Annotated in this window: 46 protein-coding genes, 2 tRNA genes and 1 pseudogene (2 of these 49 running past the window's edge); 29 read left to right on the forward strand and 20 right to left on the reverse strand. The window is 63.2% G+C overall.

What is annotated here, in order from left to right:
• The 4 genes from ACODS1_RS07395 to ACODS1_RS07410 form a co-directional block, all read right to left on the reverse strand.
• A protein-coding gene (locus ACODS1_RS07395) for a molecular chaperone (RefSeq protein ID WP_489085120.1) crosses the window boundary here: on the reverse strand, positions 1-376 show its beginning. 1,430 nt of this gene lie to the left of the window's left edge; the window shows 376 of its 1,806 coding nt (coding positions 1-376); its start codon is at positions 374-376; the stop codon falls past the left edge of the window.
• Between the two features lie 173 nt (positions 377-549).
• Positions 550-1,416 carry an archaetidylserine decarboxylase gene (gene asd, locus ACODS1_RS07400; protein ID WP_489085121.1) on the reverse strand — a complete coding sequence of 289 codons (867 nt, stop codon included), beginning with the start codon at positions 1,414-1,416 and terminating at the stop codon, positions 550-552.
• A 17-nt stretch (positions 1,417-1,433) separates the two neighbouring features.
• Positions 1,434-2,249, reverse strand: a complete 816-nt coding sequence (locus tag ACODS1_RS07405) for a rhodanese-like domain-containing protein (protein WP_489085122.1) — start codon at positions 2,247-2,249, stop codon at positions 1,434-1,436.
• Between the two features lie 65 nt (positions 2,250-2,314).
• Positions 2,315-3,838, reverse strand: coding sequence for an HDOD domain-containing protein (locus ACODS1_RS07410; protein WP_489085123.1), 1,524 nt, complete (start codon positions 3,836-3,838; stop codon positions 2,315-2,317).
• Positions 3,839-3,957: 119 nt separating this feature from the next.
• Between ACODS1_RS07410 and motA the strand changes: the two genes are divergently transcribed.
• A complete protein-coding gene (motA, locus tag ACODS1_RS07415; RefSeq protein WP_322979772.1) occupies positions 3,958-4,809 on the forward strand; it encodes a flagellar motor stator protein MotA in 852 nt (283 codons plus the stop codon).
• A 3-nt stretch (positions 4,810-4,812) separates the two neighbouring features.
• A complete protein-coding gene (gene motB / locus ACODS1_RS07420; protein WP_489085124.1) occupies positions 4,813-5,844 on the forward strand; it encodes a flagellar motor protein MotB in 1,032 nt (343 codons plus the stop codon).
• Here the strand turns inward: motB and rsgA are convergent.
• The gene (rsgA, locus tag ACODS1_RS07425) at positions 5,838-6,869 is read right to left on the reverse strand and encodes a small ribosomal subunit biogenesis GTPase RsgA (protein ID WP_322979770.1); all 1,032 of its coding nucleotides are present in this window, start codon (positions 6,867-6,869) and stop codon (positions 5,838-5,840) included. The two genes, motB and rsgA, sit on opposite strands and share 7 nt — an antisense overlap.
• A gap of 88 nt (positions 6,870-6,957) precedes the next feature.
• Here rsgA and ACODS1_RS07430 point away from each other — a divergent pair, with 88 nt between their 5' ends.
• Both ACODS1_RS07430 and orn read left to right on the forward strand, forming a co-directional pair.
• Complete coding sequence (locus ACODS1_RS07430) at positions 6,958-7,752, forward strand: class I SAM-dependent methyltransferase (protein WP_489085125.1); 795 nt, start codon at positions 6,958-6,960, stop codon at positions 7,750-7,752.
• A gap of 31 nt (positions 7,753-7,783) precedes the next feature.
• Complete coding sequence (gene orn, locus ACODS1_RS07435; protein WP_489085126.1) at positions 7,784-8,326, forward strand: oligoribonuclease; 543 nt, start codon at positions 7,784-7,786, stop codon at positions 8,324-8,326.
• Positions 8,327-8,369: 43 nt separating this feature from the next.
• On the opposite strand, the gene queG is transcribed toward orn, so the two are convergent.
• Positions 8,370-9,443, reverse strand: a complete 1,074-nt coding sequence (queG, locus tag ACODS1_RS07440; RefSeq protein ID WP_489085127.1) for a tRNA epoxyqueuosine(34) reductase QueG — start codon at positions 9,441-9,443, stop codon at positions 8,370-8,372.
• Positions 9,444-9,504: 61 nt separating this feature from the next.
• On the opposite strand from queG, the gene ACODS1_RS07445 reads away from it, so the two are divergent.
• The 14 genes and pseudogenes from ACODS1_RS07445 to ACODS1_RS07510 all read left to right on the forward strand — a co-directional run bounded on the left by ACODS1_RS07445 (position 9,505) and on the right by ACODS1_RS07510 (position 24,585).
• Positions 9,505-11,004 (forward strand): NAD(P)H-hydrate dehydratase, encoded by a 1,500-nt coding sequence (locus tag ACODS1_RS07445; protein WP_489085128.1) that lies wholly within the window; start codon positions 9,505-9,507, stop codon positions 11,002-11,004.
• Positions 10,992-11,459 carry a tRNA (adenosine(37)-N6)-threonylcarbamoyltransferase complex ATPase subunit type 1 TsaE gene (tsaE, locus tag ACODS1_RS07450; RefSeq protein WP_322979765.1) on the forward strand — a complete coding sequence of 156 codons (468 nt, stop codon included), beginning with the start codon at positions 10,992-10,994 and terminating at the stop codon, positions 11,457-11,459. Before ACODS1_RS07445 ends, tsaE begins: the two co-directional genes overlap by 13 nt.
• 10 nt (positions 11,460-11,469) lie before the next feature.
• Positions 11,470-12,900 (forward strand): N-acetylmuramoyl-L-alanine amidase, encoded by a 1,431-nt coding sequence (locus ACODS1_RS07455; RefSeq protein ID WP_489085129.1) that lies wholly within the window; start codon positions 11,470-11,472, stop codon positions 12,898-12,900.
• A complete protein-coding gene (gene mutL, locus ACODS1_RS07460) occupies positions 12,900-14,780 on the forward strand; it encodes a DNA mismatch repair endonuclease MutL (RefSeq protein ID WP_489085130.1) in 1,881 nt (626 codons plus the stop codon). Before ACODS1_RS07455 ends, mutL begins: the two co-directional genes overlap by 1 nt.
• Positions 14,781-14,839: 59 nt before the next feature.
• A complete protein-coding gene (gene miaA, locus ACODS1_RS07465) occupies positions 14,840-15,811 on the forward strand; it encodes a tRNA (adenosine(37)-N6)-dimethylallyltransferase MiaA (RefSeq protein WP_489085131.1) in 972 nt (323 codons plus the stop codon).
• Between the two features lie 100 nt (positions 15,812-15,911).
• Complete coding sequence (hfq, locus tag ACODS1_RS07470; RefSeq protein ID WP_159970151.1) at positions 15,912-16,172, forward strand: RNA chaperone Hfq; 261 nt, start codon at positions 15,912-15,914, stop codon at positions 16,170-16,172.
• A 13-nt stretch (positions 16,173-16,185) separates the two neighbouring features.
• A complete protein-coding gene (gene hflX / locus ACODS1_RS07475; RefSeq protein WP_322979762.1) occupies positions 16,186-17,487 on the forward strand; it encodes a ribosome rescue GTPase HflX in 1,302 nt (433 codons plus the stop codon).
• Positions 17,488-17,584: 97 nt separating this feature from the next.
• Positions 17,585-18,754 carry an FtsH protease activity modulator HflK gene (gene hflK, locus ACODS1_RS07480; protein WP_489085132.1) on the forward strand — a complete coding sequence of 390 codons (1,170 nt, stop codon included), beginning with the start codon at positions 17,585-17,587 and terminating at the stop codon, positions 18,752-18,754.
• The gene (gene hflC, locus ACODS1_RS07485) at positions 18,754-19,623 is read left to right on the forward strand and encodes a protease modulator HflC (RefSeq protein ID WP_489085133.1); all 870 of its coding nucleotides are present in this window, start codon (positions 18,754-18,756) and stop codon (positions 19,621-19,623) included. The genes hflK and hflC overlap by 1 nt, the downstream gene beginning before the upstream one ends.
• 127 nt (positions 19,624-19,750) lie before the next feature.
• On the forward strand, positions 19,751-19,936 hold the full coding sequence (locus tag ACODS1_RS07490) for a DUF2065 domain-containing protein (RefSeq protein WP_489085134.1): 186 nt from the start codon (positions 19,751-19,753) through the stop codon (positions 19,934-19,936).
• A gap of 37 nt (positions 19,937-19,973) precedes the next feature.
• A complete protein-coding gene (locus tag ACODS1_RS07495) occupies positions 19,974-21,161 on the forward strand; it encodes an ATP phosphoribosyltransferase regulatory subunit (protein WP_489085135.1) in 1,188 nt (395 codons plus the stop codon).
• Positions 21,162-21,217: 56 nt separating this feature from the next.
• Entirely contained in the window at positions 21,218-22,513 is a 1,296-nt protein-coding gene (locus ACODS1_RS07500) for an adenylosuccinate synthase (RefSeq protein ID WP_322979757.1), read from the forward strand.
• 953 nt (positions 22,514-23,466) lie between these two features.
• Positions 23,467-23,727, forward strand: a pseudogene (locus ACODS1_RS07505) (HAMP domain-containing protein); the annotation flags it as partial.
• On the forward strand, positions 23,725-24,585 hold the full coding sequence (locus tag ACODS1_RS07510; RefSeq protein WP_489085184.1) for a methyl-accepting chemotaxis protein: 861 nt from the start codon (positions 23,725-23,727) through the stop codon (positions 24,583-24,585). The pseudogene ACODS1_RS07505 and the gene ACODS1_RS07510, both read left to right, overlap by 3 nt.
• Positions 24,586-24,707: 122 nt before the next feature.
• Here ACODS1_RS07510 and ACODS1_RS07515 read toward each other — a convergent pair.
• A tRNA-Leu gene (locus ACODS1_RS07515) sits at positions 24,708-24,794 on the reverse strand.
• An 82-nt stretch (positions 24,795-24,876) separates the two neighbouring features.
• Positions 24,877-24,963 (reverse strand) — tRNA-Leu (locus ACODS1_RS07520).
• Between the two features lie 207 nt (positions 24,964-25,170).
• Between ACODS1_RS07520 and rnr the strand changes: the two genes are divergently transcribed.
• The 8 genes from rnr to alr all read left to right on the forward strand — a co-directional run bounded on the left by rnr (position 25,171) and on the right by alr (position 33,440).
• Positions 25,171-27,663, forward strand: coding sequence for a ribonuclease R (rnr, locus tag ACODS1_RS07525; RefSeq protein ID WP_322979755.1), 2,493 nt, complete (start codon positions 25,171-25,173; stop codon positions 27,661-27,663).
• Complete coding sequence (rlmB, locus tag ACODS1_RS07530) at positions 27,660-28,409, forward strand: 23S rRNA (guanosine(2251)-2'-O)-methyltransferase RlmB (RefSeq protein ID WP_322979754.1); 750 nt, start codon at positions 27,660-27,662, stop codon at positions 28,407-28,409. Before rnr ends, rlmB begins: the two co-directional genes overlap by 4 nt.
• A gap of 259 nt (positions 28,410-28,668) precedes the next feature.
• Positions 28,669-29,091 carry a 30S ribosomal protein S6 gene (rpsF, locus tag ACODS1_RS07535; RefSeq protein ID WP_159970161.1) on the forward strand — a complete coding sequence of 141 codons (423 nt, stop codon included), beginning with the start codon at positions 28,669-28,671 and terminating at the stop codon, positions 29,089-29,091.
• Positions 29,092-29,119: 28 nt separating this feature from the next.
• Positions 29,120-29,350 (forward strand): 30S ribosomal protein S18, encoded by a 231-nt coding sequence (gene rpsR / locus ACODS1_RS07540; RefSeq protein ID WP_159970162.1) that lies wholly within the window; start codon positions 29,120-29,122, stop codon positions 29,348-29,350.
• A 36-nt stretch (positions 29,351-29,386) separates the two neighbouring features.
• Positions 29,387-30,268: a hypothetical protein gene (locus ACODS1_RS07545; RefSeq protein ID WP_489085136.1), complete on the forward strand. Its 882-nt coding sequence runs from the start codon at positions 29,387-29,389 to the stop codon at positions 30,266-30,268.
• Positions 30,269-30,289: 21 nt separating this feature from the next.
• Positions 30,290-30,736: a 50S ribosomal protein L9 gene (rplI, locus tag ACODS1_RS07550; protein WP_322979752.1), complete on the forward strand. Its 447-nt coding sequence runs from the start codon at positions 30,290-30,292 to the stop codon at positions 30,734-30,736.
• A 120-nt stretch (positions 30,737-30,856) separates the two neighbouring features.
• Positions 30,857-32,251 carry a replicative DNA helicase gene (gene dnaB / locus ACODS1_RS07555; protein ID WP_322979751.1) on the forward strand — a complete coding sequence of 465 codons (1,395 nt, stop codon included), beginning with the start codon at positions 30,857-30,859 and terminating at the stop codon, positions 32,249-32,251.
• A gap of 112 nt (positions 32,252-32,363) precedes the next feature.
• Entirely contained in the window at positions 32,364-33,440 is a 1,077-nt protein-coding gene (gene alr, locus ACODS1_RS07560) for an alanine racemase (RefSeq protein WP_489085137.1), read from the forward strand.
• Here alr and ACODS1_RS07565 read toward each other — a convergent pair.
• Positions 33,437-35,353 (reverse strand): diguanylate cyclase domain-containing protein, encoded by a 1,917-nt coding sequence (locus ACODS1_RS07565; protein ID WP_489085138.1) that lies wholly within the window; start codon positions 35,351-35,353, stop codon positions 33,437-33,439. The genes alr and ACODS1_RS07565 overlap by 4 nt on opposite strands.
• Positions 35,354-35,635: 282 nt before the next feature.
• Here ACODS1_RS07565 and ACODS1_RS07570 point away from each other — a divergent pair, with 282 nt between their 5' ends.
• Positions 35,636-37,927, forward strand: a complete 2,292-nt coding sequence (locus ACODS1_RS07570) for a YgiQ family radical SAM protein (RefSeq protein ID WP_489085139.1) — start codon at positions 35,636-35,638, stop codon at positions 37,925-37,927.
• A 125-nt stretch (positions 37,928-38,052) separates the two neighbouring features.
• Here ACODS1_RS07570 and ACODS1_RS07575 read toward each other — a convergent pair whose 3' ends face one another.
• From ACODS1_RS07575 to ACODS1_RS07625, 11 genes are all read right to left on the reverse strand, one after another.
• Positions 38,053-39,549 (reverse strand): TolC family protein, encoded by a 1,497-nt coding sequence (locus ACODS1_RS07575; RefSeq protein ID WP_489085140.1) that lies wholly within the window; start codon positions 39,547-39,549, stop codon positions 38,053-38,055.
• 49 nt (positions 39,550-39,598) lie between these two features.
• Positions 39,599-47,881 carry an Ig-like domain-containing protein gene (locus tag ACODS1_RS07580; RefSeq protein ID WP_489085141.1) on the reverse strand — a complete coding sequence of 2,761 codons (8,283 nt, stop codon included), beginning with the start codon at positions 47,879-47,881 and terminating at the stop codon, positions 39,599-39,601.
• Positions 47,882-47,922: 41 nt separating this feature from the next.
• Entirely contained in the window at positions 47,923-48,786 is an 864-nt protein-coding gene (locus ACODS1_RS07585) for a sulfotransferase (RefSeq protein ID WP_489085142.1), read from the reverse strand.
• An 80-nt stretch (positions 48,787-48,866) separates the two neighbouring features.
• The gene (locus ACODS1_RS07590) at positions 48,867-49,442 is read right to left on the reverse strand and encodes a phage tail protein (protein ID WP_489085143.1); all 576 of its coding nucleotides are present in this window, start codon (positions 49,440-49,442) and stop codon (positions 48,867-48,869) included.
• Between the two features lie 74 nt (positions 49,443-49,516).
• A complete protein-coding gene (locus ACODS1_RS07595) occupies positions 49,517-49,825 on the reverse strand; it encodes a DUF6916 family protein (protein WP_489085144.1) in 309 nt (102 codons plus the stop codon).
• Between the two features lie 11 nt (positions 49,826-49,836).
• Entirely contained in the window at positions 49,837-50,361 is a 525-nt protein-coding gene (locus ACODS1_RS07600) for a GNAT family N-acetyltransferase (protein ID WP_489085145.1), read from the reverse strand.
• A gap of 164 nt (positions 50,362-50,525) precedes the next feature.
• The gene (locus ACODS1_RS07605) at positions 50,526-51,530 is read right to left on the reverse strand and encodes a sulfotransferase family protein (RefSeq protein WP_489085146.1); all 1,005 of its coding nucleotides are present in this window, start codon (positions 51,528-51,530) and stop codon (positions 50,526-50,528) included.
• Positions 51,506-52,306: an aspartyl/asparaginyl beta-hydroxylase domain-containing protein gene (locus tag ACODS1_RS07610; RefSeq protein WP_489085147.1), complete on the reverse strand. Its 801-nt coding sequence runs from the start codon at positions 52,304-52,306 to the stop codon at positions 51,506-51,508. Before ACODS1_RS07610 ends, ACODS1_RS07605 begins: the two co-directional genes overlap by 25 nt.
• Before the next feature lie 14 nt (positions 52,307-52,320).
• Positions 52,321-54,414 (reverse strand): efflux RND transporter periplasmic adaptor subunit, encoded by a 2,094-nt coding sequence (locus tag ACODS1_RS07615; protein ID WP_489085148.1) that lies wholly within the window; start codon positions 54,412-54,414, stop codon positions 52,321-52,323.
• Positions 54,414-55,733, reverse strand: a complete 1,320-nt coding sequence (locus ACODS1_RS07620) for an efflux RND transporter periplasmic adaptor subunit (RefSeq protein WP_489085149.1) — start codon at positions 55,731-55,733, stop codon at positions 54,414-54,416. Before ACODS1_RS07620 ends, ACODS1_RS07615 begins: the two co-directional genes overlap by 1 nt.
• The gene (locus tag ACODS1_RS07625) at positions 55,730-56,512 is read right to left on the reverse strand and encodes an efflux RND transporter periplasmic adaptor subunit (RefSeq protein WP_489085150.1); all 783 of its coding nucleotides are present in this window, start codon (positions 56,510-56,512) and stop codon (positions 55,730-55,732) included. The genes ACODS1_RS07620 and ACODS1_RS07625 overlap by 4 nt, the downstream gene beginning before the upstream one ends.
• Before the next feature lie 448 nt (positions 56,513-56,960).
• On the opposite strand from ACODS1_RS07625, the gene ACODS1_RS07630 reads away from it, so the two are divergent.
• Together ACODS1_RS07630 and ACODS1_RS07635 are read left to right on the forward strand one after the other, a co-directional pair.
• Positions 56,961-57,320 carry a response regulator gene (locus ACODS1_RS07630; RefSeq protein ID WP_322979747.1) on the forward strand — a complete coding sequence of 120 codons (360 nt, stop codon included), beginning with the start codon at positions 56,961-56,963 and terminating at the stop codon, positions 57,318-57,320.
• On the forward strand, positions 57,320-57,671 hold the 5' portion of the coding sequence (locus tag ACODS1_RS07635) for a chemotaxis protein CheC (protein WP_489085151.1). Its footprint extends 251 nt past the window's final position; the window shows 352 of its 603 coding nt (coding positions 1-352); its start codon is at positions 57,320-57,322; its stop codon lies beyond the right edge, outside the window. Before ACODS1_RS07630 ends, ACODS1_RS07635 begins: the two co-directional genes overlap by 1 nt.

Here is a 57,671-nt window from a genome sequence, read left to right on the forward strand (position 1 = left end):
TGATCTGGGTGATGATCAGCTTGTAGCCGATCGCCAGGTGATTCTGCAGCGCCTGGCAGAGGTTGGCGACCTTGCGCGGGCGTTCGTCGAGGACGATGGCCTGGTTGAGGAAGTGGCGCTCCAGATGCTGACAGACGAAGTAAACCTCGGGGCGCAGCAGTTCCAGCTGTTGCAGGCGATTGTCGAAGGGCGTCTGCAGTTGATTGAGTTCGACCAGGCTCTGGTAGAGCTGGCGAGCGGTTTCGCCGATGTTGGCCTTGGGCAGGGCCGAGATCCAGCGCTTGAGGTCACGCGGCGTACCGTCGCAGAAGCTCAGGCTTTGCTTGTCTGGGGTGGGAACGCGTAACGAAAGCAAATTGGAACTCTGTCTATCCATCAAACTCGGAGGCTCCGGGCCACAATAAGGCGGGCGACTTCAGGGCTGGTGACCCACTGGTTCCCGAACTCTAGCAGCATCTGGCGCCTGTGGCAGCCCATCCTGGAGATGGGGTGCCGCGGCGAATGAGCGCTTTGCATCCCGGCGAGCCTCTCGCCGGGGTGCTCGTGGTGTCATGCGTCGTTGCTGGGCGCGCCCATGAATTGCCCCATGCGTACGGTGCTGCCCGCGGTCAGTTCGCGGGCCCACTCGACCTGCTGCGGGCCGAACAGAACGATGGCCGTCGAGCCCAGCTTGAAGCGACCCATTTCGGCGCCTTTATCCAGTTCGATCGGCGCGCGTGCGGCGGCGTCGTAGCCAGTGACCTTCAGCTCGCGCTTGGGCGGGGTGATCAGGCCGGCCCAGACGGTTTCGATGCTGGCGACGATCATGGCACCCACCAGCACCACGGCCATGGGACCACGCTCGGTGTCGAACAGGCACACCACGCGCTCGTTGCGGGCGAACAGCTCGGGCACGTTTTCCGCCGTGGTCTGGTTTACCGAGAACAGCCGACCCGGCACGTAGACCATCTCCCGCAGAGTGCCGGCCAGCGGCATGTGCACGCGGTGGTAGTCCTTGGGCGAGAGGTACACGGTGGCGAACTGACCACCCATGAAAGGCGCTGCCCGTTCGGTGTCGCCACCCAGCAGCTCGACGGCGCTGAAACTGTGTCCCTTGGCCTGGAAGATGCGGCCATGCTCGATAGCGCCGAGCTGGCTGATGGCGCCGTCGGCCGGGCAGAGGATCGCCCCCGGCGTTGGGTCCAGCGGGCGTGCGCCTTCTTTCAGGGCGCGGGTGAAGAACGCATTGAAATGCTCGAAGGCTTGCAGGTCTTCGATCTGGGCTTCGCTCATGTTCACCTGGTACTGCTTGGCGAACCATTTGATCAGAGGGTTCTTCAGCCAGCCGATGCGGCATTCGGCGACGCAGCCGATCAGGCGCGACAGCAGGTGATGCGGCAGCAGGTACTGGCTGAGAATGAAGAGACGTTGTTTCATCGTGTTTCCTTGAGGTTTCAGTGCTCGATCGGGGTGTCGGGCAGGTTGCCCCATTCCGACCAGGAGCCGGCGTAGGCCTTCACTCGGGGATAGCCGAGCGCCTTGGCGACGACGTAGGTAAAGCCCGAGCGGCGGTGGGTCTGGCAGTGGGTGATCACTTCCTTGTCCGGGGTGATGCCGAGATCACGTAGAACCTCGGCGATATCGGCGCGGATGCGCAGGTCGCGCGCGGCATCCATGCCGGCGGTCCACTCGAAGTTGATGGCGCCCGGGATGTGGCCGGCACGCGCGGCGCTGACCTTCTCGCCGCGGTATTCGTCCGCGCCACGCGCGTCCCATATGGCCAGGTCGGACGCGCCGAGGCGTGCTTGCAGGTAAGCCCGCGTGGCGGTGGGCGCTTCGCTGAGGGTCAGTTGCGCGGGGGTGTCGTGCACTGCCGGCACCTGCGTAGACAGGGGGCGGTTCTCGCCCATCCAGGCGCGCAGCCCGCCGTTGAGGAAGTGATGGCGGGGGTGGCCGATCACATCCAGCAGCCAGATGAAACGCCCGGCCCAGCCACCGCCTTCATCGTCATAGACCACGTAGGTGGCGTCAGGGCGATGCCCCAGCTCGCTGAACAGCGCTTGCAGCTGTTGCAGCTCCGGCACCAGGCCGGGAGCCGGTGGTTGGCCGAATTGGGTGCGCTTGCTGTCGACCCAGCGGGCGCCCGGAATATGCCCCTCGGCATAGCGCGCGGCGCTGCTCAGGTCGACCAGGATCAGTTCTGCTGCGTCCAAGCGGGCGGCAAGATCGGCTGGTTCGATGACCAGCGGCAGCGTGGCGAAGGCGGACATGGAGCCTCCTCGATTGGAAAGCTGGGGATTGTAGCGGAAAGCCCGGATGCAGGTGCTCTCTGCCGTCAGCGCGGGCGCTTGGCAAAATGGCTCAGCGCGCGCTCGATGCACTGCACCGTCTTGGTGAAGGCCTGCAGGCTGATGTCGTTGAACGCTCGTCCGCCCTGATCGGCGGCCACCAGCATGACCACGCGGCCGTTGCTGGCAATCGAGCGCAGCAGCAGATGTTCGCTGGGGAACAGGGCTTTTAGGCTACCCGGCAGCAGTGCCGAATACTGCGCCGCATTCTCCGGGCTCAGGCGCAGTTGCCCGGGTTGGGCAAGCAGGCGCCGGAGGATCTGGCTATTGCTCGGATCCAGGCTCAGAGCCAGGGCGGCTTTATCCAGGCCAGCTATCTGCTGAACCTGCAGGCGGCTGTGCTGGCGGTCGGCGAGGAGCAGGAGCACGCGTTGCATGCCGCAGTCCTGCAGCGCGTCGCGGGCGCAGGCGGTCAGTTGCAGCACGTTGGGGAAGTCGCTCGGCTCGGCGAGCAGGCGCTTGCAGTGCTGGCGCCAGGTCTCCAGCGCCGGTGGTGTTGAGGGGCGTTCTGCGGCTTTGCTGGGTCGCAGGCGGCGCGCCGACCAGGGCCAGAGTAGCGACTGCGCCGGATGCCAGAGGGCCGGGTCATGAAGCAGGCGGGCGCTGCTGACGGCGTGCTGGTGCACTTCCTGCTGCACCTCGCTCAGTGGTATCTGCAAATACAGGCCTACCAGACGCTGCCAGCGCAGGCTGTGGTCGGTGTTCCACGCCTGGTGCGCCGACACGGCCAGGCCATTGGCCAGCAGCACGCAGTTGCCGGGATGGGTGAGCCAGTGGCGCAAGGGGACGTTGGCGTCCAGCATCTGCTGTTGGTGCAGCGGGTGTTCGTTGTCGCGCGCGATGTGCAGCGCCTTGACCAGTTGCCGCCGGTCGCGCGCCAGCAACTGATAGCTGCGCACGATCCATTCCGGTAGGCGCCAGCGTTCGGCCAGCTTCAGGCACAGTTGAATCAGGGGCACGCCGAGAAGCTCGCGCTCGACCTTGGCCGGTGCTTCGCCCTTGACCAGTACGCGCTGTTCCCAGGTTTCGAATAGATGCGGGTATTTGCCGAGCAGTGGCCACAAGGGTGCAAGAAACAGCAGGCTGCAACCATGCAGTTCACTCCAGAGCCGCGCCAGGCGTGAGCCGAACAGGCCGCGTGCCTGCTGGCTGGCATGGCGGCTGATCAGCAGGATCTGCCGCAGCGCTAGGGGAATCTCTGCCTCGGGGAGCGCCGGTGTCTGCGCCAGCAGGGCTTCACAGCGTTTCAGGCCCAGGCGTGCCAGCGCGATCTCCAGGCTGTCCGCGGGTTCGCTCAGGCTGCTGGAGGACTGATTGGCCTCGCGCAGCACTTGCAGGGCGAAGGTGGGGCAGAGTTCGATCTGGTCGGCGATGTCGCGCCAGTTCTTGCGCCCGTCGCTGAGCGTACGACGCAGGCGAGTGTGCTGTTCCTGCTCGATTGGCAGGCACAGTTGGCCCAGCTGTTGCAACCAGGCATCGAGACTGCGTGGCATGGGCGTGGTGATCGGCATGGTGAAGTTGAGCCAAACTGGCTTTTGACCTTAACTGGCTATAGTCTGGCGTATAAGTTCCGATAATTAGAAGAGCTGTTTTTAATAACCCGTTTTCCTGGCTCTACAAGCGTTCCTTTATGGCAAAAATCATAGGCATCATCGTCGTTTTCGGCTGCGTATTCGGCGGGTTCATATTGTCTGGTGGTCAGTTGATGGCCCTGGTGCATCCCTTCGAGGTCATGATCATCGGCGGTGCGGCGTTGGGTGCGTTCCTGCAGTCCAACCCGGGCAGCATGTTCATGCTGGTGTTCAAGAAGTCGCTGAGCATGTTCGGCACGCGCTTCACCCACACCTACTACCTCGAGGTGCTCAAGCTGCTCTACGAGATCCTCAACAAGAGCCGGCGCGAAGGCATGATGGCCATCGAGGCCGACGTCGAGGATCCCAACGCCAGCCCGATCTTCAGCAAATACCCCGGTGTGCTCAAGGATGCGCGGATGACCGCGTTCATCTGCGACTACCTGCGCATCATGTCGTCCGGCAACATGGCGCCGCATGAGCTGGAGGGCCTGTTCGACATGGAGCTGGCCAGCCTCAAGGAAGAACTGGAGCACCCGGCTCATGCGGTGGCCAAGGTCGCTGACGGTATGCCGGCGATGGGGATCGTGGCAGCGGTACTGGGTATCGTGATCACCATGTCGATCCTGGCCGAGGCGGACAACGCGCAGATCGGTGAAAAGGTCGGTACCGCGCTGGTCGGTACCTTCCTCGGCATTCTCGCGTCCTACGGCTTCTTCGGCCCGCTGTCGGCGGCGCTGGAACATGACGCCAAGGAAGAGGTGAACCTCTACGAAGCGATCAAGGCCAGCCTGGTGGCTTCGGCGTCGGGCATGCCGCCGAGCCTGGCGGTGGAGTTCGGTCGCAAGGTGCTGTACCCGGCGCATCGTCCGAGCTTCAGCGAGCTCGAACAGGCCATGCGCGGCAGCTAAGCGATGGAAAACAACCAACCCATCATCGTCAAACGGGTCAAGAAGACCGCGGGCGGGCACCATGGCGGTGCCTGGAAGATCGCCTTCGCCGACTTCGCCACGGCCATGATGGCGTTCTTTCTGGTGATGTGGCTGATGTCTTCGGCCACGCCGGAGCAGAAGCGCGCGATCTCCGGCTACTTCCAGGATCCGATCGGCTTCACCGAAAGCGCCAGCCCCTACGCCATCGATCTGGGAGGCACGCCGACTCCAGCACCGGAGCGCACGCTCAACCCGGACATCTCCGAAACGCCGGAAAGTCAGCCGGACGAGACGGCAGTGAGTGCCGATCAGGTCGAGACCTTGGCTGACAAGATGGAGCGCGAGCGTCTGGAGCTTTTGCTGCAGGAACTGCAGAACAAGGTCGAGGAAAATCCGGAGCTGCAGCGCTTCAAGGATCAGATCCTGTTCGAGATCACCCAGGATGGCTTGCGCATTCAGATCATGGATGCGGCGAACCGGCCGATGTTCGCCCTCGGCAGTGCCGAGCTGCAGCCCTACTTCGAAGACATCCTGCTGGCCATGGCCGATACCATCAAGGCAGTGCCGAACAAGATCAGCGTCAGCGGCCATACCGACGCCAAGCCGTTTTCCGGGCGCGGAGATTTCGGCAACTGGGAGCTATCGGCCAACCGTGCCAATGCTGCGCGGCGTACGCTGGTCGCCGGTGGCTACCCGGACGAGCAGGTGGCGCGCGTGGTGGGTTATGCCTCGTCGGCGTTGTTCGACCGCGAAGATCCGCTCAATCCGGTCAACCGCCGTATCGATATCGTCGTGCTGACCAAGCGTGCCCAGCGCGACATCGAAGGTGAGCAGGGCGGTGACACACCGCCCGCCGAGGGTGGTGCGGCACCAGCTGCACCCGCTGGCGCGGACGGCGCCACGCCGGCCAGTGGCGCGCCGGATGCTGACGCCTTGCCGGCGGATCAGTTGCGCCAGCGGCTGAATATCTTCGAGAGCAGCAAGAGCCCGCTCGACCAGCTTAATCGTCAGTAATCGTCTTCGGGCAGGCTGGCGATGATGTGCCGGTAGCTGGCCATGCGCTGCGGCTGAACGCGGCCGTCCTCCAGTGCCTGCAACAGCGCACAGCCGGGTTCGCGGTCATGCTTGCAGTCGCGGAAGCGACAGCGGCCGAGCAGGTCGTGGAATTCGATGAAGCCGGCCTCCACGTCATCACGGCTGACATGGCCGAGGCCGAACTCGCGGATGCCGGGGGAGTCGATCAACTGACCGCCGCCGGGGAAGTGGAACAAACGGGCCGTTGTGGTGGTGTGAGTGCCCTTGCCGGTCAGTTCCGACAGTGCGCCGACGCGGGTGTCGACGCCTGGTAGCAGGCCGTTGACCAGCGACGACTTGCCCACGCCGGACTGGCCGACGAAGACGCTGACGTGGCCGTCCAGGCGTTTCTTCAGTTGCTCCATGCCGTCGCCCTGGTGGGCCGATACTTCCAGTAGCGTATAGCCGAGCTGGCGATAGACGCCGAGCAGGGCATTGAGCGCCTGGCTGTTGCCGGCATCGATCAGGTCGGCCTTGTTCAGCAGCAGCAGCGGTTCGATACCGGCGTGCTCGGCAGCGACCAGGTAGCGGTCGATCAGATTGGCGTGCGGCTCGGGCAGTGGCGCGAAGACGATGACGATCTGGTCGACGTTGGCGGCCACCGGTTTCAGTTGGCCGCGCATGTCCGGGCGGCACAGCTCGGTGTTGCGCGGCAGTTGCGCGACGATCACGCCATCGCCCTGATTGCCTGCGCGCCAGACCACCTGATCGCCGGTCACCAGTGCCGGCAGGTTGGCGCGCAGGTGGCAGCGAAACACCTGGCCGATGCTTTCGCCCTGCAGCGCCTCGACCTCCACCTGAACGCCAAAGTGAGCGATCACCAGGCCGGTTTGCTCCGGGCCCAGGTCGCCACCTTCCAGTGCCTCGACGGCCCGCGATTCGCGTTTGGCGGCGCGGGCAGCGCGCTCGCCCTGGATCTTTTCGATGCGCCAGCTCTGGCGGCGGTTGAGTTGGCGTTTGGCCATGGAGCATCCGGGTGGTGGAGTGTCTGTCGCGGCGAGTTTAGCATGGCGGCTCGCTGCCCATTCGCTCTCCTCCCGCCTGGACTGCACCATGCACAACGACGCACATTCAGCCTTCATTCGCTTACCGCTGTTGCGCGCGCTGCTGGCGCAGGGCATTGCGCTCGCGCTGGTGGTGGTGACGGTCTATCTGCTGGCGCTGCTGCCGTGGCGACTGTCGCTGTTCTCGGTGGCCTTGCTGCAGGGGGCGCTGGCAGCGCTGATCGGCTGGCGCCTGGGGCTGTCGCGCTGGTGGTCATGGATCAACTTCGCCTTCCTGCCGGCGCTGTTCGTGGCGCAGCAGGTCGGGTTGCCGGGCTGGGTCTACCTGCTGGGCTTCGTCGTGTTGCTGCTGGTCAACTGGAACAGCCTGCGCGAGCAGGTGCCGCTGTATCTGACGGGGCGTCGCGCGCAACAGCAACTGCAGTTGTTCTTGAGCGAATGCGAGCCGCCGCTGCGTTTCGTCGACCTGGGGTGTGGCACCGCCGGCACCTTGCTGGCGCTGGCGCGACGCTTTCCGCGCGGGCAGTTCGTCGGGGTGGAGACCGCGCCGCTGGTATTTCTCTGCGCATGGCTGCGTTGTCTGCTGCAGGACAACTGCCAGATTCGCTACGTCAGCCTTTGGCAGGTGGATCTGGCGGCATTCGATGTCGTTTATTGCTTTCTCTCGCCGGTGCCCATGCCGCGCCTGTGGGCCAAGGCGCAAGCCGAGATGCAGCCTGGGAGCTGGCTGATCAGCAACAGCTTCGAAATTCCCGGTGTGCCGACTGATCGTGCACTCGCCATCAACGAAGGGCGGCAGACTCAGTTGCTGTTGTGGCAGATGAAGGGGGTGGATATCCGCTAGACTGGGCGCCTGAGCCAAGGAGCCTCCCATCATGCAGAACCCCAACAACCTGATCTGGATCGACCTGGAAATGACCGGCCTGGAGCCGGAGCGCGACGTGATCATCGAAATGGCCACCATCGTCACCGACAGTGAGCTGAATGTGCTGGCCGAAGGCCCGGTGATCGCCGTCCACCAGAGCGACGAAACCCTGGCCGGCATGGACGAGTGGAACACCCGTACCCATGGCCAGAGCGGCCTGACCCAGCGTGTGCGCGAAAGCCGCATCGACACCGCGGCGGCCGAAGCGCAGACCATCGCCTTCCTCGAGCAGTGGGTGCCGAAAGGCAAGTCGCCGATCTGCGGCAACAGCATCGGCCAGGATCGACGCTTCCTCTACAAGTACATGCCGGCGCTGGAAGCCTACTTCCACTACCGCTACCTGGACGTGTCGACACTGAAGATTCTCGCCGGCATGTGGGCGCCCGAGGTCAAGGACAGCTTCCAGAAAACCGCCACCCACCAGGCGCTGGACGATATCCGTGAGTCCATCGCCGAGCTGCGGCATTACCGCCAGCACTTCCTCAAGGTGTGAATGAGCGAGCCCGGCGTGTCATGCGTGCCGGGCTATAAGGCCTCTACTTGCTGCTGATTTTCTCATGCTGGTTGAGCGCCCACTGCACATGCTCGCGCACCAGCTCCGAGGGATGCTCGCGGCGCGCCTTGAGCGCTTCCAGCACCACAATGGTCGAGGGTGCATTGCCCAGGCCGACCGCCAGGTTACGCAGCCAGCGCTCGTAGCCGGCGCGGCGCAGTGGCGAGCCCTCGGTGCGGCTGAGGAACTCATCTTCCGTCCATAGAAACAGCTCGGCCAGGCCTGCATTGTCCAGGCCGTGGCGCGGCTGGAAGTCGTCCTGTTCGGTCGGTCGGGCGAACCGGTTCCACGGGCAGACGATCTGGCAGTCGTCGCAGCCGAACACGCGATTGCCGATGGGCGCACGCAACTCCTCTGGGATCGGGCCTTTCAGTTCGATGGTCAGGTAGGAGATGCAGCGCCGTGCGTCCAGGCGATAAGGCCCGGCGAAGGCGTCGGTCGGGCAGATATCCAGGCAGGCACTGCAGCGCCCGCAATGCTCGCTGCCGTGGGCGGCGTCCACTGGTAGCGGCAGGTCGACGAACAGCTCGCCGAGAAAGAACCAGCTACCGGCCTTGCGGTTGAGTACCAGGGTGTTCTTGCCGATCCAGCCGAGCCCGGCCTTCTCCGCGATGGCCTTTTCCAGCACTGGCGCGCTATCGACGAAGGCGCGATAACCGAACGGGCCGATGGCCTGCTGAATGCGCTCGGCCAGTTGCTGCAGGCGCTTGCGGATCAGCTTGTGATAGTCGCGGCCCAGGGCATAGCGGGAAATATAGGCCTGCTCGGGTTGGGTCAGGCGCTGGCTCATCTGCGTGTCGCCGGGCAGATAGTCCATGCGCAGTGACACCACGCGCAGGGTGCCTGGCACTAGTTCGTCCGGGCGCGAACGCTTGCTGCCGTGGGCCGCCATGTAGTCCATCTCGCCCTGGAAGCCGGCGTCCAGCCAGCGCTGCAGGTGCGCTTCGTGCTCACCCAACTGCACATCGGCGATGCCGACCTGCTGGAAGCCCAGCTCGCGTCCCCAGTCCTTGATGGACTGTGCCAGGGTATCGAGGTCGAGGTTGGATAAGGACATGGGGCGGGCGCGGACGGTGGAGGTGCGTATAATTCTGCCAGACATCCGCCGCGAGCGAGCCATGCATCCGCAATCCACGTCCTTACCTTGCAGCCTGCACAGTGCCGAACAGGTACGTCAGCTCGATGCTCAGTTGATCGCCGCCGGCACGCCCGGCTTCGAATTGATGACCCGTGCCGCCCATGCTGCCTGGCGTGCGCTACGCAGGCGCTGGCCCGACGCGGGTGAGGTCACCGTGTTCGCCGGATGCGGCAATAACGCGGGTGATGGTTACCTGATCGCCGCGCTGGCGCAGCGTGCCGGCTGGCGTGTGCGTGTGTTGGCTGTCGGCGATCCTGCTCGGCTGGCTGGCGACGCTGCGCTGGCGCGTGATGAGGCCGTGGCGGCGGGCGTGCAGGTGCTGTCCTGGCGGGCCGATCTGCCTCAGGCGGGTGTTGTGGTCGACGCGTTGCTGGGCACTGGCCTCAGTGGTGTCGTGCGTGAGCCTTATGCCGCAGCCATCGCCGCCATCAACGCCAGTGGCCTGCCTGTGCTGGCGGTAGACATTCCATCCGGCCTGCATGCCGATACCGGTGCCGTGCTCGGCAGCGTGGTGCGCGCGCAACTGACGGTGACCTTCATTGCTTTGAAGATCGGCCTGCTGACGGGCGAAGGGCCAGCCTGCACCGGTACGTTGCAATTCGATGATCTGCAGGGTGAACCCGATTTGCTGGCACAGGCGCCGAGTGTGGCGCAGCGATTGGACGTTGGCGTGTTGCCGCGTCTGGCGCCGCGCTCGCCTACCACGCACAAGGGCCAGTGCGGCCATGTGCTGGTGGTTGCAGGCGACTTGGGGATGGGCGGCGCGGGGCTGCTCAGCGCGGAAAGTGCGCTGCGTGCCGGTGCCGGCCTGGTGTCATTGGCGACACGCAGCGAGCATGTTGCGGCGGCCCTGGTTCGCCGGCCGGAAGTCATGACCCAGGGCATGCTCTCCGCCAATCAGTTGCTGCCGTTGGCGCAGCGCGCCGATGTCGGCGTGGTTGGGCCCGGCCTGGGGCAGGGCGCTTGGAGCCTCGGCCTGCTGTCGGTGATGGCCGCCACCGAGATGCCGCAGGTGTGGGACGCTGACGCGCTCAATCTGCTGGCCGCCGGGCGTTGTCGCGCCCCGGTGCTCGGGGTGATCACGCCGCATCCGGGGGAGGCGGCACGTCTGCTGGGGATCTCTACCGCCGAGGTGCAGTCCGACCGTCCAGACGCCGCCCGCCAATTGGCCGCACGTTATGGCCTGGTTGTCGTGCTCAAGGGCGCCGGCAGCCTCATTGCCGCGCCTGATGGTCGCCTGGCGCTCTGTGATCGCGGGCATCCCGCCATGGCCGGAGCCGGGCTGGGCGATGTGCTGGCCGGTCTGGTCGGTGCGTTGCTGGCGCAAGGCATGCAGCCTTTTGAGGCCGCGTGCCTGGCCGTATGGCTGCATGCCGGCGCCGGTGAGCAACTGGGCGCACAGGGGCGCGGTCTGGCAGCGGCTGATCTGCCGACAACCATTCGTCTATTACTGGAGGAGTTCTGTCCTTGTCTGAATTGAGGCTGCAGGCCGCCGACGAGGCGTCCATGCTGGAGCTGGGAGCGCGCCTGGCCGAGGTCAGTGGTGGCGTCGGTATCATCTACCTGCACGGTGATCTCGGCGCCGGCAAGACCACGCTGTCACGCGGCATTCTGCGCGGCCTGGGGCATGCCGGGGCGGTCAAGAGCCCGACCTTCACCCTGGTGGAACCCTACGAGATCGGCGATGTGCGAGCCTTTCACTTCGACCTGTATCGCCTGGTCGATCCGGAGGAACTGGAGTTTCTCGGCATTCGCGATTACTTCGAAGGCGATGCCTTGTGCCTGATCGAGTGGCCCCAGCGTGGTGCGGGCGTTTTGCCAAAGCCGGACATGGACATTACCATTAGCCCCCAAGCGAGCGGCCGCTCGCTATTGCTGCAAGGGCATGGGGCACGCGGGGATGCCTGGTGCAACGCGCTGGCCAGCAAGATATAGAGAAGATTCGATGGGGTTGGTTATGCGCATAGGCGCGCTGGTTACCGCTGTGATGCTGTTGTGGGCGGCCCTGGCTGCCGAGGCGTTGGCTGCTTCCGATGTGCGCAGCGTGCGTCTGTGGCGCGCGCCGGACAACACCCGCCTGGTGTTCGACCTGTCCGGCCCGGTTCAGCACAGTGTGTTCACGCTCGCCGCGCCGGATCGCATCGTCATCGATATCTCCGGAGCCAAGCTGGCGACCAACCTCGAACAGCTTTCGCTTGCCAATACCCCGATCACCAGCATCCGCTCGGCGCAACGTGATGCAGATAACCTGCGCGTGGTGATCGATCTTTCCGCCGCGGTCACGCCGAAAAGCTTCTCCCTGGCGCCGAATCAGCAATATGGCAATCGCCTGGTCGTCGATCTGTTCGATCAGCCCAGTGCGGCAGCATCGGCTACGCAGCCTCCGACCCCGGTGGCCAGCGAGCCGCCACTGCCGGTGACCCCGACCCAGGCACCGCCAAAACTCACCCCTGTGCCCAGTGGCAAGCGTGACATCGTCATCGCCATCGATGCCGGACACGGCGGTGAGGATCCGGGCGCGCTGGCCCCGGTCAAGGGGCAATACGAGAAGAACGTGACCCTGGCCATCGCCAAGGAACTGCAGCGGCAGATCAATGCTGAGAAGGGTTTCCGGGGTGAGTTGGTGCGCACCGGGGACTATTTCATCCCGCTGCGCAAACGCACCGAGATCGCCCGCAAGAAGGGCGCTGACCTGTTCGTCTCCATCCATGCCGATGCCGCGCCGCGTTCGTCCGCGTTCGGCGCCTCGGTGTATGCGTTGTCCGAGCGCGGTGCCACTTCGGAAACCGCGCGCTGGCTGGCCGACGCCGAAAACCAGTCTGACCTGATCGGCGGCGCGGGCAACGTCAGCCTCGATGACAAGGACAAGATGCTTGCCGGGGTGCTGCTGGATCTGTCCATGACCGCGTCGCTGACATCCAGCTTGAACGTCGGCCAGAAAGTTCTGAACAACGTCGGCCGCGTCACGCCGCTGCACAAACGGCGTGTCGAGCAGGCGGGCTTCATGGTGCTCAAGTCGCCTGATATTCCCTCGATCCTGGTGGAAACCGGCTTTATTTCCAACCCTAATGAAGCCAAGAAGCTGCACAGCTCCGGTCACCAGCAGGCGCTGGCGCGTTCCATCACCAGCGGGGTCAAGCAGTTCTTCCACGAGAATCCACCACCAGGAACGTACGTCGCCTGGCTGCGTGACGAGGGCAAGCTGGCCATCGGCCCGCGCGAGCATCGGGTGTCGTCCGGTGAAAGCCTGGCGCTGATCGCTCAGCGTTATCAGGTCAGCTTGTCGGCCCTGCGCAGCGCCAACAACCTCAATAGTGACGTGATCAAGGTCGGCCAGACCCTGCAGATTCCTGCCACTGCGCTGGCTGCTCAATGATGGGTGAACCAAGTCGCATCCACCTGCTGACCCCGCGCCTGGCCAACCAGATTGCCGCCGGTGAGGTCGTCGAACGCCCGGCCTCGGTCGCCAAGGAGTTACTGGAAAACAGCCTGGACTCAGGTGCCCGGCGTATCGACGTCGAAGTCGAGCAGGGTGGCGTCAAGCTGCTCAAGGTGCGTGACGATGGCAGTGGCATTGCCCCGGATGACCTGCCGCTGGCGCTGGCGCGTCATGCCACCAGCAAGATCCGCGAACTGGAAGACCTCGAGGCCGTGCTCAGCATGGGCTTTCGTGGTGAGGCGCTGGCTTCGATCAGCTCGGTGTCACGCCTGACCCTGACCTCCCGCACGGCCGATGCCGAGCAGGCCTGGCAGGTCGAGACCGAAGGACGCGACATGGAGCCGCGTGTGCAGCCCGCGGCGCATCCGGTCGGCACCTCGGTGGAAGTGCGAGACCTGTTCTTCAATACCCCGGCGCGGCGCAAGTTCCTGCGCGCCGAGAAAACCGAATTCGATCACCTGCAGGAAGTGATCAAGCGCCTGGCCCTGGCGCGTTTCGATGTGGCCTTCCATTTGCGCCACAACGGCAAGACCGTGTTCGCTCTGCATGAGGCGGGTGATGAAATGACCCGCGCGCGGCGTGTGGCTTCGGTCTGCGGCCCGGCCTTTCTCGAACAGGCGTTGCCCATCGAGATCGAACGTGGCGGCCTGCGTTTGTGGGGCTGGGTCGGGTTGCCGACCTTCTCACGCAGCCAGGCGGATTTGCAGTATTTCTATGTCAACGGCCGCATGGTGCGCGACAAGCTGGTCGCCCATGCCGTGCGTCAGGCCTATCGCGACGTGCTGTTCAACGGTCGGCACCCGACCTTCGTGCTCTTTCTCGAGATCGACCCGAGCACGGTCGACGTCAACGTGCACCCGACCAAGCATGAGGTGCGTTTTCGCGATAGCCGCATGGTGCACGACTTCCTCTACGGCACCTTGCACCGAGCGCTGGCTGATGTGCGTCCTGACGATCAGGTTGCGGCGCCGGCTGCCGTGGCGCCGGTGGTGCGTGCAACCGGTGCGGCGGCGGGTGAGTTCGGCCCTCAGGGTGAAATGGGGCTCGCAGCCAGCGTGCTGGAGGCTCCGGTGGCCAACCCTCAGCCGGCTTGGCGAGGTGCTGGTGCGGGTTATCAGGCCTCTGTCAGCAATTCAGGTGTGCCGGCTGCCGAGGCGCAGGCGGCTTATCGGGATTATTACGCGCCCCTGCCTACGGCGCCGATGCAGGCCTTGCCGCAGGAGCAGGGCGACATACCGCCGCTGGGGTATGCGGTGGCGCAGCTCAAGGGTGTCTACATCTTGTCCGAGAACGCCCAGGGCATGGTCGTGGTGGACATGCACGCCGCGCATGAGCGCATCACCTATGAGCGCCTCAAGCAGGCCATGGCCAGCGAAGGATTGCGCGGCCAGCCGCTGCTGGTGCCGGAGTCGATTGCCTTGAGTCAGCGTGAGGCCGATTGTGCCGAGGAACACGCCGATTGGTTCCAGCGCCTTGGCTTCGAGCTGCAGCGTCTGGGTGAGGAAAGCCTGGCGATTCGTCAGATTCCGGCGTTGCTCAAGCAGGCACAGGCCACCCAACTGGTGCGCGATGTGCTTGCCGACCTGCTCGAATACGGCACCAGTGACCGCATCCAGGCCCACCTCAACGAGTTGCTGGCGACCATGGCCTGTCACGGTGCCGTGCGTGCCAATCGGCGGCTGACCCTGCCGGAAATGAACGCACTGCTGCGCGACATGGAACAGACCGAGCGTAGCGGCCAGTGCAACCACGGGCGCCCGACCTGGACGCAGCTGAGCATGGATCAGCTCGACAAATTGTTCATGCGCGGCCAGTAATTGAACTACTGAGGCCCTGTCGTCAGGGCTTCTTCCTTTTCGTGTTTCGAGTCATGCCGATGTCTTCCCTTCCTCCCGCAATCTTTCTGATGGGGCCGACCGCCGCCGGCAAGACCGATCTGGCCCTGGAGCTTGCGCGCGTGCTGCCGTGCGACCTGATCAGCGTCGACTCAGCGTTGGTCTATAGAGGCATGGACATCGGCACGGCCAAACCGGACAAGGCCGTGCTTGCCGAGTTTCCTCACGCTCTGATCGATATTCGCGACCCGTCTGAAAGTTACTCGGCAGCAGATTTCCGTGCCGATGCTCTGGTGGCGATGGCGCAAAGTACCGCCCGTGGCCGCATCCCGCTGCTGGTTGGCGGCACCATGCTCTATTACAAGGCCTTGCTCGAGGGGTTGGCCGACATGCCCAGCGCCGATCCGGCCGTGCGTGCCGAACTGGAGTCGCGCGCTGCGGTGGAGGGCTGGGATGCGCTGCATCGCGAGCTGGCTGAGGTCGATCCCGAGTCGGCGGCGCGTATTCATCCCAATGATCCGCAGCGTCTGGTGCGGGCGTTGGAGGTGTATCGCGTCAGCGGCCTGAGCATGAGCGAGCATCGTCGCCGGCAGCAAGCTGGAAACCCCGACTCAGACACGCTCGGTTCAGGACAATTGCCCTATACTGTTGCGCAGCTTGCTATCGCTCCGGTCGAACGGCAGATTCTGCATTCACGTATCGCGCAACGTTTTCACGCGATGCTGGAACAGGGCTTCATCGAAGAGGTCGAAACCTTGCGCAAGCGAAGTGACTTGCACGCGGGATTGCCGTCTATACGAGCGGTGGGCTATCGCCAGGTCTGGGAGTATCTGGATGGCGGGCTGTCCCGGGCAGAAATGACCGAGCGCGGCATCATCGCGACGCGTCAGTTGGCCAAGCGTCAATTCACCTGGTTGCGTGGCTGGGGCGATCTGCAGTGGCTGGACAGCCTGGCCTGCGACAATCTGCCTCGCGCCTTGAAATACCTGGCGAGCGTCTCCATATTGGAATGAGACCTTGCCGCTTGCCGTCTATCCTAGAAGATGGGCGACCTGAAGCCATTGTTCACCTACTAAAACTATTGAAATTTGATCCTCGAAAGGAGTGCGGCACATGTCAAAAGGGCATTCGCTACAAGACCCTTACCTCAATACCCTGCGTAAGGAACGCGTCCCGGTTTCCATCTATCTGGTCAACGGCATCAAGCTGCAGGGCCAGATCGAATCTTTCGACCAGTTTGTCATTCTGCTGAAGAACACCGTCAGCCAGATGGTCTACAAACATGCCATTTCCACCGTCGTGCCGAGCCGTCCGGTTCGTCTGCCCAGCGCAGGTGATTCCGAGCAGGGCGAGGGTGATCTGGGTAACGCCTGATTAGGGGGCTGCATTGTTCTTCGAACGTCATGAAGGCGGTGAACGGGCCATTCTGGTGCATCTGGAGGGCCAGGACTCCGAGGCGAGCGAAGATCCCCAGGAGTTTCAGGAACTGGCCATGTCGGCAGGTGCTGACATGGCCGCTTTCTTCAGTGTCCCCAGCACTCGACTGACTGCCAAATACCTCATCGGTAGCGGCAAGGTCGAAGAGCTGCGCGATCAGGTCAAGGCCCTCGAGGCTGATCTGGTCATCTTCAATCACACCCTTACGCCCAGTCAGGAACGCAACCTCGAACGCGCTTTCGAGTGTCGTGTGCTCGATCGCACCGGGTTGATTCTCGATATCTTCGCCCAGCGTGCGCGTACCCACGAAGGCAAACTGCAGGTGGAGCTGGCTCAGCTCGACCACATGAGCACGCGCCTGGTACGTGGCTGGACTCACCTCGAGCGGCAGAAGGGCGGTATTGGTCTGCGTGGCCCGGGTGAAACCCAGCTGGAGACCGACCGTCGGCTGTTGCGCGTGCGTATTCGCCAGATCAAGCAGAAGCTGGAAAAGGTGCGCAGCCAGCGTGAGCAGGCGCGTCGCGGGCGCAAGCGTGCGGACATTCCATCGGTTTCGCTGGTGGGTTACACCAACGCCGGCAAGTCCACGCTGTTCAATGCCCTGACCACTTCTGAGGTGTACGCGGCCGACCAGTTGTTCGCCACGCTCGACCCGACCTTGCGTCGCCTCGAGCTGGATGATCTCGGGCCGATCGTTCTGGCCGATACCGTGGGCTTCATTCGTCACTTGCCGCACAAGCTGGTCGAGGCCTTCCGCGCTACGCTGGAAGAGTCGAGCAATTCCGACCTGCTGTTGCACGTGATCGATGCCCATGAGCCCGAGCGCATGGCGCAGATCGAACAGGTGCAGAACGTCCTGCAGGAAATCGGCGCTCATGAGCTGCCGATGCTCGAGGTATACAACAAGCTGGATTTGTTGGAAGGTGTCGAGCCACAGATCCAGCGTGATGGTGACGGCAAGCCGGTGCGTGTCTGGCTGTCGGCGCGTGAAGGGCGTGGGTTGGACTTGCTGCGACAGGCAGTGGCAGAGCTGCTCGGTGACGATCTGTTCGTCGGTACCTTGCAGTTGCCGCAACGACTCGGGCGCCTGCGAGCGCAGTTCTTCGCTCTCGGAGCGGTGCAGAACGAAGGGCATGATGAACAGGGGCAGAGTCTGTTGTCGGTAAGGCTGCCGAGGGTTGAGCTCAATCGTCTGGTCAGTCGTGAAGGTCTGGAGCCACAGGCGTTCATCGAGCAACATACTTTGCAATAAAGCCTGGGACGCTTGCTTTGCTGTCGATACAGGGCTTTGGGTAGCATTGGCCGGCGCGCCGTGGGCGCGCCTTCGCTTTATCAGTACGGAGAACGCTATGGCTTGGAATGAGCCGGGTGGAAACTCGAACAATCAAGACCCTTGGGGCGGCCGCAAAAAAGGCGGTGGTCGGCAGGGCCCGCCAGACCTCGACGAAGCGTTCCGCAAGTTGCAAGAGAGCCTCAATGGCTTGTTCGGCGGTGGCAAGAAGCAGAACGACGGCGACTCCGGTCGCAGTGGCGGCGGTGGCTTCGGCCTGCTGCTGGTCGGCCTCGGCCTGCTGGCCGTGATCTGGCTGTACAGCGCCATCTATGTCGTCGACGAGCAGGAGCAGGCCGTGGTGCTGCGCTTCGGCAAGTACCATGAGACTGTCGGCCCGGGCCTGAACATCTACTTCCCGCCGTTCGATCGCAAGTATCAGGAGAACGTCACCCGCGAGCGTGCCTACAGCAAGCAGGGGGCGATGCTCACCGAGGACGAGAACATCATCGAGGTGCCGCTGACGGTGCAGTACCGCATCAGCAATCTGAAGGATTTCGTCCTCAACGTTGATCAGCCCGAGGTCAGCCTGCAGCACGCTACCGACAGTGCCGTGCGTCACGTGGTTGGTTCCACCGAGATGGATCAGGTGCTCACCGAAGGTCGTGAGCTGATGGCCAGCGAGGTGCGTGAGCGCCTGCAGCGCTTCCTCGACAACTACGCCACGGGTATCACCGTCACTCAGGTCAACATCCAGAGTGCTGCTGCGCCGCGTGAAGTGCAGGAAGCCTTCGACGACGTGATTCGTGCGCGTGAAGACGAGCAGCGTGAGAAGAACCAGGCTGAATCCTATGCCAACGGTGTGATTCCAGAGGCGCGCGGCCAGGCGCAGCGCATGCTGGAAGAGGCCAACGGTTATCGTGATGAGGTCATTGCCCGTGCTCAGGGTGAGGCTGACCGCTTCACCAAGCTGGTGACCGAGTACCGCAAGGCACCCGAGGTCACTCGCGAGCGCCTGTACCTCGACACCATGCAGGAGCTGATGAGCAACACCAGCAAGGTGCTGGTCACCGGCGACAAGGGGCAGAACAACCTGCTCTACCTGCCGCTGGACAAGATGATCGACAGCCGTGCCGGTTCCTCCAGCGCCAGCCAGGCGGGTGGCACTGGCAACATGGCCCGCGATCCAGCCGTACCTGCGAGCAGCGATCTGTCCCAACGTAACCTGCGTAGCCGGGAGAGCCGTTGATGAGCAACAAGTCCCTGATCGGCCTGATCGTGGCCGTGGTTCTGGCCCTGGTGGCATGGAACAGTTTCTACATCGTGGCGCAGACCGAGCGTGCGGTATTGCTGCAGTTCGGCCGTGTGGTCAATCCTGACGTGCAACCGGGTCTTCATATGAAGATCCCTTACGTCAACCAGGTGCGTATCTTCGATGGTCGCCTGCTGACGCTGGACTCGACGTCCTCGCGCTTCCTCACCCTGGAGAAGAAGGCGCTGATGGTCGATGCCTATGCCAAGTGGCGAGTGAAGGATGCCGAGCGTTTCTACCAGGCAACCTCCGGTATGAAGCAAGTGGCTGACGAGCGCCTGGCGCGTCGTCTCGAGGCATCGCTGCGTGACCAGTTCGGTAAGCGCACCCTGCACGAGTCGGTGTCGGGTGAGCGTGATGCACTGATGTCGGACGTGACCGCAACCCTCAATCGTGCTGCCGAGCGTGAGCTGGGTATCGAGGTGGTGGATGTGCGGGTCAAGGCCATCGATCTGCCGCGCGAGGTCAATCGCAGTGTGTTCGAGCGCATGAGCACCGAGCGTGAGCGTGAGGCGCGTGAGCACCGTGCCAAGGGCCGTGAGCTGGCCGAGGGTATCCGTGCCGATGCTGACCGTCAGCGCCGTGTTCTGATCGCCGAGGCTTATCGCCAGTCCGAAGAGTTGCGCGGTGATGGTGACGCCCAGGCGGCTGCTATCTATGCCAAGGCCTATGGTCAGGATCAGGAGTTCTATGGCTTCTATCGCAGCCTGAAAGCCTACCGCGAGAGCTTCGCCGACAAGCGTGACGTGCTGGTGCTCGACCCGAGCAGCGACTTCTTCCGTTATCTGGAGAAGTCCAAGCCCTGAGCTCGTCTAGACAGCGACAAGTGACGCCTGGTGTTCACTTGTCGCTTCAAGCTTGTGGCCTGAATGTTTTAGCGTGGTATCATGCGGCAGCCGGGAAAATCCCGGCTTTTTTGCGTCTGTGGGAATCATGTGGCAGGAACTCGGCATCGCACTGTGTCTGGTACTGGTGCTGGAAGGCATCCTGCCCTTCCTCTATCCGCGCCAATGGCGTGGAGCGGTTGTATTGGCAGCTCGCCTGCCCGACCGCCGACTGCGCCTGATGGGGCTGACCAGCATGTTGCTGGGAACAGCGCTCCTTTATTTGCTTCACTGAAGGCTTGTGCCGCCCGGATCGAGAGGGGAATGGCGAAATGGCAACGGTAGACCGCTGGCTGCTGCCAGATGGCATCGAAGAAGTACTGCCGCCGGAGGCGGCGCGCATCGAGGCAGCCCGCCGTCAGGTGCTGGATCTGTTTCAACGCTGGGGTTACGAGTTCGTCGTCACTCCGCATATCGAATACCTGGAATCCTTGCTGACCGGTGCCGGACAGGATCTCGACCTGCGTACCTTCAAGGTGACCGACCCGTTATCGGGGCGGCAGATGGGCTTTCGTGCCGATATCACGCCGCAGGTGGCGCGTATCGACGCGCACACCCTGCGTCGCGAAGGGCCGAGCCGTCTGTGCTATGCCGGTAGCGTGCTGCACGCCAAACCGCGCGCGCTGACCACCTCGCGCAGCCCGATCCAGTTGGGCGCCGAGCTGTATGGCGATGCCAGCCCGGCCAGCGATATCGAAGTGATCAGCCTGCTGGTGGAAACCCTGGAGCTGGCGGCCGTACCTGATGTGCACATGGATCTCGGGCATGTCGGCATCTACCGCGGCCTGGCACAGGCTGCCGGACTTTCCGGCGAAGCCGAGCAGCAGCTGTTCGATGCGCTGCAGCGCAAGGCCATGGACGAGATCGAGGCGCTGACCTCGGGCTTGCCTGCAGGTCTCGGCAGCATGCTGCGTTCGCTGGCTGAACTCTGTGGCGGCCGCGAAGTGCTGGATCTGGCGCAAGCCGCTCTGGTCGAGGCGCCGGAGGCCGTGCACGCCGCACTGGACGAGCTGATGGCGATCGCCGACGCGCTGGAGCTGCGTTATCCCGAGCTGCCGCTGTATTTCGATCTGGGTGAGTTGCGTGGCTACAACTACCACACGGGCGTGGTGTTCGCCGCGTTCGTGCCGGGCGAGGGTGGTGCCATCGCTCAGGGTGGTCGTTACGACGATACCGGTGCCGTTTTCGGCCGCGCCCGCCCGGCGACCGGCTTCTCCACCGACCTGAAGACCCTGGTGACCCTGGGTGATATGCGTCTGGACGAAACGGTCAGCGGCGTCTGGGCGCCAGACAATCATGATCTCTATCTGTGGCAGGCCGTTCGTCGTCTGCGTGGTGAGGGCGAGCGCGTGGTACAGGCGCTGCCCGGGCAGAGCGAGGCGGATGCGCGCGAAGCAGGCTGTGACCGCCTGCTGACGCTGCGCGATGGACGTTGGCAGGTGGCGCCCCTGGCGTCCTGAATTCATTTTCGCCGGCCCGTAGCCGGCATCGAAGCTTGCGCGAAGAGGACAAGTTTATGGGTAAGAATGTCGTCGTCCTGGGCACCCAGTGGGGTGATGAGGGCAAGGGCAAGATCGTCGACCTGCTCACCGAGCAGGCCGCAGCAGTCGTGCGTTATCAGGGCGGCCACAATGCTGGCCATACCCTGGTGATCGACGGTGAGAAAACCGTCCTGCACCTGATTCCGTCCGGCATCCTGCGTGAAGGCGTCGAGTGCCTGATCGGCAATGGTGTGGTCGTCGCCCCCGATGCCCTGATGCGTGAAATCACCAAGCTGGAAGAGAAGGGTGTGCCGGTGCGCGAGCGCCTGCGCATCAGCCCGGCCTGCCCGCTGATTCTGTCCTACCACGTGGCGCTGGATCAGGCGCGCGAGAAGGCGCGTGGCGACGCCAAGATCGGTACCACCGGTCGCGGTATCGGCCCGGCTTACGAAGACAAGGTCGCGCGTCGCGGTCTGCGCGTCGGTGACCTGTTCCACCGTGAGCGTTTCGCCGCCAAGCTGGGTGAGTTGCTGGACTACCACAACTTCCAGCTGGTCAATTTCTACAAAGAGCCGGCCATCGACTTCCAGAAAACCCTGGATGAGTGCATGGAGTACGCCGAACTGCTCAAGCCGATGATGGCTGACGTGACAGCCGTGCTGCATGATCTGCGTCGTGAAGGCAAGGACATCATGTTCGAAGGTGCTCAGGGCTCCCTGCTGGACATCGACCACGGTACCTACCCCTACGTCACCAGCTCCAACACCACTGCTGGCGGCATCGCCACTGGCTCCGGTTTTGGCCCGCTGTACCTGGACTACATCCTTGGCATCACCAAGGCCTACACCACTCGTGTCGGTTCCGGTCCGTTCCCGACCGAGCTGTTCGACGACGTCGGTGCCTTCCTTGCCAAGCGCGGTCACGAGTTCGGTGCCACCACCGGTCGTGCTCGTCGTTGCGGCTGGTTCGATGCCGTGATCCTGCGTCGCGCAATCGAGATCAACAGCATCTCCGGTCTGTGCCTGACCAAACTGGACGTGCTCGACGGTCTGGAAACCATCCGCATCTGCACCGGTTACAAGGATGCCAACGGCCAGGTGCTGGTCGATGCGCCGACCGATGCCGACAGCTATATCGGTCTGCAGCCGGTGTATGAGGAAATGCCGGGCTGGAGCGAGTCCACCCTGGGTGCCAAGAGCCTGGAAGAGCTGCCGGCTGCTGCCCGCGCCTACATCAAGCGTGTGGAAGAGCTGGTGGGTGCACCGATCGACATCATTTCCACCGGCCCGGATCGCAACGAGACCATCGTCCTGCGTCATCCGTTCGCCTGATCGAGAACGCTCGATCCGCCAAAAGACCGCCTCCGGGCGGTCTTTTTGTTTCCGAATAACGGGCATGAAGCTTGCGTGCGCTCAATAAATCGTCAAAGTTGCCGTTATAGCGATCAGGTTCGTGAGGAGAGTCGCCAGTGTTCGCCATTATCTCGATGTTACGCAGTCGTCTGTTGCGTCCGGTGTTCATTGCGCTCGGCCTGGCCATGCTGGTGCAGGTGGGGTTGGCGGTGTGGTTGATGCGCGCCTCGGTGAACGACATGGTCGAGGATCTTGCCCAGCGCCTGGGAGGCGAAAGCCTGCGTCTGGGACAGGAGTTGAACGTCGCACAGCAGGAGATGAGTCAGGGGCTCGCCGCGCTTTCGCAAAACACTCGCTCGCGTCTGGCTGAAGGGCTCACGACTCAGCTCAAGGGTGAGCAGGCGCAATTGCGCAGCGTGCTGGAGGGCAGTCTCAAACAGTCGGGTCAGTCCCTCGCACAACTGTTGGCCGGGGTTGCGCCCAAGTCGATCTGGGATCTCGATATCCCGGCATTGACTGCCCTGACCCGCATCGCACAGCAGGACCCAGCTGTGCTCTTCGCCGTCATCTACGATGCCGAGGGCAAGCGTTTGACGCGCAACTTCAATCGCAGCAATGAGCAGGTGCGCGCGCTGATTGCCACTGGGCAGGGGGATTCGCCGCTCGATAAGCTGGTCGATGCCGCCTCGCATAGCCCGAACGTCTACATCGTCGAGGCGGACATCAATCCGATGGGGGCGTCCATCGGCAAGATTCAGATGGGGCTGTCGCTCGACGTGGTCGAGCGTGAGCTGCAGGCGCTCGATGGCCGTTTCAATACACTGGTCGATGGCGCTGGCAAGCTGGTCGACAGCAGCCTCTCGGGCGCTTCGGAGGAGGCCACGCGAACCCTGCGTGAGCGCCTGCAATCGGCTGAGCGTTACACCCAGGAGATGGCGCGTAACGGTGGGGAGTCGGTGCGCGAGGCGGCGGACGGCTTGCGCTGGAATATCGCGCTGGGTCTGCTCCTGGTTGGCTTGTTGGCGCTCGTGGTAGTGGCGCTCGTGCTGGGCTGGCGGGTGCTGAGTCGTTTGCGTCTGCTCAGTGATGCGCTCAATGACCTTGCCGCCGGTGAAGGTGACCTGACCCGGCGTGTAGAGATTCACAGTCAGGACGAAGTGGGGGAGATGGCAAGTGCGGTCAACCGCTTCATGGACAAGCTGCAGCCCATCGTGCGCGAATCGGGCGAAGTGGCGCTGCGTACCGGCGAACAGATTCGCAGCCTGACCCAGCGCGGCGGCGCTGCCGAGTCGGCGGCTGGTCGTCAGCGTGACGAAGTGGCGGGATGCCTGCAGGCGCTGGAGCGGATGGCCGATGAAGCACAGGCCGAGAGTCAGGCGATGCAGGAAGCGCTGCAGCGTGTGGAGACGATTCGTGCTGCGGCGCGCGAGAACGGCGCTATTGCTCAGCGCCTGTCTTCGCTGATCGAGGGGCTGGTGGCGCGGGTCGCGGACGGCTCGGCAGTGATCGAGCGTCTGGCCAAGCAGAGTGAGCAGATCGAAGTGGTGCTGACGGTGATTCAATCCATCGCCGAACAGACCAATCTGTTGGCCCTCAATGCCGCCATCGAAGCGGCGCGTGCCGGCGAAAGCGGTCGCGGCTTTGCCGTGGTGGCGGATGAGGTGCGCGCCCTGGCGAGCAAGACGCAGCAGTCGACCGGCGATATCCAGACCCACATCGTCGCGCTGCAGCGTGGGGCGCAGGAGGCGGTGGCCGCGATTGCTCAGGCGGGCGAGCAGGGCAGCGATGGGCTTGAGGTGCTGCGCGACAGTGCTCGTCTGCAGCAGTCGGTGCAGCAGTCGGTGGATGACGTGCATGGCGCCATCAATGCTGCGACTCAGGCGGCGGCTCATCAGGCAGAAGGGGCGGGGGCGGTGCGTGGGCGTGTCGAGGTCATTCACGCCGAAGCGCAGCATGCGGCCGAAGCCGTGGCAGCGATTGCCGGTAACGCGCGCGCACTGGATGAGCTGGCGGCGCAACTGAAGGCGAGTCTGGGACAGTTCAGGGTCTGAAACGGCAGCAGGCTGCGGGCGGCAGGCAGGAGCGAACAGCCTGTCGCCCCGTGTTGCCAGTCTGTCGCTGCTTTTTCTCAGGCAATAAAAAACCGAGCCATTCGACTCGGTTTTTTGAAATTTGGTGCCCAGGAGAAGACTCGAACTTCCACGGCCGTTAAGCCACTGATACCTGAAACCAGCGCGTCTACCAATTCCGCCACCTGGGCACTGCAGCAATGTTCGTCGTTACCGACACGGAGCGTTGCATCCGTTATTTGCAAAATGGGTTATCAATCCACTTCACGAATTTGGTGCCCAGGAGAAGACTCGAACTTCCACGACCGTTAAGTCACTGATACCTGAAACCAGCGCGTCTACCAATTCCGCCACCTGGGCACAGAAACCGATGAATCATCATCTGCTTCGTGTTACAACGTCTGCTCGACGCTGTGGGCGCGAACTATACGGGCGGGCATTTACCTTGTAAACCCCTGACCGCAAAAAAATTATTGTCGCCGGAAAAGCTGCCGCGAATGGCGTTTTCGCGCTTCAATAGGCAAATGGCATACACCTTTATACATAAGCATAGGTAATCCTTCCTACATGGCCGATTGGCAATCCCTCGATCCCGAGGCCGCCCGCGAGGCGGAAAAATACGACAACCCCATCCCCAGTCGCGAACTGATCCTGGCCCATCTGGCCGAGCGTGGTTCGCCTGCCAGCCGTGAGCAACTGGTCGAAGAGTTCGGTCTCGACACCGAAGACCAGCTCGAAGCGCTGCGCCGCCGTCTGCGCGCCATGGAGCGCGACGGCCAACTCATCTATACCCGCCGCGGCACCTACGCGCCGGTGGACAAGCTCGATCTGATCTGCGGGCGCATCAGCGGTCACCGCGATGGCTTCGGTTTTCTGGTGCCGGACGATGGCAGTGACGATCTGTTCCTCAGCCCGGCGCAGATGCGCCTGGTATTCGATCGCGACCGCGCCCTGGTGCGCGTGGCAGGCTTCGACCGCCGTGGTCGTCGTGAAGGCGGCATCGTCGAGGTGATCGAGCGTGCTCACGAGAGCATCGTGGGTCGCTACTACGAAGAAAACGGTATCGGTTTCGTCATCCCCGACAATCCCAAGATCCAGCAGGAAGTGCTGGTCACCCCGGGGCGCACTGCAGGTGCGCGTATCGGTCAGTTCGTCGAGATCAAGATCACCCACTGGCCGACTCAGCGCTTCCAGCCGCAGGGCGATATCGTCGAGGTGATCGGCAACTATATGGCGCCGGGCATGGAGATCGACGTGGCGCTGCGCAGCTACGACATCCCGCACGTCTGGCCTGAGGCCGTGGTCAAGGAAGCGCGCAAGCTCAAGCCCGAGGTGGAAGAGAAGGACAAGGAGAAGCGCGTCGACTTGCGTCACCTGCCCTTCGTCACCATCGACGGTGAGGATGCGCGTGACTTTGACGATGCCGTGTACTGCGAGAAGAACAGCAGCCGCTGGAAGCTGTTCTCTGGCGGCTGGAAGCTCTACGTAGCCATCGCCGACGTGTCGCATTACGTCAAGGTTGGTTCGGCGCTGGATGCCGAGGCGGTCGAGCGTGGCAACTCGGTGTACTTCCCCGAGCGCGTCGTGCCGATGCTGCCGGAGGAGCTGTCCAACGGCCTGTGCTCGCTCAACCCGCATGTCGATCGCCTGGCCATGGTCTGCGAGATGACCATGTCCAAGAGCGGCCAGATGGTCGACTACAAGTTCTACGAGGCGGTGATCCATTCCCACGCGCGCCTGACCTACAACAAGGTCAGCCTGATGCTGGAGGATGCCAAGAGCAGCGAGGGCAAGGCTCTGCGCAGCGAGTACAAGGACGTGCTGCCGCATCTCAACCAGCTCTATGCGCTGTACCAGGTGCTGGTTGCGGCGCGTCACGAGCGCGGTGCGATCGACTTCGAAACGCAGGAAACCCGTATCGTCTTCGGCACCGACCGCAAGATCGACGAGATCCGTCCGACCCAGCGCAACGATGCGCACAAGTTGATCGAGGAATGCATGCTGGCGGCCAACGTGGCCACCGCGCGCTTCATGCAGGATCACGATATTCCGTCGCTGTACCGCGTGCATGATGGCCCACCGCCGGAGCGCCTGGAGAAGCTCAAGGCTTTCCTTGGCGAGCTGGGGCTTTCGCTGCAGCGTGGCAAGTCCAAGGACGGTCCGTCGCCCAAGGACTACCAGCGCCTGTTGGAAAGCATCCGCGAGCGTCCGGACTATCACCTGATTCAGACCGTGATGCTGCGCTCGCTCAGTCAGGCGGTATACAGCGCGCAGAACGAAGGACACTTCGGCCTCAACTACGAGGCCTATACCCACTTCACCTCGCCGATCCGTCGCTACCCCGATCTGCTGGTGCACCGCGCCATTCGCAGCGTGGTGCGTTCCAAGCGTGAAACCAAGCATGTGGAGCGCGCGGGCGCGGCGGTCATGCCCAAGGCGCGTATCTATCCATACGATGAGGCGGCCCTGGAGAAGCTCGGCGAGCAATGCTCGATGACCGAGCGCCGTGCCGACGAGGCGACCCGTGACGTGGTCAACTGGCTCAAGTGCGAGTTCATGCAGGATCGTGTCGGTGAAACCTTCGCCGGCGTGATCACCGCTGTGACCGGCTTCGGTATCTTCGTCGAGCTGCGCGATATCTACGTGGAAGGGCTGGTGCACGTTACCGCGCTGCCGGCCGACTATTACCACTTCGATCCGGTTCACCATCGCCTGTCCGGTGAGCGTAGCGGCCGCAACTTCCGTCTCGGCGACAGTGTCGAGGTCAAGGTGATGCGCGTCGATCTGGACGAGCGCAAGATCGATTTCGAGCTGAGCCAGACCAAGGCCGGCAAGGGCGATGAGGCGCGTCGCGGTGGCAAGTCGAGTGGCATGGGTAATACCGACGTGCAGAAGAGCCGGGACGTGAAGAAGGCGCTGTTGGCTGGCGCCAAGGCAGGCAAGGGGGCTGGCGGCAAGTCGGCTAGCAAGCCGAGCAGCACTTCGCGCAAGGGATCCGGGCGTGGCGACAGTGCCCCGTCATCTGCCAGCAAGCCGCGCAAGCGTAAGGCCAAGTCATGAGTGATCTGGAAAAGATCTACGGCGTACATGCCGTAGAAGCCCTGTTGCGTCATCACCCCAAGCGGGTGAAGCAGGTCTGGCTGGCCGATGGCCGCAGTGATCCTCGGGTGCAGCCCTTGCTGGAGCTGGCTGCGCAATCTCGCGTTAAGGTGGGGCAGTGCGAGCGCCGTGAGATGGATGCCTGGGTCGAGGGCGTGCACCAGGGCGTGGTTGCCGATGTCAGCCCCAGTCAGGTCTGGGGCGAGGCGATGCTCGAGGAGTTGCTCGATCGCTGCGAAGGCCCGCCTTTGCTGTTGGTGCTCGACGGTGTGACCGATCCGCACAACCTGGGGGCTTGCCTGCGTACGGCAGATGCAGCCGGTGCATTGGCTGTGATCATCCCCAAGGACAAATCGGCCACACTCAACGCCACGGTGCGCAAGGTGGCCTGCGGTGCCGCGGAGGTGATTCCGCTGGTGGCGGTGACCAACCTGGCGCGCAGTCTGGAGAAGCTGCAGCAGCGCGGCCTGTGGGTGGTGGGTACGGCCGGCGAGGCCGAGCAGGAGGTGTATCAGCAGGACATGACCGGGCCAACGGTGCTGATCATGGGCGCCGAGGGCAAGGGCATGCGCCGCTTGACCCGCGAGCACTGCGATTATCTGGTCAAGCTGCCCATGGCCGGCAGTGTCAGTAGCCTCAACGTCTCGGTTGCGACCGGTGTCTGCCTGTTCGAGGCGGTGCGCCAGAGACGCAGCCGCCAGGCATAGTCTCACGCTGCAAGTAAAAGCCCGAAGCTGCAAGCGCACTGATTCGCTTGCAGCTTGCAGGGAGCGGCCACCCCCTTGCAGCTTCTGTTCAAATATTCACCAATCCACCTTGCGTGCGGCAGGGGGCTTCTCTAGAATGGCGCCCCTTGCCGTGACGGCAGGCCTTTTCGCGCCTACCGCCTGGCAAGCTCATCACGAGAAAAACCCACTCCTTGCCTGACCACCTAAGTTGGCAGGCTACAACCCGTAAGGAGCATTTATGCGTCATTACGAAATCATCTTTCTGGTTCACCCGGATCAGAGCGAGCAAGTCGGCGGCATGGTTGAGCGTTACACCAAGCTGATCGAAGAAGACGGTGGCAAGATTCACCGCCTGGAAGATTGGGGCCGTCGTCAGCTGGCTTACGCCATCAACAACGTCCACAAAGCTCACTACGTCATGCTGAACGTAGAGTGCACCGGCAAGGCCCTGGCCGAGCTGGAAGACAACTTCCGCTACAACGACGCCGTGATCCGTAACCTGGTCATCCGTCGCGACGAGGCTGTCACTGGCCAGTCCGAGATGCTGAAGGCCGAAGAAAACCGCAGTGAGCGCCGCGAGCGTCGTGAACGTCCTGAAAACGCTGAAAGCAATGACAGCGATGACAGCGACAGCAACGACAGCGACAACGCTGACGAGTAATCCACGGATCTATTGAGGAGCCAATCACATGGCACGTTTCTTCCGTCGTCGTAAATTCTGCCGTTTCACCGCTGAAGACGTGAAAGAGATCGATTTCAAGGATCTCAACACTCTGAAAGCCTACATCTCGGAAACCGGCAAAATCGTTCCCAGCCGTATCACCGGTACCAAGGCTCGTTATCAGCGTCAGCTGGCCGTCGCTATCAAGCGCGCCCGCTTCCTGGCCCTGCTGCCCTACACCGACAGCCACGGCCGCTGAGATCGGACAGTCGACAAGCGTTAAGGAATAGATCGCATGCGCGCCCTGGCTGAATACATCATGCGCGGCCGCATGCAGGCCACCCTCGTGGTGGCAGGTTCGAGTGTTTTACCGTTGTTGTTCTGGGTCGGTGCTGCTGCGAGCAGTCTGGTATTGCTGCGCAGAGGGCTGAGTGATGCATTGGGCATCCTGGTCTGGGCATTGTTTCCGGCGCTTTACATCTGCTACCTCGGCGAGCCGAGTGTATTGCTGGTGATGCTGGGGACATTGGTGTTGGCGCACGTATTGCGTACGACTACCTCCTGGATTCGCGTGCTGATGGCGTGCATTCCGCTTGGCATCGTCTTCATGCTGCTGGCCAATACGGTGTTTGCGGGTGTCCTCGAGAGTTATGTCGAGGTGTTCAAGCAAGCACTGGCCGAGTTGCCCGCCGGCTCTGCAGGCGGGGCGACCGACGAGCAGATTCAGAACATGCAACGGGTACCGCTGCTGCCGTTTTTGCAGGGCATGATGACGTTCTTCTGGTTGAGTACCAGCGTTCTCGGTCTTGTTCTTGCGAGGTATTGGCAAGCGTTGCTGTACAACCCGGGCGGTTTTGGCGAGGAGTTCCGCCAGATTCGCCTGCCGGCGCTATTGGCGATCGCTCTGCTGGCAGGTGTGCTTTTGGCACCGGCGCTGCTGGGCGATGCGGGTTGGGCGGTCACGCTGGTCTGTATGCTGCCGCTGATGCTGGCTGGTCTGGCGCTGGGGCACGGGTTGATCGCCATGAAGCAGTTGTCCAGCTTCTGGTCGATTGGCCTCTATGTAGCGCTGCTGGTAGCGATGAACCTGATCTGTTTACTGGCCGTTATCGACAGTCTGTTTGATTTTCGTGGTCGGCTTGCTCGCAAGAGCGGCCCCACGAACGGTGAAGGTTAAAAGTTAAGAGGTAAGACCCAAATGGAAGTCATCCTGCTGGAAAAAATCGCCAACCTGGGCAACCTGGGCGATAAAGTGAATGTTAAAGCCGGTTACGGCCGTAACTTCCTGCTGCCGCAAGGCAAGGCCACCGCTGCTACCGCTGAAAACGTAGCTGCGTTCGAAGCCCGCCGCGCCGAGCTGGAAAAAGCCGCTGCCGACAAGAAAGCGTCCGCCGAAGCTCGCGCTGCTCAACTGGCTGAGCTGGAAGTCACCATCACCGCCGTTGCTGGCGATGAAGGCAAGCTGTTCGGTTCGATCGGTACCCACGACATCGCTGACGCCCTGACCGCCTCCGGCGTTGAAGTGGCCAAGGCTGAAGTTCGCCTGCCCAACGGTACCATCCGTCTGGTCGGCGAGTACGACGTTGCGCTGCACCTGCACACCGACGTTGAAGCCTCTGTAAAAGTGATCGTGGTCGCTGCCTAATCCGCAGTGGTCATGGCAGGTTTGCACTGCGGTGCGGGTCTGCCAAAATCGGGCACGTCATTGCGCAAGCGGTGACGTGCCCGTTGTTTTTCTACCGCCGTATTTTTTCGCCCCGAGCCTATGAACGACATCAGCATCCCCGAGCAATACGATCTGCAGACCGCTGCCTTGAAAGTGCCGCCGCACTCCATCGAGGCCGAGCAGGCGGTGCTGGGCGGGTTGATGCTGGACAACAACGCCTGGGAACGGGTGTTGGACGGGGTGTCCGATGGTGACTTCTATCGTCATGACCATCGCCTGATCTTTCGCGCAATCTTCAAGCTGGCCGAGCGCAACGAGCCGTTCGATGTGGTGACGCTGTCCGAACAGCTGGACAAGGAAGGGCAGTTGTCGCAGGTGGGGGGGCTGGCTTATCTGGCCGAGCTGGCGAAGAACACGCCCTCGGTCGCCAACATCAAGGCCTACGCACAGATCATTCGCGAGCGCGCCACGCTGCGCAAACTGATCAGTATCAGCAACGAGATCGCCGACAGCGCCTATGCCCCGGAAGGCCGCACCGGCGAGGAAATTCTCGACGAGGCCGAGCGCAAGATCTTCGAGATCGCCGAGGATCGACCCAAGACCGGTGGGCCGGTTGGCATCAACGACATTTTGGTCAAGGCCATCGACCGCATCGACGAGCTGTTCAACAACGGCGATGCAATCACCGGTCTGTCCACCGGCTTCGATGATCTGGACAACCTGACCAGCGGCCTGCAGCCAGCCGACATGATCATCGTCGCCGGCCGTCCGTCGATGGGTAAGACCACCTTTGCCATGAACCTGGTGGAGAACGCGCTGATGCGCAGCGACAAGGCGATTCTCGTCTACTCGCTGGAGATGCCCTCGGAGTCCATCGTCATTCGTATGCTCGCCTCGCTGGGGCGCATCGATCAGACCAAGGTACGTGCCGGTCAGCTCGACGACGACGACTGGCCGCGTCTGACCAGTGCGGTGAACCTGCTCAATGATCGCAAGCTGTTCATCGACGATACCGCCGGTATCTCGCCGAGCGAGATGCGTGCGCGTACGCGGCGTCTGGCCCGTGAGCACGGTGAGATCGGCCTGATCATGGTCGACTACCTGCAGCTGATGCAGATTCCCGGCTCCAGCGGCGACAGCCGGGTCAACGAGATTTCCGAAATCTCGCGCTCGCTCAAGGGCCTGGCCAAGGAGTTCAACTGCCCGGTTATTGCCCTGTCTCAGCTCAACCGTGGCCTGGAACAGCGCCCCAACAAGCGCCCGATCAACTCCGACTTGCGTGAATCCGGGGCGATCGAGCAGGACGCCGACATCATCCTGTTCGTCTACCGCGACGAGGTGTACCACCCGGAGACCGAGTACAAGGGTGTGGCCGAAATCATCATCGGCAAGCAGCGTAACGGCCCGCTGGGCACCGCGCGCCTGGCCTTCCTTGGTAAGTATTCGCGCTTCGAGAACCTGGCACCGGGTAGCTATCAGTTCGACGACGAATAGATCGCGTCCACGTGCGCTGCGCTTTTCGCGGCAACGGTGCAGCGGCACAGATCAATGAAAACGGGCGGCCAACGGTTAAGATGGTCGCCCGTTTTTCCTTCAGGCCCCTGCCATGCGTCCGCTTGCCGCCATCGTCGATCTCTCCGCCATCGCTCACAATTACGCCATTGCCAAGCGCTGTGCGCCTGGACGCCAGGCGTTTGCGGTGGTCAAGGCCAATGCCTACGGGCATGGCGTACGTGAGGTGGTGACGGCTCTGTACGACAGTGCCGACGGCTTCGCGGTGGCCTGTCTGGAGGAGGCGGCAGAGGTGCGTGCCATGCATGGCGAGGCGCGCATTCTGTTGCTCGAAGGTTGCTTCGAGGCCAGCGAGTACGCCATTGCTGCCCAGCTCGAACTGGATCTGGTCGTGCAGAGTGCCGCGCAGGCCGAAGTTCTGATTGCCAGCGAGCTATGCCGACCACTGAACGTCTGGCTCAAGCTTGATTCGGGTATGCACCGTCTGGGTTTCGAGTCCGCCGAGTTGCGTCTATGGCATGCGCGTCTGCAGGATGCCGGTCAGGTCGCCGAGCTCAACCTGATCAGCCATTTCGCTTGTGCCGATGAGCGTGGTCATGCCCTGACCGAGCTACAGGTCGAGCGTTTTCTCGATCTGCTCGATCTCGATTTCAACCAGCGTTCGTTGGCCAATTCAGCTGCCGTGCTGACCATTCCGGCGGCCCATATGGACTGGCTGCGCCCCGGCATCATGCTCTACGGGGCAACGCCATTCGCTGATCTGAGTGCCCATGATCTGGGGCTTGAGCCTGCGATGACGCTGGCGGCGCAGGTCATCGCCATCCGCGAGGTGGCGGATGGCGAGAGTGTCGGTTACGGCGCCGCATGGGTAGCGCAGCGGCCGTCGCGTATCGCCACGGTCAGCTGTGGCTACGCTGACGGTTATCCGCGTCACGCGCCCAGTGGCACGCCGGTGTGGGTCGATGGCCAGCGGGCGTCGTTGGCCGGACGGGTTTCCATGGACATGTTGGCGGTGGACGTCACGGATCTGCCGCACGTACAGGTGGGCAGTGCCGTCGAGCTGTGGGGCGCGAACCTGCCGGTGGACGAGGTGGCGAACGCCTGCGGCACCATCGGCTACGAGTTGCTGAGCAAGGTCACGGCGCGGGTGCCGCGCCGCTACGTCGGTTAGGTACGGCTGCCCAGGCCGCTGGGGACTTTCAGCACATCCAGTTGCAGACAGGCCTGTTCGCTCAGTTCGCCATCGTCGCCATGGATACGTGAGCCTGAGCGGCCCAGTTCCTTGACCCGATACAGCGCCTGATCGGCCGCCTTGTACAGGCCGGTGAAGTGACGCGCATGGCGTGGATAGAGTGCGCCACCGATGCTGATGGTCACGCGCAGGCGTTCGGCGCCGAAATGCACGGCTTCCGACAGCTCCGCCAGCAGGCGCTGGGCGATCTCCCGCGCCTGGCTTTCGGCGTCGCTGCCACAGATCAGTGCGGCGAACTCGTCACCGCCCAGGCGTGCCACCGCATCACCTGCACGCACATGCTCGCGTAGACGCTTGGCGATGACCTGCAGCATCAGGTCACCCGCCGCATGGCCGAAGCGGTCATTGATCGGTTTGAAGTGATCCAGATCGATCAGCAGCAAGGCCACGCTTTCCTGATGCCGTTCGGCGTGAGCCAGGGCCGATTCGCAGCGCTCCACCAAATAGCGGCGATTGGGTAGCTCGGTCAGTGGGTCATGGAAGGCGGCATGCTGCAGCTCGCATTCGCGGGCGCGCAGTTGTTCGTTGGTGGCGGCCAGCTCTGCCGTGCGCAGGTTTACTGCCGTTTGCAGTTCGTCGGCACTCGCCTGCAGTTGCGCCAGGCGCGCGGTTTTCTCGCGGTCGGCCTGCTGCAAGGCTTCCGCGCGCTCCTGCTTGAGCATCTGGATGCGATAGGCGAGGGCGAAGGAGAAAAGGATGGATTCGGCAGCGACTGCCAAGGGGAAGACATAGGCATTCCATTGCGCTGGTTGCAGCACGCCAGTGGTGCGCAGCAGCAGGATGGAAACGCTGCCCAGCACCAGCCCGTAACCATAAAGATACAGCTGTGCGGGGAAGAACCCCTGGCGCCAGCGAATGACGGCGCTACCCAGTGCCGCCGGAATGCTGGTCAATGACAGCAGGGCGATGGCCCAGGCAGCCAGATAGCGCTGCTCGAACAGGTTGAGCACGATAGCCGCGAGGTAGATGGCGCAGGCCATGTTCAGCAGGTGGTGCGCCCAGCGTACGTAGATGCGCGTCTGCAGCAGCGTCTGGGTAAAGCGGCTGGCGAACAGCCCCCAGAGCGAGGGCAGGGTGATGCGGTCGATCCAGGCCGGAACCGGGTGGTTCGGCCACAGGTACTGCGCGCCGTGGCCGGTCATGCTCATGATGAACAGCAGGGCGAAGGCAGTGGTCAGTACGTACCAGAAATATGCCCGGTCGCGCAGCGAGATGAGGATGAACAGGTTGTACAGCAGCAGGGCGAAGACCACGCCGTAGATGGCGCCGAGCCCGAGGTTTTCGTGTGTCGCCAGTTGCGTGAGATCGTCGAGCTGCCAGATACGCAGCGGGAAGGAATTACCGGCGGGATCGAAGGCGCGCAGGTACAGCGTCAGGGGGCGTTCGTCGAGGTTGGGCAGATCGAACACCATGCGCCGATAGGGATGATCCCGGCTTTCGCTGAACGCGACACGCTCGCCTGCCTGACGCAGGTGCCAGCCACCCTGACCGTCCGGCAGGTAAAGCTGCAGATCGAGCTGGGTCACCGAGCCGACCTCCAGCTCCCATTTCGACGGCGCATCGGGTGCGCGCTGCAGGCTGAGCTTGATCCACCAGGGATGCAGGCTCTGTCCGACACTGGCGCGGCCGTTGCCTGGCTGAAAGCGAGCCTGTTGTTCGGGCGACTCGATGTCGCTGATGGTCAGGGTGCCTTGAGGATCTTCCAGCAGCTCGATGTGCGCGTTGAGCGGCATGCCGCTGCTGGCGTCGCTCAGCACTACGGGGGGCGCGGCCTGGCATGTGGCGCCCAGCCCCAGGAGAACAATGAAGGATAAGATGAGGCGCTGCAGCATAGGTATCCTGAACAGGGTCACCAGATGCTTGAGTATATGCACAGGATTGTTCTCGAACGAAAACAAATATGGCGTATGGCTAGTGCGCGAAGTGCCTGATTTATGGGCTATTGCGTCGTCGACCAGGGCTGCTGGTGGCCGCCAGAAACAATGCGCAGCCGCAGGCTTGAGCGCTCTGTTGCCTGGCGTTGATGGGCGGATAAACCCAGCGTATTAGTCTGGTTTGGTTAAAATTTGTGCTATCATCCGCGCCCCCCCGTGATAGCCCGCTGATCAAAAAATATGCAAGCCGCCAAGCCGCTGTTCGACTATCCCAAGTACTGGGCCGAGTGTTTCGGGCCCGCGCCCTTCCTGCCGATGAGCCGGGAAGAAATGGATCTGCTCGGCTGGGACAGCTGCGACATCATCATCGTCACCGGTGATGCCTACGTCGATCATCCCTCGTTCGGCATGGCGATCATCGGTCGCCTGCTCGAAGCCCAGGGCTTTCGCGTCGGCATCATTGCCCAGCCGGATTGGCGCAGCAAAGACGACTTCATGAAGCTCGGCGAGCCGAACCTGTTCTTCGGCGTCGCGGCGGGCAACATGGACTCGATGATCAACCGTTACACCGCGGACAAGAAGATCCGCAGCGACGACGCTTATACCCCTGGCGGTCTGGCTGGCAAGCGCCCGGATCGCGCCAGCCTGGTGTACAGCCAGCGTTGCAAGGAAGCCTACACCCATGTGCCGGTGATTCTTGGAGGCATCGAGGCCTCCCTGCGCCGTATCGCCCATTACGACTACTGGCAGGACAAGGTGCGTCGTTCCATCCTGATGGACGCCACCGCCGACATCCTGCTCTACGGCAACGCCGAGCGTGCCGTGGTGGAAATCGCCCAGCGCCTGTCGCGAGGCGAGAAGGTCGAAGCCATCACCGATGTGCGCGGTACTGCATTCGTCCGCCGTGATACGCCCGAGGGCTGGTTCGAGGTCGACTCGACCCGTATCGATCGCCCCGGCCGTGTCGACAAGATCATCAACCCCTACGTCAACACCCAGGACATGGAAGCTTGTGCCATCGAGCAGGCTAAGGGGCCGGTCGAAGACCCGAATGAAGCCAAGGTCGTGCAGATCCTCGAAAGCCCGCGCATGACCCGCGACAAGACGGTGATCCGCCTGCCGTCGTTCGAGAAGGTGCGTAACGACCCGGTGCTCTACGCCCACGCCAACCGCGTGCTGCACCTGGAAACCAACCCAGGCAACGCCCGTGCGCTGGTGCAGAAGCATGGCGAGGTGGACGTGTGGTTCAACCCGCCACCCATCCCGATGACCACCGAGGAAATGGATTACGTGTTCGGCATGCCCTATGCGCGCGTGCCGCATCCGGCCTATGGCAAGGAGAAGATCCCGGCCTACGAGATGATCCGTTTCTCGGTGAACATCATGCGCGGCTGCTTTGGCGGCTGCACCTTCTGCTCGATCACCGAGCACGAGGGCCGCATCATCCAGAACCGTTCGCACGAGTCGATCATCCGCGAGATCGAGGAAATGCGTGACAAGGTGCCGGGCTTCACTGGCGTGGTCTCCGACCTCGGCGGGCCGACCGCCAACATGTACCGCATCGCCTGCAAGGATCCGGAGATCGAGAAGCACTGCCGCAAGCCGTCCTGCGTATTCCCGGGCATCTGCGAGAACCTCAACACCGATCACTCGTCGCTGATCGAACTGTACCGCAAGGCCCGCGCGCTGCCGGGCGTGAAGAAGATCCTGATCGCCTCCGGCCTGCGCTACGACCTGGCCGTGGAGTCGCCGGAGTACGTCAAGGAGCTGGTCACCCACCACGTTGGCGGCTACCTGAAGATCGCCCCGGAGCACACCGAGCGTGGCCCGCTGGACAAGATGATGAAGCCGGGCATCGGCAGCTACGACCGCTTCAAGCAGATGTTCGAGAAGTACTCGAAGGAGGCGGGCAAGGAGCAGTACCTGATTCCGTACTTCATCGCCGCGCACCCGGGCACCACCGACGAGGACATGATGAACCTCGCCCTGTGGCTCAAGCGCAATGGCTTCCGCGCCGACCAGGTGCAGGCCTTCTACCCGTCGCCGATGGCCACCGCTACGGCCATGTACCACTCGGGCAAGAACCCGCTGCGCAAGGTCACCTACAAGAGCGATGGCGTCGAGATCGTCAAGAGCGAGCAGCAGCGTCGCCTGCACAAGGCCTTCCTGCGCTACCACGATCCCAAGGGCTGGCCGCTGCTGCGCGAAGCGCTGGAGCGCATGGGCCGTAGCGATCTGATCGGCAACGGCAAGCACCACCTGATCCCCACCTACCAGCCGCAGACCGACGAGTATCAGAGCGCGCGGCGCAAGAACTCGACGCCGGCTGGCAGCAAGAAGGTGGGGGCCGCCGGTGGCAAGATACTCACCCAGCATAACGGCCTGCCTCCACGCGCCAGTGACGGCAGCAAACCCTGGGACAAGCGCGAGCAGGCCAAGGCCGCAGCCTTCGCCAAGTTGCAGGAGCAGAAGAAGGGGGCTGGCAAGGGCACCGGTGGGAAGAAGAAGCCGCGCCCTGTCGCACCACGCTGACTTGTGCCGTGGGTGGTTGGCGTCTCGCGAAGGCGCTGACGGAACTACCCTCAAGATAGTTCCTGGAAAAAGCCAAGCCCCACAGGATCGCTTTACTGCGACCCTGTGGGGCTTTTTTGTAGCTGTTACTTGGCCGGGCTGATATCGCCCTGTTCGAGGCGCTCCTGGCTGCTGGCCAGGGCGTTGGCAAGGGTACTCAGTTGAGTGTCTGGCAGGGCGTTGGGTAGTGGATCGACGCCTGCGCTGACGAACACCTGGTTATAGGCATTGCGCAGGTCGGCGTAGGCCAGGTCACGCTTGAGCTGGGCCTGCAGCGTGTTGAGTTCGCCCTGAATCAGCTCCAGTTCACCGATGCTCTGCGTGCTATAGCGGTTGCGCAGTTGTTCGGCGATCTGCCCGTCCAGGTCGGCCAGTTGCTGGCTGGTCTGGAACTGACGGCGGGCTTCGGCGTAGTTGGCGTTGGCCACATAGAGCTGAGCCAGAATGGCCATGGACATCGCCTGACGACGCGCCACAGTGACGTCCTGGCCAGCCTTGGCTACATCGATGGCGGCCGGTGCGGAGAGTACGTTGAACAGGTTCCAGGTGACCTTCACGCCATAGTCGGCCCAGCTTTGGTTCACCAGGAAGCTGTTGCTGTCATAGTGGCCACCGGCGGAGAACTCCAGGCCTGGCAGCAGTCGCAGCATGGCCTTGCGGGTCTCGGCAGCACCGATACGTGCCTGATAGTCCTGCTCGCGCAGTTCCGGGCGGCTGGCCAGGGCCTGTTGCTCCAACTGGGCGAATTCGACCTTCAGTTCTGGCACGCTGTAGTCATTGTTGGCCGCCAACTGGAAGTCGGTGTTCAGCGGCAGGTTGATCAGCGCGGCCAGCTCGGTCTTGGCCAGGGATAGTGCACGACGCTGTTCTTCCAGCTGGCGGGTGGCCTCGATCAGGGCGCGCTGGTAGCTCAGCGCCTGAATCGGGTCGCCAATGCGCTGGGTGGTCAGGTTAAGGCTATCGGCGCGCGCTTTGTCGACCCGAACCATGAGGCTGTCGATCTGCTTGAGTAGCCGTTCGGCGGCTACGGCGCGCCAGTAAGCAGAGCGCACGTCCTGAGTGATGGTATGGATGACCTTGCGCCGGCGTTCCTCGACGATCAGGCGCTGGTCAGCCTGCTGTTTGGCGCTGACATAGCTGACCCCGAAGTCGAGTACGTTCCACACCAAGGTGAGGTCGGCCACGTTACGGTCGCGGTCTTGAGACGTGGACGGTTCCAGAGACTGGGAGCCGGTCTCGATGCTGCGGCTGCTGGAGGCGCTGACGTTGTTGCGCCCGGTATAACCGGCAGACATGGCCATACGCGGCAGCATGTCGAAGGTGGCCAGATCCAGCTGCCGCTCGGCCAGGGCATGTTCCATCACCTTGAGGCGCGCTTCGAGGTTGTACTTGATAGCACGCGCCATGGCTTCATTCAGGGTTAGAGGTGCATTGAGCGACTCCTGATCCTTGAACATGCTGGAGAGATCGGCCCGTGCACGGGCCTCGCTCTCACTGCGATCGATGGGCTTGGTAGTGACGGCGCATCCGCTGATGGCCAAGGCCAGAAGGCTGGCAGTGAAGAACTTGTAGGTCTGAGTCATGCTGGCGGCCGCCCCCTGGTACGGCACGATGTTTCCCTTTCTTGTCATATCAGCCACGGTTGGTAGCCCCCGCCACCTGCCCGAGGGCCTGTGCCAACTCGCGCACGGGACGCATGTCGGCTTCTTTCATGGCGTGCAGTTGCTGGCCTAGCGTGGGGGCGCCGGTCAGGCCGCCCCCATTCTTGCCGGTGTCTCCGCCGCGCCACTGCTTGCCGTCGAATACCTTCAGTTGCATGTCCTGTTGTGGCACATCCTTGCTGAACATGCTGGAGAAGCTGCTGGTACCGAATACACCACCATCGCCTCCGCCGAAGCCGAGGAAGCCCCTTGCTCCGCCGTCGCTGAGACCGCTTTCGCTACTGGAGAAGACCTGTGCGATATAGCTAGGCGCCAGAGCGTTCTGGTTGATGAAAATGTTGCCCACGGTAGGTACCCCGCTGCCCAGCGTTGGCTGTTCGAACAGCGGCGGCGGCAGCAGCGGCGAGGTGGTGCTGGACGGCGCTGCGCTGGGTACGCTGGGCTGGATCGGCGTGGTAGGTGTGGTCGGTATCCCTGGTGTCGGGTTGGCGCGGAACTCGGGATCACCCTCGACCCCGCTGAGCACGTAGCCCACCGTGGCGAAGTTGTTCGCCATGGCATTGCCGGCATTGTCGGTGATGCCACTGGCAGCGGCAGCGAGGGACAGACCCAGGGTGCCCTGGCCAGTGACACCGCTGACGGTGACACGGTAGGTGCGTGCATCCACCTGCACCAGCGAAAGCAGGGTCCCGCTGGCGCTGCCGCTAGTAGCCAGGGCGAAGTCGGCCAGGTCGACACCGCTGACGTCCTCGCTGAAGGTTACGGTGAAGCTGAGAGTGGTATCGCGGGTCGGTGAGGTACCGTCCAGGGCAATGTTGGTGACCTGCGGGGCGGCGGTGTCCACCAGGACGCCTGCGGTGGAACCCACGTTGTTGAGCGCGGGCTGGGCGGCGTTGCCGGCCCCGTCACGCAGGGTGGCGCCGTTGGCATCGAGGCTGGCACCCATGGCGATACCGTTGCTGTCCTGCTGGCCACTGGCGACGGTGAGGCGGAACACCAGGGCGGTGCCACCCGAGCCGCTGAGGTAGTTGGCGTAGACGACGCCACCGGTGTCCAGGGTGATCGCCAGGCGCGGCGTGCCGCCGCTGGTGTCGACCGTGACCGCTTCGTCGAAATTCACCGTGAAGTCGAGGCTGTTGCCCGCCACATAGGTGCCATTGGGCGGCACGCCGACGGAGGTGACGGTCGGGGCGCGGCTATCGATGATGTAGTTGTTGGAGTCCGTGGTGCCGAAGCCGGCGTTGCCCGCCAGGTCGGTGTAGCCAGCGTTGTTCAGGGTGATGACGTTGGTGCTGTCGGAGACGTTGGCCCCCGGCGTCAGGGTTGCCGTCCAGGTGATGCCGCCGTCATTGCTGCTGAGCCCGCTGAGGCTGCCGTTGGCCACGCTGAAGTCAGTCGTGCCCAGCCCGGTTACTGCCTCGCTGAAGGTGATGGTGACGGTGGTGGTCTGCCCGGCCTTCAGGGCGGTGTCGGCAACCACGATGGTGGCGGTCGGCAGTTGGGTGTCGATGACGTAGTTGTTGGAGTCGGTACTGCCGGTGCCAGCGTTGCCGGCCAGGTCTTGCACGCCGGTGTTATTCAGCGTGACCAGGTTGGTGGTGTCGGTGACGTTGGCACTTGGGGTGAGGGTCGCAGTCCAGGTGATGCCCCCATCGTTGGAACTGAGCCCGCTTAGGGTACCGTTGCCGACCAGGAAGTCGCCGATGCCCAGCCCGGTCACTGCCTCGCTGAAGGTGATGGTGACGGTGGTCGTCTGTCCGGCCTTCAGCGCGGTGTCGGTGACCACGATGGTGGCGGTGGGGCGCTGGGTGTCGACGGTGTAGTTGGCCGAGTCGGTGGAGCCGGTACCCATGTTGCCGACAGCGTCGATATAACCCGAGTTGTCCAGCGTGATGATGTTGGTGGCATCGCTAACGTTGGCGCTCGGCGTGAAAGTTGCCGTCCAGGTCAATCCGCCATCGCTACTGCCGAGACCGCTCAGGCTGCCGTTGGCTACGGTGAAATCGGCAATGTCCAGCCCCGAGACCGCCCTGTTGAAAGTGATGGTCACCGTGGTGGTTTCACCGATGGACAAAGCCGTGTCAGCCACCGTGATCGTGGCCGTTGGACGCACGCTATCGATGATGTAGTTGTTGGAGTCCGTGGTGCCGAAGCCGGCGTTGCCCGCCAGGTCGGTGTAGCCAGCGTTGTTCAGGGTGATGACGTTGGTGCTGTCGGAGACGTTGACCCCCGGCGTCAGGGTCGCCGTCCAAGTGATGCCGCCGTCGTTGCTGCTGAGCCCGCTGAGGCTGCCGTTGGCCACACTGAAGTCAGCTGTGGTCAGCCCAGTCACTGCCTCGCTGAAGGTGATGGTGACGGTGGTGGTCTGCCCGGCCTTCAGGGCGGTGTCGGCAACCACGATGGTGGCGGTCGGCAGTTGGGTGTCGATGACGTAGTTGTTGGAGTCGGTGCTGCCAGCGCCGGCATTGCCGGCCGTATCCTGGACGCCGGTGTTATCCAGGGTGACCAGGTTGGTGGTGTCGGTGACGTTGGCGCTCGGCGTCAGGGTCGCCGTCCAGGTGATGCCCCCATCGTTGGAGCTGAGCCCGCTGAGGGTGCCGTTGTCGACCAGGAAGTCGCCGATGCCTAGCCCGGTCACGGCCTCGCTGAAGGTGATGGTGACGGTGGTGGTCTGCCCGGCCTTGAGCACACTGTCGCTCACCACGATGGTCGCGCTGGGGCGTTGGGTGTCGACGGCATAGTTGGCCGAATCCGTACTGCCGCTGCCGATGTTGCCGGCCATATCCATCACACCTGTATTGTTGAGTGTGATGATGTTGCTGACATCAGTGATGTTGGCGCTCGGGGTGAAGGTGGCCGTCCAGGTCTGACCGCCATTGCTGCTGATGGGGCTGGAGAGTGTGCCGTTGGCTACGTTGAAGTCGCCTATGTCCAGGCCGAGCACTGCCTCGTTGAAGGTGATGGTGACGGTGGCCGTTTCGCCGATGCTCAGGTTGCTGTCACTCAGGCTGATGCTGGTGGCTGCAGGGCGCACACCATCCATCACCAGGGCCTTGTTGGCCCCCAGAGAACCGGCTGCACCCGGAGTCGGTAGCGCGAGGAGCGCGGACTGGTTGCTGGCATCCTTGATGGTGCCGCCATTGAGACTCAGGGCCGAGGTGGAGATGTAGTCGAGATCAGCCGAGATGTCGCCTGCCTGTACGGTATAGCTGAAGCTCAGCGTATCGCTGCCGGAGCCCGAAACGTAGTCGAGTACGCGGTCTGTACTGCCGGTTTCCAGAGTCAGGGTCGGGATGCCAGTGACATCGACCACGCTGTCGAACTGCACGTTGATGGTGATGGTGTCGCCGATCTTGTAGGTGCCGTTGGCCGTGCTGGAGGAGACGCTGGTGACCATCGGGGCGGTGGGGGCGGTCAGGGTCAGGTCATTGCCAGTGTCGCCGATATAGCTGGTGGTCAATTGGGTGCCATTGCCCGCTGCGTTGAAGGTGCTGCCCTCGCTGAGGCCACTGAAGGTGCCGGTGATGGCATCGGCGGCGTCATTGAGGATGACCTTGTAGATCTCGCCATTGCCGGCCGCATAACCATGGTTGACCGTCAGTGTCGCGCCGGAAACGTCGACATTGCCGTTTACCACGACTTGGTCGTAGCCGCTGCCAGCGCTGGTGCCATTGATGTCCAGTGCCAGGGTGCTGCCTGCATCCAGAGTCAGATCGCCATTCACGTTCAGGGTGCCGGCACCGCCGTTGCCCGGGGAGAGTGTGCCGCCGTTCTGCACGATAACGTCGCCACCCAGGGTGCCGCCGCCGGCCAGGGTGGCTCCATTGGCCACCGTAGTTGCGCTGCTGGTGCTGCCATCCACGACCAGCGTACCGGCAGACACGGTAGTCGTGCCTGTGTTGGTGTTGCTGCCCGCCAGGGTCAGGCTGCTGGAACCTGTCTTGGTCAGGCTGCCCGTGCCACTGAGGATGCCGGACAGGGTAGAGGCGGCACCAGCATTGACGGTGGCTATGCCGGTCAAGACCAGAGCATTGTCGATGGTGGTGTTGCCGGTGATCTGCAGGGTGGTGCCGTTGGCCAGGTTGAGGCTGCCGGCGCCGAGGTTGGCGTCGCTGGCGACGCTCAGGGTGCCGGCGCTGATGCTGGTGCTGCCGCTATAGGTATTGCTGCCGGACAGGGTCAGCGCTGCTGCGCCGGTCTTGGTCAGGTCGTTGCTCCCGCTGATCACGCCAGACAGGGTGGTGGCGGCACCGGTGTTCACCGTGGCACTGCCGCTCAGGGCAATGGCGTTGTCGATGGTGGTGGCGCTGGTCACCACCAGGGTCGTGCCGGCGCCCAGAGTCAGCGTGCCACTGCCGAGATTGCTGTCGCTGGCGACGCTGAGCGTGCCGGCACTGACAGTCGTCGCGCCATAGGTGTTGCTGCCATCCAGGGTCAGATTCGCGGCGCCTGCCTTGGTCAGTGCGTAGGCACCGCTGACCACGCCGGAAAGCGTAGCGTTGGCCGCAGCAGTGACCGTGGCGTCACCGCCGAGAACGATGGCGTTGTCGATGATGCTGGCGCCGGTTAGCGCGAGTGTCGTGCCTGCGGCTAGGTTCACCGCCCCCGATCCCAGGTTGCCGTCGTTGGCGATCGACAGTGTGCCTGCGTTTACAAAGGTGGCGCCGTAGCTGTTGTTGCCTGACAGGGTCAGGGTGCCGCTGCCGGTTTTCGTCAGGTCATAGGCACCGCTGATGGCGCCGCTGAAGGTGACGGCATTGCTGTTGCCGATGCTGCTATCGCCAGTCAGGACGATGACGTTGTCGATGGTGGCGGCAGCTGTGACATTGAGTGTGCTGCCGCTGGCCAGGTTGACGGCGCCGCTGCCTAGGCTGCCGTCACCCACGATCGACAAGGTTCCAGCAGAGACGGTGGTGGTGCCACTGTAGGTGTTGCTGCCGTTCAGGGTCAGGGTGCCGCTGCCCTGCTTGACCAGTGATCCAGTGCCAGAAATCGTGCCACTGGCCGAGGTCGAGTTATTGTCACCGCCAGCGGAGAGGGTATAGCTGCCTAGCTGGATGCTGGCGTTGATGTTGTTGCTCGCCAGGCTGCCGATGGTCTGGTTCGAGAGCAGCGTCAGGACGCTGTTGCCGTTGACCCGCACAGCGCCGTTATCGGAGAAGGAGGCATCGCCATTGAGCTTGAGCCAGCCATAGTTCAGCAAGATGGTATTGCCGGTGTAGGTGTTGGTACCGGAGAGAGTCGTCGAGTAGGTGGCGGATCCGATCTGGTTGAGATTCAGGCCGCCGGTGCCGCTGATATTGCCGGAGAAGGTGGTGTCTGCTGTCTGGTTGCTGGTTAGGCTGCTGCTGCCGAGGTTGATCGAACCCGCGCCGGAGAGGTTGCCGATGGTCTCGTTGCTAGATAGTGCCAAGGTGGCACCTGACGACACGCTCAGGCTGCCGTTATCGGCCAGGGCGCTGCCGCCGCTGGCCGTCAGGGTGCCTGCGGAAATGCTGGTGCCGCCAGAGAAGGTATTGCCTGTACCGGAAAGGGTCAGGTTACCGGCACCTGCTTTGTTCAGCGCGCCGCCGCCGGTGATGACGTTGCTGATGGTGGCAGTGTCACCGGCGCCATGGGTGAAGGTCTGGGTAGTACCGCCCCCCAGGGTGAGGGTGCCGCCGGTGAGTATCAGGCCGCTGGCCTGATCCATATCGAAGGTCAGACTCTCGTTGATAGAGCCGGTATTGAGGTTGAGCGTCTGTCCGGCCAGGTTGCTAGCGAAGACGATGGTCTGAGAACCGGTGCTGTCGGCCGCGGCGATAGCGATGGCCTCGCTGAAGCTCGTGCCGTTGCTGGCATCGATGGTGGCGGTATCGGAGGCATTGGTGACGTAGATGAAGTCCGTGGCTACCGTGACGTTCGCCGTTGCGCTGCCGCCGGAGCCGTCGTTGAGCGTCACCTTGACGTTGGCGTCACCGGCCGGCGTGTCGTTGCGGTAGGTGATGCGCTGTGCCACGTCGTTGACTAGGGCGGTGGTCGCCGTGGTGCCGCTGCTGGTAAAGCTGATGGTGAGCACGCCGCCGGTATTGGTGAATGTTGCGAAGGTCTGCCCATTCGCTTGCAGGTTGCTGCCGCTGACGGTGAACAGCGCGCCGACGGTGTCGAAACCCAGCACGTCGCTGCTCACTGCCGTGCCGTTGCGCTGGATCACCAGGCTGGCGCCAGACCAGTTGCCGTTGCCACTGTTCAGCGCGCCCAGCTCGGCATCGGCCAGGCTGGCGTTGCTGCCCACATCGATGCGCACGGTATTGCCCACGTCGCCCCAGGCGACGCTGTCGCCGTTGAGGTTGCCGAGGGTGGGCGCGGCGTTGGGGTTGTAGTTGGTATCTGTGGTGCCACCGTTGGTAGTGTAGATGGTCGAGGTGGACGCGCCGTTGGCGCCATCGACGTTGCCGGCTCCGGCCGCCCTGCCGCCCAGACCGCCACCGCCCACGTTACCGGTACCGAGGGTGCTGAAGCTGGTGCTATCCATCCGTACCGTGCCGCCCGCGTTCCAGATGGCACCGACCCCGGCACCACCATCACCGCCACTGCCCACCCGGCTGTAGTTTGCGGCCTGGTCGTTGGAAACCCCGCCCCCACCACCGCCACCCGCACCGAGGTTGTTGGTCACGCTGCTGTTGACGATAGTCAGGATGCCGCTGCTGGAGTTGTAGATGCCGCCTGTGGCAGCAGCCCCTTTGCCGCCAGCCGCCGATGAGCCGCCACCGCCGCCGCCGCCACCAATGCTGGTGCTGCCGTTGTTGGCCAACCCACCCGATCCCCCGGCGGTGTAGCCGGAGATGCTCGATCCATTGCCGGTGTAGCTGCCACCCGCCCCCGCCGCAGCGCTACCGCCACGCCCACCCATGTTGCTGTTGGGGCCGGCGCCATTGCCACCCGTGACCGAAGACGGTGTGGTGGACGGGATAGCCGCATCAGTGCTGCTGCCACCCGTACCACCGAGGGTGGTACCAAAACCGCCGCCGCCGCCGCCGCCGCCGCCGTAGTTGCCTCCGAAGTCGCCACCGCCACCGCCGCCACCGGATGCCTTGTTACCGGTGATGGTGCTGTTGGTAATGGTCAGTACGCCCGCGTTGCGGATACCCGCGCCCAGGCTGTCCGCAGCGGAGGCACCCTCATTGGCACCGTTGCCGACGACCAGGCCGTTACGGATGGTGATGTTGTCCAGCGCGACCTTGGAGTTGGCGCCGCTGGTGGTGACGTCCAGCACCCGGGCCTTGTTGGCACCGTCCAGCGCGAACCCCCCGCCGACGATCTGCAAGGTATGGCCGTCGGTGACGTTGATGGTGATGGCATCGTTGAAGCTGGCGAAAGTGATGTTGCCCGTCAGGGTGATGACATCGTCGACGCCGTCGGTATTGCCCGTGGCAATGGCGCTCTTCAGGTCGGCGATGTTGTTCACCGCCGTGGTCACCAGCAGGTGGTCATAACCACCCAGGCGCGACAGGTTCAGGGCGCTGCTGGCCGCGATCTGGCCGGTGGCGATCTCCAGATCCCAATCGCCGCCCTTGGCGTTGCCGCCGGTGTTGTCGTCGGAGGCGGCGATGTCCGCCCCGGTCATGCCGGCCAGTTTGGTGACAAAGGCCTGGCCTTCGCTGCCTGCCCCTACTTCGCAGCCGTAGAGGAGGATGTCGCCATCGGTGGTCAGCGCCTTGCCGATGTTGGAAAGCTGGGTGGCGTACTGCGCGAGGTTGCCTTCGAATAGCGGGCCGTTGCCCAGCAGCAGCACCCCGGAATCGCCGTGGGAAATGATGTGGATGGCGTCGATGCCGGTGCGCCCGGCCAGAGCGTCGGCGATCTGCTGCACGCCATCCTTGTTGGTGGACAGCAACACCACCTCGGCATTGGGCGAGACGGCCTTGAGCAGTTCCTGGTAGTTCGGCGCACGGGTATCGACAAAGACGATTTCCTTGCGCACGCCGCTCTGCCCGTCGGTCACCGGGCTGGCCTGCAAGTCCTGGGTGCCGTGGTTAGTGTCGGCGCTCGCGTGGCTGCTGTCGCGCGCGCCGGTGTCATGGGCCGCATCGGCGGTGGGGGCCGCTGTCGCCGTTGTGGCGGCGGTATCGGCCACGGTGGCCGCGACCGCGCCGTCGAACATCATGCGCGGCTCCAGCGCACTGATCAGCGGCAGCGGACATGCCAGCGGTGCTGCCTCCGCACCCTTGGCCTTGCCGTTGCGACCTGCCTTCTTCGAAAGACCCCAGCCCATGACTTCTACCTCCTCATTCCGACGCCCGCCTCGGCGGGTGCTCAGTTGCGTTCTTGTTCCAGGGCCCGGGCGTCCCGGGAGGTCCTGATCACATGGGCCTCGCTGTTGCGCGAGTCCTTCCAGAAATCCAGTTGTGAGTATTGCTCGAACAGATCCGGCGGCAGCAGGGTGCGCCGTGTCGCCACTTCTACTTTGGGTCGCACCTTGTGTAGCCCGCGCAGGCCTAGGGCCTGGTCGAACTCAGGGGCGTCGTACTCAACATGCTCGAAGTCATGCTCGAACCAGTGCTCGCCGAGGAACTCGTAGATCAGGCGTAGTACTCGCTCGGGCGTAGCCACCAGCAGGTCATAGTCCACCAGTAGCAGGGAGCGGGCGTGCTCGCCGTAATAGGCATCCTTGAGCGCCGACCAGGGCAAACCCACCAGGCGGTTGCGCTGTGCCAGGGTCTCGACCCTGCTGTAGACGGTGTTACGCTCGTTGTCGTCGTTGAACAGCTTGGTGATCTCGTATGGGTTGGCGCGGTAGAGTCGCTCAATGCTGTCCATCACCCAGGCGACGTTGCGCACGCAGGCAATCACCTTGGCCTGGGGAAACAAATCCAGTAGGGCTGGCAGGCGTGCGCACCACAGGCGATTGGTGTCGAAGATCACGTCCCGCTCGGCCAGATCAGCGTAGTAGTTGCTGAACAGGCCTGCCAGCAAACGCTTACGCTGCTCCTGGGTCACCACCGGGCCAAACTCGCTCTCGGCGCCGAATTGCTTGAGCAGGGCGGAGAAGAAGCTGCCCACCGGGCTGGTCATGCCGGCGTGAAAGCGCGGGTTCTGCCGCAGCAGCGCCGCCAGCAGCGTGGATCCCGAGCGTGGCAGCCCCGAGATGAAGTGATAGGCGGGTGATGGATGGGTCATGGTCTGCGTGTACGTCTGCCTGTCAGTGATACGGGGCCAAGGAGCCGCCGGCGCCGCAGGGCACCGGCGGATCGAGTGCCTCAGTTGCGCGAGGGGAAGATGCCGTCCAGCGCGATGATGAAGTTGATCCCGATGTAAGGATTACGGATGGCCACCGGCTGGCTACCGCCAGCGATTTGCACCGTCACGTTCACGGTGCTGGGGTTGGTCAACGGGACCGGGTTCGACATCGCGCTCGACCAGATCGCCGCCGCCGAAGCCGAGCCGCCTGCGGAGCCACCCAGAACGGAGTTGGTCGAGCTCGGAACTAGTGCCGGGTTGGTCGGTGTGCCAGCGGCGGAGATCGTGCTGGTGCCGGACGCAAGGTGGGTGTGCATGGGCATCTGGGTCTGCAGCAGGGTCACGGTCTCCGCCCCGCCGAGCTCGCCCAGATTGATCGGCGAAAGGCCGGGTCCCTGGGACTGGCCGACCGGCGAGCGGCCGCGCAGATCCGGCAGGCCAAAGGTGGTCTGGCCATTCCCGCCGTAGGTGGTGCCCAACAGGGAAAACAGTGCGGTGTTCTGCGCAATCGCCATGCTCTGGCCCATGCAGAACGCGTAGCCACGGGGTGCAAAATTGCCGCCGAACATCTTGATCTCACCGATAAAAGGCTCCATGTGTTGACTCTCCTCTGGCTCTGGTTTGGCGCGTCTTAACGACTAAGCCGCGCATGCATGCTTGTTGTTATGGGTTATGCAGGGCGATCCGTGTGAAACACGGCCTGGACGACGTGGCGCCCATCCTCGATGGGAAGGCAGGGGGTCAGCAGCAGCGCCCAGCCCTCTTCTCCGGGTAGGCCCAGGCGGTACACGTCCTGTTGCAGGCTGTACTGCGGGGGCAATACGAAGTGGGCGTGGTAGCAGTGATGGCGAGGTGTCATGGCGATACCTTCCTCCACACCGAGCAGTTCGACGGGCAACACCTGTTCCGGCGACAGCCAGAGGTGGAAGGACTGGCCGACAGCCTCGGAAAGCAGTGTGTAGGACGGCATGGGATACATGGTCTGGCTCCTCAGGACGGCAAGGCTGCATGCAATGACAGTGCGGCGGTGATTTGCTGACCGCGCGGGTTGCGGCGCAACTTCAGGTACACGCCGTTTTCCCCGACCACCTCGAAACCATGGCGAAAGTAGAGGCGCTGAGCAGGGTTGTAGGACTCCACGTGCATCCCCGCACTGAGCCCCTCGCTGTCGGCCCGTTCAAGGAAGCGTCCCAATAGCTCTGAGCCGATACCGCGGCCACAGGCCTCGGGCAGCAGAGTCAGATCGATAATTTGCAGATGAGTATCGGTCCACAGCAGGTAGGCGCGTCCTATGGACTTGCCAGAGACCTCGATGACGTATTGCTCTGCATCGGGGTAGTGAGCCTGGTAATAGGCGCGCTGTGAGTTGAACTGTTGGTCGACGAAACGCTCACGAGTGGCATGATCCCAGCTTGTATGCTCCAGCTCGTGGGCACGTGTGGTGCCATAAAGCCTCCGCAGAAACGCCAGGTCGGCATCCTCGATGGGGCGGAGAGTCACTTCAGATGTGGGCACGGTATGAAGCTTCCTTGCGCGCCAGATTTGAGATAACTGGCGTGGGCTTGAACTGGTCGGGCGCTGCTTGCGCACACGAGTGAATATAGATCGGGGGTGTAAAAACGCCACTATTTCCTTACGAACGGTGGGAACTTTTTCCAAACGCCCGTATGACGCGGCATTTACCGTACAGACATAGGTTCAAGACGCAGCTTTTCCAGCTCTGCGTAAGGCCCTGACGCCCATTGCACGATGTCTGCTTGAAGTTCTGCACTTGCCGCCCGTCGCTTCTGCTCGCTGTCCGCACTAAAGGTCATTCCGGGATTTTTGGCATCTAGCTGCGCAGCAGCTTGCATGAGCGCGATATCCGCCTCGTTGATCGCCAGGGGAGCGGCCAGTCGACCCCAGGCAGCTTCTGGTAATTCGCAGTAGTTGACCGGTATGCCGCCATGGCGCCTGCAAAGCTCCAGGCCCGCCTCGAGCGTTCGGCCTATGACGCGGCAGGCGTAGGCCGACCTGGACAGATTCTGCTGTGCACCGGCGGGCGCATCCAGGCCGGTGGCGCCGAGTAGGCCGGGTACGCAATGCATGCCGGGCTGGCGTAGCTGCGACACGGCGATTTCCAGCGGATCGCGATAGAGAAAGATGCGCGGTACCTGAGGGTAAAGCGCTGCCAGCAGGGAGGCTTCGAACAGGTTCCAGGCATCCAGTTTGACGAACAGACGCTGCTCGTTGCCCTGCCTAGGCTGGCCATAGGCCGATAGCAGGGCTGCCACGTGATCCTGCAGTTGCCCGGCCAGGCTGGGATCAATGCGCTCGGCGCGCAACAGGCTATCCAGTGGTGGCGGCTCGGAGAGCACGATGCTGTCCGGTAAGGCGGCCAGCATCTGTGCCATCAGTGTCGAGCCGCAGCGCGAGGCGTGGAAGATCAGGGCGTTGGGGGTAAGGCCGGGCCGGGCGATATGCCACTGACGCAAGGCATCCAGCCCGGTTTTGCGGCGAAATGCCTGGTTGAATGGCAGCCGCAGAGCACGCTCGACATCATCGCGGAAGAATGGCTGGGTCAGCCGTTGATCGCCGAACCAGCACCAGTCGACACACCATTGGCCATCGACCTGCCAGACACGGATCGGTAACCAGCCATGGAAGTCCTGCTCGGGAGTCATGCGCGCCATTGCTCGTTCCATGTCCGTTTTCCCTGGCGCATGGCGCCTTTTACGTCCGCTGCGGAAAACTCCAGCCCCTGTTCGTGGCCCAGGCGAACGACCGTTTCACAGAAAAGCTGCGGGTCGGTGATCGTGCGCAAGCGTTCAGCCAGCTTCGGATCGCCCGTCACGTGATCGCGGAAAGTGGCAAAGGCCAACCCGGCTCTGCCTGGTGAAAGCTCGGGGGTATCGCTCATGCCTTGGCGCAACAGCTCCAGCAACCAGGCATTGGGCTGACAATCCAGCACCAGGTGCACGCGCGCACCGGAACCGGGATTGTCCACCCGGTGCGGTCGGGACAGGTCGATGAACCAGCACTCGCCTGCTTTCATGGGCACCCGCAGGCCATCGACGAGAAACTCCACGTCAGGAGGGCTGAGAAGCGGCACGTGCAAGCGCAGATCGCCACCGGGCTGGCCGAGATCAGGGTCGCGGTGCTCGTGAATGCGAGCGCCAGCACCCAGGCGCAGAAGCCGTGCACTGCGGATGGTGGTCTGGAACAGCGCGAGCACGGCATGCCAGGCTGCTTCAGCTTGCCACCAGCTACTTGCCACGGGCACACCGCACCCTGGCGCGAGGGGCAGGGGGGCGTCCTCGGGGGTGATCAGCGCGATACCGCTCCACTCACCCTCGTAGTAGCCCGTGTTGAAGTGGTAATGCCAGGCCGCCTCGGGAATCTTGCCGAGGGCCTCCAGCAAGGCCGGTAGCTGAGGCGTCAATGGTAGTCGGGAGCAGCGAGGCAAAGCGTCCGGGCTCATGTTACATCCTTGTCTTAGAAACCACTTTCGCGCACACCAAGTGCAGCGATCCTGCGCCAGGCGGCACCCAGCAGCGACTGCCGCTCACCATCGAGCACCACCATGCCACGCAGGGGGTGGTCGGGATGGAGGTCACCATCGAGCAGCGTCAGGCGCACGCCATACTGGGCTTGCGTGGGCTCGGCGCGGTGCTGGGCATCGCGGCGCACGGCGATAGGGCCGCCGTGGTCGGAGCTGAGCGCCTCCAGTTCCAGGTAGGCGACGCCGGTGGCGTCCACTTCGTCCAGTCGCACTTTCAGCGCCGGACGTGCCGGGTCGTCGGTGATGAAACGTCCTTCGCTGCCAGGTTCGATCCGCCAGAGGTTTTCTTCGGCGAGGTAGCCGCGCAGGCGTAATCCCGGTTCGACGATGCGCGCCAGTGGTTCGGCCGGATGCAGCCAGCGGTTCACGCTCAGGTCGCGCTGCAGGTCGCGCACGACTCCGGCCTGCGGCGCACGTAGTTGCAAGCGCTCACGCTGGGCGGCCAGGCCACGGTATTCGGCCACGGCCTCGGCCAGCCTTTGTTCGAGGATGCCGGCATCGGCTGCCGTTTCGCTGCGTGCCGATTGTCGGCGTAGCTGAAGCTGCAGTATGTCGATTTCGCGGCGCACGATGCTCAAGCGTGAGTCCAGATCCGGAGAGTCGAGCTCGAGCAGCAACTGCCCGCTTTCGACGCTCTGCCCATCGGTGACGTGCACGGCTTTAAGGCGCGCCGCGACGGGAGCATGCAGTGCGCTGGTGCGTGAGGCTTCGAGTAGCGTGGGTATCTCTACCGAGCTGCGCCAGGGTACCAGCAGCACCAGTAGCATCATTCCCAATGCCGCGCCGACCAGCAGTACCTTGCGCGGGTCGGCCTGGTCGCGGCGCTTCCACCATTCGCCGAGCTCCTTCCAGACCGGCAGGCCGATGAACCACACCAGTTCCACCAGCATGAGGACGATGCCCAGTACCTTGAAGAACAGGTGGTAAACCGTCAGGGCAATACCGAAGAACAGGATCGCCCGCCATATCCAGGAACCATAACCCCAGATCAGCAGGCGCCGTGTCATGGCCGGCGACCACGGCTCCGGCGCTGGCTCGCCATAGCCGAACAGCGCCTCGCGCAGGCGCCAGCGACACAGGGCGAAGGCACGGTTCTGCAGGTTGTCCACGCCCCACAAGTCGCTGGTCAGGAAATAACCGTCAAAGCGCATGAAGGGGTTGAGGTTGATCACCAGGGTGGTGACCCAGGTGGCGCTGGCCAGCATGAACGCGGCGGTGCGTGCCGGGCCATCTGGCAGTAGCGACCAGGCCAGCAACGCCAGCACCGCCAGTAGCAGTTCAGCCATTACCCCGCCAGCGCCGATGAGCAGACGGGAGCGGCGATCCTGTACCCGCCAGGCATCGCTGACGTCGGTGTAGAACATCGGCAGCATCACCATGAAGGCCAGGCCCATGCTCTGCACTCGACACCCCGCGCGTTTGGCCATGAAGGCATGACCAAACTCGTGACAGAGCTTGGCGAAGGTCAGTGCCACCCCAAAGGCCAGCGCACCGCCCAGGCTGAACAGATGAGGGAAGGTGGCGAGAAAACGCTGCCAATCGCGCATCACCAGAAATACGCCCAGCACGAAAACCAACGGCAGCCCCCAGCGCAGCAACCAGGAGCCATGGCGCTCGAGCACGGGCCAGGCGCGATTGAGAAAAGGGTCGGGCCGCCACAATGGAATACGGAAAAACAGGTATTGATGCAGGACGCGCTTCCACAGGCTCTGGCGTTGCGCCCCCGCCTTCAGCGCATAGCTGGCACGCTGTTTCTCATCCAGCGCCGCGATCAGGTCGTGTTGGCTGAGAAAGCTGAGCATGCCTTCGAGTTCGCTCGGGCCGAGGGGCGCACCAGGCTCGGCATTGGCTGCGGCCAGGACACGCTGAGGGTCGCCCAGCGTCCAATGGCGTAACAGACGCACGGCCGCTGCGCCAAGCTTGAAATAACGGCCGCGTAGCGGGTCGGCCAACGTCCATTGGGGTGCGCCGTCGAGGCCGGGAGCGGCCGGCGACAGCTGCAGATCCGAGCGCAGGGCAGGCAGCATTAGAAACCCAGGCTCTGGCGAGCGGCGGCCAGCGGCCGGCGCAGCAGGTAATAGACCAGTGGGGCTCGCCCACCGAACAGTTTGGCGGTACCACGCAGGCCGATGCGCGGTGGTGCATCGACGAAGCGTGCATCCAGGCGGTAAGCCAACTGGCCGGCGGCGGTGGTCTGTGCCTCATAGGCCGAGCGTTCCAGGGTGGCCGCGTGACGATTAACCGGGTCGCTGTCGAGAAACAAGGCTACTTCGGCCCCAGGCTGCAGAGCGATGGCATCGCCAACGGGCAACTCGATGCGCAGTTCGGCCTGGCTCGGGTCGGCAATTTGCATCAGTCGTTCGCCGGTCTGTACGGGTTTGCCGGTCAGTCGTTCGGCATCGGCAAACACCGCGATTCCGTCGCGTTCTGCGCGCACTTCACTGCGTGCCAGCAACTGCTGGGCATAGTCGCGCTCGGCGCGCTTCTGCTCGACGCGCGCGGCCAGCAGATCCAGGCGGGCATTGGACTCGGCGTCAGCGAAGGCGCGCTGGCTGTTGGCGCGCAGTTCGGCTTCGGCGACGCCCAGCGCGCGCTCGGCGACATCGGCCTGGGCTTTCAGCGTGGTGGCGTCGAAGCGTACCAGTACGTCCCCGGTTGCCACGCGCTGGTTGGGTTTGACCAGGAATTCGGCGATGACCCCGTCCAGCGGGGCCGCCACGACACGCCCACCCAGCGGCACCACTTCAGCAGGCGCGAGTACCGACTGGCGCACTGGCATCAGCAGCAGTAGCGAGGCGGCTGCGGCGATGGCCAGCAGCTTCTTGCGTGGCCAGCGCATGCGCCAGGGTTTGCGCGGTTGCAGTGCCAGCCAGGCATGGGCGTAGGTGTCGGCCAGTTGTCCCAGCAGTGCCTGTTCCGCTTCGTTGAAAGGCTGGTCACGGGCCAGCCAGAGTCCGCCAAAAGTCTCGTTGGCACGGTTCTTCAGGGCGAGCCAGTAGGCGCAGGGGGCGGAGAGGCTGTTCCAATCGGTTCGCGTTTGTTCGTCTAGGTAGGCCGGGTCGATATTGCCGCTGGTATCGAGCAGCCCTTCCCTCAGCAGCCCTCCGGCAGCGCGCTCGACGAAGGCGACGAACGGTGCATTCGCTTCGACCACGCTGATGCCGGTAAGCGCTTGTACCTTGCCGGCGACCAGCAGTGCGGCATGGCGGAAACCAAACAGTGGCTGGCTATCGTTGACCATGGCGAAGGCCAGGTGCTCGACGCTGTTGGCCTGACGGGCCTGCCGTTCGATGCCGAGGAACTGCGCGAAAACGCGCTCTGCGTTTCCGGGCAGCGGCGCGTTCATTCGTTCACCTGAAACTGTGCGGTACCGCTCATGCCGGCCAGCAGGCCGGTGGCATCGCCGGGCAGCGTACCGATCAGCAGCAGGGTCTGGCTGCCTTCATCGATACGGGCACCCAGACGTTTGACTTCGGCCTTGAGGGGCTTGCCGGTCTCGTCCGGGGTGAAGTCGAAGGTCTGTCCGGGTTGAATCCGGCTGAGCCAGCTGGACGGCACCAGCAGGTAGATCTCCAGCGTGGCATTGTTCACCACGTCCAGTAACGGAGCGCCGCTGGCGACGCTCTCGTGCGGTTGTGCGCGGCGCTGCACCACGCGTCCGTCGAAGGGGGCCAGGACGCTGCAACGCTTGACCTGCACCTGGTACACCTGGGTTTCGGCCTGAGCCTGTGCCTGGCGCGCTTCCGCCAGGGCGACCTCGAAGCGTCCGACCGAGTTGAGTGCGGCCAGTTGCTTCTTGTTGTTGAGCTCCTCGCGGGTGGCACGTGTGGCGGCCTGGGCGGCATTCAGCTGTGCCTGATAGGCGCTGCAATCGAAACGCACCAGCACGTCGCCCTTGGTGAACTTCTGCCCATCCGCGTAAGGCATTTCGATGATGCGCCCGGCCAACTCACTGGAGAGCACGGCTTGATCACGCGCGCGCAGTACGCCGCGTACCTGGCGCTCGGCCGACGATGGAGTGCTGTTCGTCAGTGAATCAAGCAAGGGATCGTCTGCTCGGGCTGAAGACATCAAGGGGCAGAGCAGGATGCTGAGGCAGAGCAATAGTGGGGTGGGGCGGGGCATGACCTACGTCCTTGCATGGGTAGATAGCAGTCTAGAGCAGAAGCCGATCACAGCAAATTGGCCGTAACGATGCCTTAACGTGGTGAAGGATGTCGATCTGGCTGTGTTCAAAATCCGTTTTGGGTGCGATTGCGGCCAACCTGTGGAGGGAGGCTGTAAAAGAGGCTGAGGTGTAACGCCGAACCGTCTTGATCCTGCCATGCCTGCTATCAAGCCGTGAGCCTCATGAGGAGCCAGTGTCCTGACTGTAACCGCCCTTATGAACGCGCCTGAGGGCTGGTCTTTGTCCGGATAGCGGTCTTCTGACGCGTCAGCCGAGTTGCCTCATGCGGCGTTTATCCGCAGATGAACCATACTGGCATTAGGCTACTTGGCGTGATGGGTGCCTGTGCATCGATGGCGCTGGGCTACGCTCTTACATAACCCTCTCTGCGTCTCAGGAGCGTATATGAAAGTGCTCATCGCGGATGATTCCAGTCTCTCCCGAAAACTTCTACTCAAGGCATTACCCGATGCGCTCAGCGCTGAGGTGAGCCAGGCGGCCAACGGTGAAGAGGCGTTGGCGGCCTATGCGGCAGGCTTGGCGGAGATCATTTTTCTCGATCTGACCATGCCGGTGATGGATGGCTTCGAGACGCTCGAGCGTTTGCATCGGCTCGATGCCAATGCCGTGGTGATCGTGGTCAGTGCCGACATTCAGCCCCAGGCTCGCCAGCGGGTGATCGAATTGGGCGCTGCGGCGTTCATCAAGAAACCGATCTCCAGTGAGGCGATGATGGCCACTCTGCATGAAATCGGGGTGCTCTGATGGACAGGCTCAGCGAAGATCAGCGTGACGCGTTACAGGAACTGATGAACGTTGCCATGGGGCAGGCGGCCGACCAGTTGGCCTGTTTGACCGACACCTTCGTCGTCTTGTCAGTACCGCGCATTCATAGCGTGGCCAGCCTCAGCGATACCCAGCTTCCCGAGGTGATGGCAGAGGACATCGATGTGGATGTCACCCGTCAGTCGTTCCTGGGGCAGGTGCGCGGGGAAGCCTTCGTCTGCTTTGGCTGCCATGGCGCAGACCAGTTGGCAGAGCTGATGGGCTATGACGAACACAGCATCCAGCAACGTGAGGAGCTGATGCTGGATGTCACCAACATTCTCAGCGGTG

The sequence above is a fragment of the Pseudomonas sp. FG29 genome, assembly GCF_057809355.1.

What these genes read in the sequence shown, in the direction of transcription:
- miaA (WP_489085131.1), top strand. Translation starts at nt 14,840, where the DNA reads ATGTCTTCCCTTCCTCCCGCAATCTTTCTGATGGGGCCGACCGCCGCC.
- asd (WP_489085121.1), bottom strand. Translation starts at nt 1,416, where the DNA reads ATGAAACAACGTCTCTTCATTCTCAGCCAGTACCTGCTGCCGCATCAC.
- ACODS1_RS07445 (WP_489085128.1), top strand. Translation starts at nt 9,505, where the DNA reads ATGCATCCGCAATCCACGTCCTTACCTTGCAGCCTGCACAGTGCCGAA.
- ACODS1_RS07575 (WP_489085140.1), bottom strand. Translation starts at nt 39,549, where the DNA reads ATGACTCAGACCTACAAGTTCTTCACTGCCAGCCTTCTGGCCTTGGCC.
- queG (WP_489085127.1), bottom strand. Translation starts at nt 9,443, where the DNA reads ATGTCCTTATCCAACCTCGACCTCGATACCCTGGCACAGTCCATCAAG.
- rpsF (WP_159970161.1), top strand. Translation starts at nt 28,669, where the DNA reads ATGCGTCATTACGAAATCATCTTTCTGGTTCACCCGGATCAGAGCGAG.
- rpsR (WP_159970162.1), top strand. Translation starts at nt 29,120, where the DNA reads ATGGCACGTTTCTTCCGTCGTCGTAAATTCTGCCGTTTCACCGCTGAA.
- ACODS1_RS07405 (WP_489085122.1), bottom strand. Translation starts at nt 2,249, where the DNA reads ATGTCCGCCTTCGCCACGCTGCCGCTGGTCATCGAACCAGCCGATCTT.
- ACODS1_RS07430 (WP_489085125.1), top strand. Translation starts at nt 6,958, where the DNA reads ATGCACAACGACGCACATTCAGCCTTCATTCGCTTACCGCTGTTGCGC.
- ACODS1_RS07615 (WP_489085148.1), bottom strand. Translation starts at nt 54,414, where the DNA reads ATGCTGCCTGCCCTGCGCTCGGATCTGCAGCTGTCGCCGGCCGCTCCC.
- ACODS1_RS07630 (WP_322979747.1), top strand. Translation starts at nt 56,961, where the DNA reads ATGAAAGTGCTCATCGCGGATGATTCCAGTCTCTCCCGAAAACTTCTA.
- ACODS1_RS07455 (WP_489085129.1), top strand. Translation starts at nt 11,470, where the DNA reads ATGGGGTTGGTTATGCGCATAGGCGCGCTGGTTACCGCTGTGATGCTG.
- ACODS1_RS07565 (WP_489085138.1), bottom strand. Translation starts at nt 35,353, where the DNA reads ATGCTGCAGCGCCTCATCTTATCCTTCATTGTTCTCCTGGGGCTGGGC.
- hflC (WP_489085133.1), top strand. Translation starts at nt 18,754, where the DNA reads ATGAGCAACAAGTCCCTGATCGGCCTGATCGTGGCCGTGGTTCTGGCC.
- mutL (WP_489085130.1), top strand. Translation starts at nt 12,900, where the DNA reads ATGGGTGAACCAAGTCGCATCCACCTGCTGACCCCGCGCCTGGCCAAC.
- ACODS1_RS07580 (WP_489085141.1), bottom strand. Translation starts at nt 47,881, where the DNA reads ATGGGCTGGGGTCTTTCGAAGAAGGCAGGTCGCAACGGCAAGGCCAAG.
- hfq (WP_159970151.1), top strand. Translation starts at nt 15,912, where the DNA reads ATGTCAAAAGGGCATTCGCTACAAGACCCTTACCTCAATACCCTGCGT.
- ACODS1_RS07510 (WP_489085184.1), top strand. Translation starts at nt 23,725, where the DNA reads ATGGACAAGCTGCAGCCCATCGTGCGCGAATCGGGCGAAGTGGCGCTG.
- ACODS1_RS07595 (WP_489085144.1), bottom strand. Translation starts at nt 49,825, where the DNA reads ATGTATCCCATGCCGTCCTACACACTGCTTTCCGAGGCTGTCGGCCAG.
- rnr (WP_322979755.1), top strand. Translation starts at nt 25,171, where the DNA reads ATGGCCGATTGGCAATCCCTCGATCCCGAGGCCGCCCGCGAGGCGGAA.
- ACODS1_RS07605 (WP_489085146.1), bottom strand. Translation starts at nt 51,530, where the DNA reads ATGGAACGAGCAATGGCGCGCATGACTCCCGAGCAGGACTTCCATGGC.
- ACODS1_RS07490 (WP_489085134.1), top strand. Translation starts at nt 19,751, where the DNA reads ATGTGGCAGGAACTCGGCATCGCACTGTGTCTGGTACTGGTGCTGGAA.
- rplI (WP_322979752.1), top strand. Translation starts at nt 30,290, where the DNA reads ATGGAAGTCATCCTGCTGGAAAAAATCGCCAACCTGGGCAACCTGGGC.
- motB (WP_489085124.1), top strand. Translation starts at nt 4,813, where the DNA reads ATGGAAAACAACCAACCCATCATCGTCAAACGGGTCAAGAAGACCGCG.
- rsgA (WP_322979770.1), bottom strand. Translation starts at nt 6,869, where the DNA reads ATGGCCAAACGCCAACTCAACCGCCGCCAGAGCTGGCGCATCGAAAAG.
- ACODS1_RS07590 (WP_489085143.1), bottom strand. Translation starts at nt 49,442, where the DNA reads ATGGAGCCTTTTATCGGTGAGATCAAGATGTTCGGCGGCAATTTTGCA.
- orn (WP_489085126.1), top strand. Translation starts at nt 7,784, where the DNA reads ATGCAGAACCCCAACAACCTGATCTGGATCGACCTGGAAATGACCGGC.
- dnaB (WP_322979751.1), top strand. Translation starts at nt 30,857, where the DNA reads ATGAACGACATCAGCATCCCCGAGCAATACGATCTGCAGACCGCTGCC.
- ACODS1_RS07500 (WP_322979757.1), top strand. Translation starts at nt 21,218, where the DNA reads ATGGGTAAGAATGTCGTCGTCCTGGGCACCCAGTGGGGTGATGAGGGC.
- rlmB (WP_322979754.1), top strand. Translation starts at nt 27,660, where the DNA reads ATGAGTGATCTGGAAAAGATCTACGGCGTACATGCCGTAGAAGCCCTG.
- ACODS1_RS07620 (WP_489085149.1), bottom strand. Translation starts at nt 55,733, where the DNA reads ATGAACGCGCCGCTGCCCGGAAACGCAGAGCGCGTTTTCGCGCAGTTC.
- ACODS1_RS07545 (WP_489085136.1), top strand. Translation starts at nt 29,387, where the DNA reads ATGCGCGCCCTGGCTGAATACATCATGCGCGGCCGCATGCAGGCCACC.
- alr (WP_489085137.1), top strand. Translation starts at nt 32,364, where the DNA reads ATGCGTCCGCTTGCCGCCATCGTCGATCTCTCCGCCATCGCTCACAAT.
- ACODS1_RS07410 (WP_489085123.1), bottom strand. Translation starts at nt 3,838, where the DNA reads ATGCCGATCACCACGCCCATGCCACGCAGTCTCGATGCCTGGTTGCAA.
- motA (WP_322979772.1), top strand. Translation starts at nt 3,958, where the DNA reads ATGGCAAAAATCATAGGCATCATCGTCGTTTTCGGCTGCGTATTCGGC.
- hflK (WP_489085132.1), top strand. Translation starts at nt 17,585, where the DNA reads ATGGCTTGGAATGAGCCGGGTGGAAACTCGAACAATCAAGACCCTTGG.
- ACODS1_RS07495 (WP_489085135.1), top strand. Translation starts at nt 19,974, where the DNA reads ATGGCAACGGTAGACCGCTGGCTGCTGCCAGATGGCATCGAAGAAGTA.
- ACODS1_RS07625 (WP_489085150.1), bottom strand. Translation starts at nt 56,512, where the DNA reads ATGCCCCGCCCCACCCCACTATTGCTCTGCCTCAGCATCCTGCTCTGC.
- ACODS1_RS07610 (WP_489085147.1), bottom strand. Translation starts at nt 52,306, where the DNA reads ATGAGCCCGGACGCTTTGCCTCGCTGCTCCCGACTACCATTGACGCCT.
- ACODS1_RS07570 (WP_489085139.1), top strand. Translation starts at nt 35,636, where the DNA reads ATGCAAGCCGCCAAGCCGCTGTTCGACTATCCCAAGTACTGGGCCGAG.
- ACODS1_RS07585 (WP_489085142.1), bottom strand. Translation starts at nt 48,786, where the DNA reads ATGACCCATCCATCACCCGCCTATCACTTCATCTCGGGGCTGCCACGC.